Raw genomic sequence first — 56,276 nt, 5'->3', positions numbered from 1 at the left:
GGGGCCTCACACCTACGAAGCCATCTGCAAAGCGTGGACTCTCGAGCCCAACCGATTCACGTCAGATCCGACCCATCAAATCCCGGGACCAAACATCTAGTCCTCTGATCTCCCGGATCGGCTCCTTGCATGCCGCAGAAGGGTGAGATCAGCTGGGGCCCTCCAGGCTTCCACCATCCGGTGCTGGCACAACGCCGGCTGCGCCTTCTCACCGGCGCCGTATAAAGGGGCCGTCGCATCTCGCAGTCGTTCAGGAATCGGCTGGCGAGATCACATAGTCGCCCTGTTCGATTTCGCGTGATCCGTAGGGAACGAGAATGATGCGCCGTGATATGGCACGCTCCTCCACTTCAAACCGCGATAGCGCAACTGGATACGGAAAGAGCTCTTCAATCAGAGCCCGATCGCCATAGGTCTGGCTGATAGTTCCGCTGCTAAACTCGGCCCAGACCACCGGTCGGCACCGCTCGAGCAGTTTCGGCATGCCGCGAAGAACTTGTGGCTCGAAGCCTTGAACGTCGATCTTGACCGCATCGACCGCGATCTCGCCCAAATAGTCATCCGCTCGTTCGACCCGCGCACGCGCGACCTCTCGCAGCGGGCGCTCGTACTGATCGACATCGAGGAAGGTCGCGAGCCCTAGATTGCCATTGTCGATGTTGAGCAGGGGCAGTTCTGCCATTGTATCAGACAGCCCGATCCTGTGAAGCTCAATGTCAGCGTCGGGATTCAGCGCAACGTTGCGCTCGAATGCTGGCCATAACACCGGATTTGGCTCGAACGCATGAACCTTGTCGAATGCCCGTGAAAACTCGATCGAGTGATTTCCAACGTTGGCGCCGACGTCGAGCACGGTGGTGTGGCGCGGCGCCGCCCTGACGAATTGGCTGATCTGGTCGCGCTCATACCCCCCGAACAGGAAGACCTGCCGGTCAATGAACGACGACAAATCGCCCGCCATGCGCGTTTTGCCATTGTTCACGACGAAACTTCCTGACCGCGCGGCCAACCGATTGGCAGCTCCCTGCCAGCCGCGGACGTGGCGTAAGAAGCGCAAGGAGCGGGCCACGCGGGCGAGCGTTGAAGGAGATGACATACGCCCTCCATGCTACGGCCGGAAATGGTGTCAAGGCGCGATCGTGCCCATTTCACCGCGGGCGATTGCAGTCTATGGCCGTGGAGACCGATTGCCCGGCAGGAGTCGGGCATAAGTGCTGTCATCGGCAGAGCGTAGGGAACGTAAAAGTGGCGACGACTTTCCAGTCCTTCGATCCGCCAGCGACGGCGTCGAGCGATGCGCATACGGAGGTAAGGACCGCGCTGGTTCCGTCGTGGATGGAGATCAGCACCTTAGCGCTGCTCAACATCGTCTACTTTTTCGCGCTGACGCTCGGCGGCCGGATACTCGATATCATCAACCTCGCCGGCCCCTCGTTTCTCATCATTGTTCTTGGTGTTGGCGCAGCCCGAATGCTGCGCGGATCGGTTAACACACTGTGGACGCCTTTCTTTTGGGTGCGAATTTCGTCAATTGCCTATTTTGGAGTGGGATCGGTCGTTCCCTACATCGTTAACGACGAAACTCGGCAAGCACTCAACTCCTTCTATTTCACCTTTCCCGACGACGTGGCTCATTACAACCTGGTTACCGGGCTCTTCATCCTGACGGTCTTCGTGGCGTTCCGCGCCGTTTCGCTGTTGATTGCTCAGCAGTCCAGGAAAGCGGGGACCTATCTGTTCAACTACGTGCCCGAGCCGTGCGGTATAGGCAACGCGCCGTTCGCAGCGATTTGTCTCGGCGCCGGCATGATTGTCCGCTACCTGATCCTTCTGCCCCATTCATTTGGTCTGATCGAGAGCTATGTACCCGCCTGGCTAGCAAACGTTTCTCAATTAGCGCTCGTTGGCTACTACCTCGGGACACTTGAGATGCTACGGCGGCGCCCGGCACTGGTCTTTGCCATCGTTGTGCTAGCATTGCTCGACTTTGCGACAGGTCTACTCGAGTTCTCAAAAACTAGCGCGATATTGCCGCTGATCATGATCATCATCGCGCTCGTCCAGCACTATCGACGCTTATGGGTGACCGGCGTTCTCCTTGCCGTCATCGTAGCGACCTTTTTCTCTATCGCACCGGTCGTCACCTATGGTCGCGCGATGCTCGGCAAAATCAACGGTACGGTGTTCAGCGGCACGCTCGACCAGCGTGTCGCCATCCTACAATCCTACAGTCCGGCGGCAGCCGACGTCGAGATGAACAGCGATATTCAGGGCGGTTGGGCGCGCCTATCCTATGTCGCGGCGGGTTCCTTCGTGATCGACCAGTACGATGCCGGTCGGCCGGGGACGACGTTCAAGAATGCCGGGTTCGCCTTGATCCCGCGCATCCTCTATCCGGAAAAACCCAACATCACGGCGGTTGGCACAGAGTTATCTATCGCAATCAACGGCAACGAAACATCACAGATCGCAGCAGGCTGGCCCCCGGAACTGTACTGGAACGGAGGGTGGGCGCTGGTCATTCTCGGCGCGGTGCTAATAGGTGCACTATTCGCCGCCCTTTCGCTTTACACGATGGCAGTGCTGCGCCACAATTCTGTTCACTTGCTACTGGCCGTCCTGATGGGCCTCAGGATGGGAACCCGCATGGACGGATTCGTTGTGCCCGATGTCTTCGGGGCATTACCGATCTTGATCGTTGCCCATCTTGGCTTGACCTTTTTCAACCGCCTGACGTTCAAACGTCGCTAGTCAGCAAAGGGGTCGATCGGCAATGTGCGGGATCGCTGGATATTATTGCTACGACAGCGCCGCGACAACGCCCGTTCCCGGCGTGCTCGCTGCAATACGCGATCATATGGCGGCACGTGGTCCCGACGGCATGGGATTCTGGGAGAACAACGAACGCCGTGTCGCGCTGGCCCATCGCCGCCTCTCGATTATCGATCTCGACGAGCGGGCCAACCAGCCGATGCACCGTCTCGGCACTGGCCTCTCGATCGTCTTCAACGGCGAAATTTACAATTATCGCGAACTTAAGGCGGAGCTTGAGGCGAGAGGACACCTGTTCAAGACGTCGTCGGACACCGAAGTCCTCTTGGCCCTATATATCGAGCACGGCGACGCGCTGGTCGACCGGTTGCGCGGCATGTTCGCCTTCGCGCTATGGGATGCTGGGCAGCAGCGCTTGCTTTTCGGCCGCGACCCTTACGGAATCAAACCGCTTTATTACGCCGACATCGGCGGGTGCATCCGCTTCGCGTCCCAAGTGCGGGCGTTATGCACCGACCCGACCGTGCCCAAGACACCGTCTCCGGCTGGGCTGGTGGGCTTTCATCTGTTAGGCTCGGTGCCCGAACCCTTCACGATATACAAGGCAATCCGCGCAGTGCCTGCGGGTCATGTCATGAGCATCGACTGCAACGGCGTCGGCAAACCGCGGCGTTTCGCCAATATCGCGCGTGTGATCGCGGACGCCCGTACCGAAACCGCTGATCCCGAGGTGATCCGCGGCGCCCTACGCGACAGCGTACGGGCGCATTTGGTCGCCGATGTGGAGGTCGGCGCCTTCCTATCGGGTGGCGTCGATTCTGGCGCACTAATTGGTCTGATGCGCGATTGCGGGCAAGAACGGATTCGTACTGTCACACTTCAATTTCCCGAGTTTGACGGTAATAAGCGCGATGAAACCGCACGTGCGCGCCAAGTCGCCGAACTCTATGATGTCGATTTCAATGTTCGGCGCGTCGAACGGGCAGAGTTTGAAGCGGACTTGCCAGCGATCTTCGCGGCGATGGACCAACCGAGCATCGACGGGGTCAACAGTTGGTTCGTAAGCAAGGCGATCGGCGAGCAGGGCCTGAAGGTTGCTATATCGGGATTGGGGGGTGATGAACTGTTGGCAGGATATTCGACTTTCCGGACGGTTCCTGCCCTGTATCGACGTGCGGGGCCGTTCGCTCGCCTCCCCGGCATGGGCCCCCTCTCCAGCGCGTTCATCGCGGCGGTCATGCCACGGCTCGCCGATCGCAATCCCAAAGCGCGAGGTGTGCTCTCGCTCGCCGACAGCTGGGCTGGCAGCTGGCTGCTGAGGCGAGCGCTGCTGTTGCCGTTCGAGCTCGATGGCGTGCTTGACTCGACAACTGCCGCCGAGGGGATGGCGGAGCTGGATGCCCTGGCCCTGATTAATGCCGAGCTCGTACCCGACCCTGGGTCGGACAACGGCCGCGTTGCCGCACTTGAATCCGGATTATATATGAAAAATCAGCTTCTGCGCGATATCGACTGGGCGAGCATGGCGCATTCGATCGAAGTCCGTGTACCGCTCGTCGACTATACGTTACTACGCGCGGTCGCTCCACTCATTCCGCGGCTTAGGCCCGGTCAAGGCAAGGCGATGCTCGCCAATGCACCGTCGGCGCCACTGCCCGACGCGATCGTCAATCACGCCAAGACGGGGTTCAACATTCCGGTAACAGCTTGGCTACAAGGCCGCGGCACGGCCTCCCCCGACCGTCGAGATTCGCGCGCTTGGAGCCGAGCCGTGATTGATCGCTTTCTGGCTCTGGAGCATGCGGCGACGCGCGACGCAGCCTGAGGCTCCATTTTGCACATCCTTGCTTTCACACACTACTTTCCACCGGAGGTCAACGCACCGGCGTTACGTCTATCGGAGCATGCGCGCGAATGGGTGCGACTTGGACACCGCGTGACGATCGTCACCGGTCCGCCCAATCATCCCGACGGCAAGGTCTATCCCGGATTCCGCAATCGCCTATTCCACCGCGAGGAAATTGACGGTGTCGAGGTCATCCGTGTGTGGACCTACTTGGCGGCAAATCAAGGATTCTTGCCGCGCATCGCCAACTACGTATCGTTCATGCTGTCGGCTGGATTGCAGGGATGGCGTCTGCCGCGCGCCGACGTCGTGTTGTCGACCTCTCCGCAATTTTTCTGCGGACTGACTGGCTGGCTATTCGCGCGCCGCCACCGACCTTGGGTGCTCGAGATTCGCGATCTCTGGCCGGAGAGCATCATAGCGGTCGGCGCGATGAAACGCGGCTTCGTCATTCGGGCACTTGAGAGAATCGAGCGCGCCGCCTATCGCCGTGCCGACCTCGTTGTCAGCGTGACCGATGGCTTCATCGCCCATATCGCGCCACACCGCAGCGGAAAACCCATCGAGGTAATCAAGAACGGTGCCGACTTGTCGCGATTCACCGATCCGGATCTTGCCGCAGCGATGGCGTTCCGAATTGAATATGGCCTGACCGGCAAGTTCGTCGCGAGCTATGTCGGCACGCATGGGATGGCACACGGGCTAGACGCGCTTTTGGACGCTGCGGCTCTGCTGCGCGACCGATCAGACATCACTATTTTGATGGTGGGCGGCGGGTCGGAGCGAGCGCGATTGGTAGCGGAGCGCGATGGTCTGCAATTGAATAACGTCGTTATGGTTGATCAACTGCCGAGCGCGATGATGCCTGTCGTGCTGGCCGCGTCCGACATCTCACTTGTGCTGCTCAAGCGCCTCGACACGTTCAGAACGGTTATCCCGTCGAAGATGTTCGAGACGATGGCGAGCCGGCGCCCGATGATCCTCGGTGTCGAGGGGGAGGCGCGCGCCATCCTTGATGCAAGCGATGCTGGAATTGCAATCACGCCCGAAGATGCCGCCGAACTAGCAAAGGCGATCATTTATCTCGCTGATCATCCCGACGAGGTCGCGCGGCATGCCGCAACCGGACACGCGTATGTTGCGGCGGAATTCGACCGGTCTATACTGGCAGGACGGATGGCGGCCGCGTGTGAACGATTGTTGGCGCGGTGAGCGGCGCGCTCGCCTGGCTTTCGCGGCGCGCCGCGTTCGTACGGCACATTCCTCCCCGCCAGATCCTCGCCCGGTTGCGACTCGAGGCTCGGCGACGATGGCGCGAGCGATGTCCGCCGGCGCTCACTTTGCCCAGTGAAGCACAGCTTCGCCTTTCCGCAAGCCCGCCGGCACCATTGTTTGCGCCGCGCCACGGGATGATCGAGCGCACCGGCACGGGTTGGACCCTTACCTTCCTCGCGCACTCGCACAGCTTTTCCGCGACGCTCGACTGGGATCAGCCGCAACGTTCACCCCGCGAGCAATTGTGGCGAATGAACCTCCATTACATGGAGTATCTTGAGGAACTTGGCGCCACCGACGCCTACAGCCTCATCGAGCAATGGATCGCGGCCAACCCGCCCTATCGACGGGGTTACTGGCGCGATGCTTGGAACAGCTACGCAGTGTCACTACGTGTCGTTGTTTGGATGCAGACGATCGCGCTAAACGGAGCAGCGCCCCGCGCGATTACTGACTCGCTCGCTGGTCAGCTGCTTTTCCTCGAAGAAAACCTCGAGCGCGACATCGGCGGCAACCACCTGATCAAGAACATCAAGGCGCTCGCCTGGGGATCAGCATTCTTCGACGGACCGCTCGCAGTCCGATGGCGCGCGTTGGCGATCCGCTTGCTGAGTCGGGAGTTGCCGCGGCAGGTGCTCCCCGATGGCATGCACTACGAGCGGTCGCCTTCCTACCACTGCCAAGTATTCGCCGATCTAATAGAGATGCGCCACGCGCTCGATTGCGATCCGCTCGGTGGCGCACTTGACAGTGCCTTGACCCGAATGGCCGCCGTAATCCCACTGCTCACGCATCCCGACGGTTTTGTCGCCGAGTTCAACGACGCCGGATTGACCATGGCGTATTCGCCGGACGCCTGTCTCGATGCGTACGAAGCGGTCTCCGGTCGGAGCAGGGCGCGCGTCAGCGGTGCGTTCGCGCTGCCCAACGCTGGTTATTTCGGCTATCGAAAGGATGCCGATTATGTCGTCGTCGACATGGGACGGATAGGCCCTGACGATCTTCCGGCGCACGCCCATGGCGACATCGGCAGCGTCGAACTATCGATCGACGGTCACCGCTTAATCGTCGACCGCGGCGTCGAGCGCTACGTCGCCGGGCCTGAGCGCACTGCGTCGCGATCGGCCGCGAGTCACAACGTTCTCAGCCTCGTAGGAGGTGATCAGGCGGATTTCTTCGGCGCATTCCGATGTGGACGGCGACCCCAAGTCGTGGTGACGACGCATGACGTGTTTGCCGACGGTTTCGTAATCGAAGGATGGCATGACGGCTATGCCAGCTTGCCCGGAGGCCCGATAGTACATCGCCGGGTCGAGACCCGCGGCGATACGGTGACGATCACCGATCGCGTCAAGGCGCGCGAATGGCGCGAGGGAAGCACGGGGCTGCTACTTCACCCCGATTGCACCGTCGCCCTCGACGGCATCCGCGCGGCGATTGAGCTCGACAGCCGGCGCCTGTCCGTTGAAGCCTCAGCACCGCTGACGATTGTTGCTGCCACTTGGTCGCCGGACATGGGACATTCTGTTGCTACTCACCGCATATCCTTGACTCTGCCTCCCGGATGCTTTGAAGCCAGCTTTGTGTTGCGGCGCACCAATAACGGCTCTCCGGGAAATTCGTGAAACAAGTCGAACAGAATTACCGAAGCGGGGTGCTCCGCCTGATCGACGCGCCCGTGCCGCGCGCCGGCGGCGGGCGCAACCTCGTCGCGACGCGCGTGTCGCTGATCAGCGCAGGCACCGAGAAGCAGATCATCGATCTCGCGCGGTCGAGCCTGGCGGGCAAGGCGATGGCGCGCCCGGACCTCGTGCGGAAAACACTGCAGAAGGTCCGAAACGAAGGCCTGCTGCCGACGGTGCAGAAGGTGTTCGCCAAGCTCGATACGCCAATCCCGCTCGGCTATTCGCTCGCCGGCATTGTCGTCGAGGCGGGCAAAGATGGCGGCGGCTATACCGTGGGCGACCGTATTGCTTGTGCGGGCGCCGCCGTCGCCAACCACGCCGAATATAATGCCGTGCCCAAGAACCTGTCGGTGCGCATCCCGACAGGCGTCGATGACGAGGCCGCGAGCTTCGTCACGATCGGCGCGATCGCGCTCCAGGGCGTGCGCGTAGCCAACCCGACCTTGGGCGAGCGCGTCGTCGTCATGGGACTGGGGCTGATCGGCCAGCTCACCGTGCAATTGCTCAAGGCCAATGGCTGCCGCGTGCTCGGTTTCGATCCCAATCCGGCGCGCGCCAAGCTCGCGCTCGAGATGGGCGCCGATGTCGCGGTCAGCGAGGCGTTGGACGACGCGGTGCGCGGCTTCACCGACGGTTATGGCGCCGACGCGGTGATCGTCACCGCCTCGAGCAAATCGTCCGCCCCGCCCAACCAGGCCGCCGAGATCAGCCGGATGAAAGGCCGCGTCGTGATGGTCGGACTGACCGGCATGGAGATCGACCGCGAGCCTTATTACAAGCGCGAGCTCGATCTGCGCCTATCGATGTCCTACGGCCCCGGGCGCCACGACGCGGCTTACGAACTCGAAGGTCATGATTACCCGCTCGCTTATGTTCGCTGGACCGAGCAGCGCAACATGCAGGCGTTTCTCGAACTGGTCGCCGAGGGACGCGTGACGCCGCTCAAGCTCGTCACGCACCGCTTCCCTATCGAGCAGGCCGAAGCTGCCTACAAATTGATGGACGGCGACGAGCCCTATCTCGCCATCCTGCTGACCTATTCCGACACCCCCGCCCCGATCGAGCGCTCGATCCCGGTCGCGGGTAAGAAAGTCTCGACTGCCACCAGCCGCGGCACCGGCTTCATCGGCTTCGGCAATTACGCCAAATCGGTGCTGCTCCCCGCGCTCAAGAAAGCCGGTAATGAGCGGCTGACCACGGTCGTCACTTCGACCGGTCTGTCCGCGCACGACGCCGCCGAACGCCAGGGCTTCGCCCACGCCGCAACCGATCCGCAGGCGGTACTCGGCGACGCCGATACCGATTGCGTGTTCATCGCCACGCGCCACGACAGCCATGCGCGGCTGGCGGTCGAGGCGCTCGACGCCGGCAAGCATGTCTTCGTCGAAAAGCCGCTGGCGCTGACTCTCGATCAACTCGCCGAGGTCCAGGCGGCGGCCACAGCCGCCCCCGGCGTCCTGACGGTCGGCTTCAACCGCCGCTTCGCCCCGATGATGGTCGAAGCCAAGGCCGCGCTCGCCAATCGCGGCGGGCCGATCGCGATGCATTATCGGATCAATGCCGGGCATGTGCCGGGCGATAGCTGGCTGCACGGCAGCGAAGGCGGCGGGCGGATCGCGGGCGAGGCTTGCCATTTCGTCGACGCCCTGACCTTCCTCGCCGGCGGCCCGCCGGTCGCCATCGAGTCGTTCAGCCCCGACGGCGTGAGCGACACCGTCTCCGCAGTGCTGCGCTTCGCCGACGGATCGACCGGCACCATCCTCTATTCCTCGCTCGGCGATTCGTCGCTGCCCAAGGAATATCTCGAAGTGTTCGCCAGCGGCCTCGTCATCCGGCTCGACGATTTCCGCAAGCTCCACATCACGCGCGGCGGCAAGACGACCACTAAGTCTGCCTCGGCGCAGGACAAGGGCCAGGCCGGGCTGGTCAAGGCCTTCTATGCCGCGGCGCGCGATGGTGCCCCGCCGCCGATCCCGCTCGACGAGCTGATCGCGGTCAGCGCCGCGACCCTGGATATCGCAGGCGTGGACTGACGCCGTGACCGACATTACCGCGATCGTCCTTACCCATAATGAGACGCTTCATATTGGCCGCTGCATCGATCGGCTCCAGCGCTGGTGCGCAAAGATCATCGTCTTGGACAGTTTCTCGGAGGACAACACGGTTGCGATCGCACGCGCGGCTGGAGCGGAGGTCCACAGCCGTGCTTTCATCAACCAAGCTGAACAGTTCCAATGGGCGCTCGACACCATTCCGATCGCAACTGAGTGGATCATCCGAGTCGACGCGGACGAATATTTTGAGCCGGCGCTGGTCGCGGAGATCAAGGAACGCTTGCCCACCCTCGACGCCCGGACGACCGGAGTCATGTTTCGGCGAAAGATGATCTTTCGTGGCCGCTGGATCCGCTGGGGCACCTATTACCCGGTGTTCCTGCTCCGCCTGTTTCGCACCGGCGCGGCGCGGGTGGAGCAGCGCTGGATGGACGAGCATCTGCAGTTGACTCACGGCGATGCGATACTCTTCGTGCGTGGCGATTTCGTCGACGAGAACCTGCAAACGATTGGCGCCTGGACCGACAAGCACAATCGCTACGCGACTCGCCATATGGTCGACTTCGTGGGCCGTCGCATCGGCCTGATCCCCACCGAGCCAATGCCCGCCGACCGTAAGGCACGCACCAAGCGTTGGCTGCGCGAGAAGGTCTTCGGACGCACGCCACTCTACCTGCGCTCGTGGCTCTACTTCAACTATCGCTTTTTTGTGCGCCTTGGCTTTCTCGACGGATGCCAGGGGTTCGTGTGGCATTTTCTCCACGGTTTCTGGTTTTTTATGCTCATAGACGCCAAAATCGACGAGGCCGAAAGGCAGATCGCTGCGCATGGCGAGGAATCGTTGCCGCAATGGCTGGCCGAGCGCTACGGCTTCACCGAATTGCTGCCCGGGCGTCCCAAGTGAAGCCCCGCGTTGTCGTACTGATCGGCGCGTTCTGGCCCGGTCACGAATCTGCCGGCCCCAACTTGAGCGTCAAGGCGATGTGCGAGACGCTTGCCGACCGTTTCGACTTTCTGCTCCTTGCGCGCGACCGTGCGTTCGGAGCGGTTGAGCCACTGGCGCCGAGCAACGGCTGGAGGGATCTCGGGTGGGCGAAGATTCATTATCTCCCTGTCGGCCCGCGCGGCGCGACCGGGCTTGCCCGGCTGTTGCGCGAAACCCCACACGACATCGTGTTCACCAACAGTTTTTTCGACAAGGAATTCACCATTCCGTTGTTGATGGCGCGTCGGTTCGGCAAAGTGCCGCGCAATCCTGTCGTGCTATCGCCGCGCGGCGAGTTCTCGTCTGGTGCGCTCGGCTTGAACGCCATTCGAAAATCGCTCTATCGCGGGTTGGTGTCGCGGTTAGGGCTGGTACGCAGCGTTGTCTTCCACACTACCAGTGACGAGGAGGAACGCGACGTCCGTGCCGCTTTCCCGGCCAACCGGGTCGTGCGCATAACAAATCTGCGGCCGACTTTCCCATTGCCGCCACACCGGCCCTCCGCGAAGGGCGGGCCCCTGCGCGCTACGTTCGTCGGACGAATCTCGCCCGTCAAGGGGCTCGATCTAGCACTTGAAGCGCTGCGACTGGTTCAAACGCCGGTCGATTTCACAATCTACGGCCCGATCAGCGACGCCTCGCACTGGGCCCAGTGTCAAGCCATCATCGCCGCCCTCCCTGCCCACGTGTCGGCACGCCATGGCGGCGAACTGGCCAATGATGCCGTACCCGGGGCGCTCGCAGCGCAGGATCTGATGTTTATGCCTTCGCGGTCGGAGAATTTCGGCCATGCAATTTTCGAATCGCTGTGCGCAGGCACCCCGGTAGTTATAGGCGACCGGACGCCCTGGCGCGGGCTGAAAGCCGACCGCGCCGGATTCGACCTCGCCGACATGCGCCCGGCGGCATTCGCCGCGGCGATCGATCGCTACGCTGAGCTTGACGCGGATCAACGCGATTTATGGCGCGAGGGCGCACGACGCGTCGCGGAACGCTTCGTCCACGAAAGCAGGGCGGCGGAAGAGTTGAGCGCTCTGTTCAACCGCTTGTCGAGTGAGCATGACTGGAATTTGGAGGCTGGTAATGGCGCTGCATAGCACGAGTGGGGTCCGGTTCGCGCCGTATTTGGGTAGCGGTGCCGTGTCGGTCGCTTTTTCGCGGTTGCTGTGATGGGAACGCCGCTTCGCGCCAAGGTTGCCAGCGCTGTCGGGGCTGCCCTGATCCGCCCTGCGGTTGGCCGTTTCGCGGCGACCATTCTCGGCAACCGGATTCCATTTCGCGGCCTAACCGTCGACACCAGTGACCCGCTGGTTCATGACGGAGTAAAGGCCGCCTTGCTATTCGGCGCTTACGAATCGGCGGAGTATCGTTTCGTCCATCGCTATCTTTTGCGCGATCGAGATGCGCTCGAGCTCGGTGGCAGCATCGGCGTGATGACCGCGACCATCCGCGGGCTGCTCAACCCAGGCCGCCGCCATGTCGTTGTTGAGGCCGATCCACGTCTCGCAACTATTCTGCGCCGCAATCTCGAGTTGAATGGCCGGCGTGACGTGGTCGTCGAGGAAGTGGCAATCGCCTACGGCACCGATAGCGTGCGCTTTGCGATCGGTCCCACCTCGCTCGGCGGCAGAATCGACGACAGCCAGAGAGCGGGTGAGACCATCGAGGTGCCGGCCGTCACTCTTGCGGGGCTGATCGAGCATCACGCATTCGACGACTTTTGTCTGGTCAGCGACGTAGAGGGCGTCGAGTGGCAAATACTGCGCGAGGATGCCGCAGCGCTGACCCGGGCGCGACGCATCATTATCGAGACGCACGACCGTGACGGCTATGGCGGATACGAGGCATTTCTCGAGGAGTTGCCCCGCGCAATCCCATTCCGGCAGATCGACCGCTACGGCTGCGTCGCAGTGTTCGACCACATCGAAGACGTGGCCAATGGCAAGAGATAACACCGCCCGAACCCGGTTGGTCGTCGCGGTATCGCACCCGATTCAGCATTTCGTCAGTTTCTATCGCGCGCTTGCCGCAGACGCGTCAATCGACCTCCACGTCATCTTCAGTGCACCTATTGGCGTGACGCCCTATTATGACGAGGAAATGCGTTCCGAGATCGCTTGGAACATGGACATGCTCGCTGGGTACTCGCATGAGTTCCTGGATAGCCGCGAGGGTCGTCAGGTCAGTTTCTGGAGCATGAACAGTCCGCGCGTGGCCGAGCGGCTCGCGGCGGCGAGGCCTGACGCGATCATTATCTACGGTTATGCCCAGATGAACCCGCTGCGCGCACTATTCTGGGCGCGGCGACATCGCGTGCCGGTGATGATGATCAGCGACAGCGAACAGCTGCAGCACCGCGCGTGGTGGAAGCGAGTTGCGAAGTCAGTCCTGGTGCGTCGGGTCTACGGCGCCTGTACCGCCTTCCTGTCGGTTGGTGATCGAAACGAAGACCATTATCGCGACTATGGCGCGAGGGACGAAGCAATTTTCCGGTCGCCCTTCACGATCGACGAAGCGAGCTTCCGCGCAGCGGCACACGATCGCGCGCGACATCGCGCGGCGGTTCGCGCTGAACTAGGCATTCCCGACGACTGCAAGGTCTTGCTATTCGTCGGCAAGCTGTCCGCCCGGAAACGGCCCGACGACCTAATTGCAGCGCTGAAGGTACTTCAGGATCGCAACCGTACTGGCTATCGCGCCCTGTTTCTTGGCAACGGCGAGCTAACCAACACCCTAAGCGCCACTGCCAAGGCTGAAAGCCTACCCGCCATCTTCGCCGGGTTCGTCAATGTCGACAGGCTCCCTCCGCTCTATGCGGCGAGCGACATCCTCGTCCATCCGTCGCAACACGACCCGCATCCCCTGATCTGTTCAGAAGCCGCCTGTGTTGGCCTGCCTATGATCCTCAGCGACCGGGTCGGGGCAATGGGCGCGACGGATGTCGCGCGACCGGGTGAGAATGCCCTGTCCTTCCCCTGTGGCAATATCGAACGACTGGTCGACATCGTTCTCGAGATTGGCGAGGATCCCGCGCGGTTGGCGGCGATGGGCGTGCGGTCGCGGAGGATATTTGACGAACTGTCGATCGCGCGCAGCGTCGCGGGCGTGAAGGAGGCGTTGCGTTATGCCGGCGCCTGACTCCGACCTTGCCGCGCGATCGGTCGCCAGCTGTGGGGCGCCGCCAATCGACGCCGTTGCCGCTACCGAATTATGGTACGGATCCACTGGCTACGATCTCGCCAGCGGGTTGCGTGCCTGCAATTGGCGCATCGACGGCGTGGAACTGCGCGAATTCGATCCGGCCGGCCGTTCGCTGCCGCATCGCGCGACGGCGCGGGCGCTGCGACCCTATTTCCTGCGACGCTATAATAACGCGATCATTGAAGCCGTCGAGCGCATCGGCGCGAAGATCATGCTAACCGTGAAGGGCAATTTCATCACGGCACGCACGCTTGAGGAACTTGGCCGCAGGGGCGTGGTCCGGTTGGTCTATTACCCCGATTACCATTTCGATCATCCTGGCGTGACCGAAGAGAAATTCGCACATTTCGATCTCATCGTGACGACCAAGAGCTTTCAGGTAGATGCGCTGGCAGCGATCGCCGGGCGTGACCGTGTCGTGTTTCTGCATCACGGTTATTCCAGCGTCGGGATGCCCGCCGAGACCGACGCGCCGGCTGACATGCTCTGGGACGTTTGCTTCGTCGGCAATGCCTCGCCGCACAAACTATCTTATCTTCAGGCGGTCGCCGCTCGCCTGCCCGCTATTCGTATGCTGGTTGTGGGTAACGGCTGGGAAATCGCGAGAGGCACGCCGCTCGAGTCGAAGGTGTTGGGCTACCCGTTGATCGGCGATTTCCTATCGAGGCTCGCCGCGCGCAGTCGCATCAACCTTGCGGTACATTTCGGCACGCACGCAAGAACAGGCTGGGAGGATTTCGTGTCGCGCCGAACGTTCGAGATTCCAGCGTATGGCGGTTTCATGCTGCATATCGACAATCAGGAAGTGCGCGAATTGTATAACGTCGGCAATGAAATCGACGTCTTTTCGACGCCGGCGCAGCTCGCCGAAAAGGTCGCGTACTATTTGAACAACCTCGATCTAGCCCGCACCGCGGCCCAGCGAGCGAGCGAACGAGCAAACCCCGCTTATAGCATCACGCAGCGCGCTTGCTCGATCGACGAGCTGGTGCGCATCCGCTTCCCGGGCGTTGTCGCTTGACCAACAATTCGATTGCCGCGCTGTTCGAGGGAAGCGACCGGAGTATCCTCATGCCAGGCGAGTTCTGGCGCGGGTCGACCGCCTACGCGCTCGCCAACGGTTTGCGCCGGGCGGGAACTTGTGTGACCGAGATCGACATCGGCACCTACTTCGCGGCAGCCGGTCCGCTGTCGCGGTTTATTGAGCCCATGGCACGGCTTGAATATAACGCCGAAATCCTTCGTCAGGCACGCCAAACCGAGGCGCAGATCTTGCTGGCATGTAAGGGCAACGACATCAAGCCACGCACCTTGATCAGGCTTCAACAAACAGGCGTGCGGACGGTCAACTTCTATCCGGACTATCACTACGACCATCCACGAATATCGGCCAGACTGATCGACACGTTTGATCTGTTCGTAACGACCAAGATATTCCATCTCGACCACCTTCGTGAACGATTCGGTGAAGGACGATTCACGCATATCCCGCATGGTTACGCATCCGAGGTTCATCGGCCGCTCTATCCGGTGGGGGGCGTCGAGAGGTATGAGTGGGACATCAGCTATGTCGGCACAGCCTCTCACTATAAGGTGGAGTGGCTTGCTGCGATTGCCGAGGCGTTTCCGGACCGCCGCTTCGCGGTCTTCGGTCACGGCTGGCGCAAGCTCGCCGCTGGGACTCCGCTCGAGCGGTACGTGATGGGAAGGCCGATGCTCGGCGACTATCTGGCCAAAGTTTACGAACTAAGTCGGATCAACATCGGTGTGCATTACGGTCCGCACCACCGCACGGGTTGGATCGACCACGTTTCCACTCGGACATTTGAAATTCCTGCGTGCGGCGGTTTCGCGTTGCACATCGACAGCGCGGAGTTACGTACCTATTACGATGTTCCGCACGAGATGGCGGTGTTTTCGACTCCGACGGACCTCATCGAAGCGATCGATCACTATCTGCGGAACGACGAGGAACGACGCGCGATCATTCATCGCGGGTACGCACGTACAGTACCGGCGTATGGCACCGATCGTCGAGCTGTGGAACTACTCGACTTCATCGTACACGCGCCGGTCGGCGGCTGACCGCTCGCTTGGCCGCACGAGCCAGCGCAAACAATGCGCTGCCGCCTGGGATCGTCGCCAGTCGCTGGATCAACCGAGCGCGTCTGGCGCCGGGGTTAAATGAATAGGCGTCGCCGATATGGCGAAAGACCTCGGGCCCACGCATTACGGCGACCACCATGTCGGGTCGCGTTGATACCGCGCGAGTCATTGCGAGCTCCATTTCGGTCATCGGGATCTGCTCGACATAATAACCAACGATATCGTGGAAATTCCGTCGCTTCACGTGCGGTGTATCTGTATAGACGCCGCGCCCGACATGCTCGACCTCACCGTTGTTGTCGAAATCGGGGATCAGAACGTCGAACTGCCTGCTGCCCACATCCCGGGTTGAGGCAACCGCGAGATTGGGACGCGCACGAAAGGCGATCATGCCGATATCGGGATTGGCCTGCAGCGCGCGGATGGTGACGCTCAGGAAATCTGGCTCCCCAACGAAAAGCCAGTCATCCTGCAGCTGCAGGATGAAGTCACCAGTCGCCGCACGAAGGCCCTTGTTAGTATTGGCGCCCAATCCTTGATTGCGCCGGGCGCAGATTTTAACATCGAAATCGAGCGCGCGATTAATCGCTTGATGAAATTCATGGCTAGCGTCGTCGCATAGGATGAATTCCAACCGATCACGGGGATAGTCTATCCGCGCCACGAATGATTCGAATGTAGCGACAAGCGTGTGTGCCCTGTTAAAGGTCAGGAAGAGGACCGAGACCTTCGGCAATGTCATCACCGCCGCTCCATTAGTAAGGCCCGAATTGGAATGAGCGGCAGCGCGGCGATCGCCACATAGGGCAGCAACATGATCATAGACCCGACCGCTAATCCGCCCAGGCTCATGCCAAGTTGCTCGATCAGCCAGCGCATTGTCATATACGCCACGGCTGTGAGCACGGCTGCGGCGACCGTGCGCGAGATCTCGCGGATGATGGTAATGTGTACCCCCCCCCCGATCGCCAGTGTCACCGGAATGGCTAGGCCGACCAACTCGCCCAAGAACGCCGCGGCGCTGATCCGCAGCAATTCGCTCTGCCCTGCCAGTCCGAAATAGACCAGTGCGGCCGCTGGCAGCTGTGCGAACATTCCGACTGTCCAAACCCGCGGCGTGTTACGATATTGCAGGAAGGAGGTCGCGACTAGGTAGGTCGGCGTGAGCACCAGCGGCGCAAGCATCATGGCCAGAACGAGTGGGTCAAACAACCCCGACTTTCCTGTCCAAAACTGGACGAAAATACTGCCGCCCGCGAGGAGGACGCCGGCGAGGTAGGATGTGATAGCTGTCATCTGCCACCCCATTAAATCGAGCAAGCGGCGCGCCACACCTTCCTCGCCGCGAACGGCGAGACGGGCCGCCTCCATGCCAAGAACGTTCGTCACCTTGAGCATGATCGTGCGAATGACACTGCTAAGGGTCCGTAGTAGGACGAAGATGGCTACCGTGCTGCTTCCTAAAGCCGCGTGACCGTTGAGCAGAAGGACAGGCCCCTGGTTCATGATCGTGATGGGAATGAATGGCGCGGCGAACGCTAGTGACGTACCAAACACGCCCCGCATTTCCTCGGAGCGGGGCGAACGCAAACGATAGCGATACTCTGGCATCGTCCGGGATATATCCACCATCATCAGCAACAGTCCGATGCAGATGCCAAATGCATGTCCGGCAGCGGCGCCAACAAGGCCGCCGATCTGCAGTCCGGCTATCGTTCCCAGAATCCGCAACAAATCGACAAACGCGCTGATCGTGCTTCCCCTCGCAAATTGCAAATTGGCTCGATAGGCGGCCATCGCGTTGGACACAGTCAGCTTAAATCCTGTTGCTACAGCGAATAGCCCCAGGACGATCGGTGCCTGCCCGACAAACTGGCGGGCATTTAAGCCAAGAAAATTCTGCAGCGCGGGCGATAGCGCGATAGTCAGTCCGCCCAGCGCAGCGGCGCAACCGATCACTAGGAATATGGTATTCGCACGCCCATAAATGCGAGCCGATAGCGCACGATCGCCGCGTTCTTTTGCATGTACAACCATGTTGGAGAAATTCATCAGGCACCCGAAATCGAGCACCGACAGAAGCGCCGATAGCGACATTGCAACCGACCAATATTCGAACCCAGCCACGCCAAGGACACGCAGCGCTAGCCCGGTGAGGAACAAGCGGTCGATAAAGCTGGTTCCGACCGACAAGAATTGCGTTGCTATGTCGAGTCCGACGCGCGCCCCTCCGGCGGGCGCGCGAAGCCGCTTGGTCATCTTCCGACAACCGATTTAGCTACCGCCCGGACACGCTCGGTAAACTTCTCGACCGCAAAATAGTCGAGCCCGGGCGGCACGCCGCGCGGCTGATCCAGCGCGGCGAGAATTGCGTCCATCAACGCGGTACGGTCGCGCGGATCGACTAGCCTACCGAGTAGGCCGTCGCGTACGGCCTCGCGCCCGCCATCTAGCGTGCTTGCGACGGCTGGTATCCCGCAGGCCATCGCCTCGAGGAGTACAAATCCGAACCCCTCCCCGGTGCTAGGCATCACATATGCATCCGCGAGACGGTAAGTTGCAACCTTCTCGGCTTCTGGCACGAAGCCAGTGAACGCGATTCTATCGGACACGCCTAGCTTGGCGGCCTTCGCCTCCAGCCGGGCGCGATCGTCTCCGTCGCCGGCTACAAGATAGGCGATATCAGGACGGACCCGAATGAGCTCGGGCATCAGATCGATAATTTCGTCGAAGCCCTTATATTGTTCGAGCGCGGACAGGCGGCCGAAAGTCATGACCACCTTCCGTCCTTGCAGACCGTAGCGCGCAAGCAGCTTAGTATCTTTAGGGCCATCGCCGAACGCCGAAAGATCGAGGGGCAGCGGGATCTGAGTGGCATGTGCCGCCAGACGCGGAGAGAAACTCAAAAACCGGTCCAGGGTTAGCTGACTTACCGACATGACGTGATCGGCCCGCTGCGTCGCCGAGCGCGCCATCGCCCGGCGGGAGGGCTGCCAAGCGTCGATCCCGTGGATCTGCAGTATCCACGGCGCTCCCGATAACTTCGCCGCCAGCCACGCAATCGGCGTCAAATTTACATGACCGCAGAAGATGAGGTCGGGGCCGTCGCGCGCCGCGCGACATAGCGCGGTACGCAGATACGCCGTTCGGCCACCATAACCGCTGCGGTCGAGATAAAGCTGCGGCGGGAGCGATTCCGTAAAATCGCCACCCTGCCGCGGAACAGCTACCACCGACGATACGCATGGGTCCTCCACAAGAGCCGTGAGGAGCGCGCGATTATACGCGGCAATGCCACCTTTCCCGCCGAAGCAGTCGGTCAGAAGTGCTAGAATTTTCACCATTAGAAAATCACGCAGGGACCAACAGATTGTTTTCGTTCCATCTCAATCGGCGCGCACCCAGCGCGGCGACCATATCGCTGCGCACGATCACATAGTTGCGCTCGAAGAAGCGATCGATTTCAAATGACCAGTCGAACAGTTGGACTTCGCTGCCTTCCATGAGGCCAACCTCATAATCAAGCGCACTAATCAGGTCGAACACCGAGCGCAGCGAGGCACCATTGACGAGCCACCGCCAGTTATATTCGAACTGCACGACCTCGACGGCACCCGAGCGAAACTTGGGCAGGATACCGCGCAGGATGGTGAAATCATGCCCCTCCGCGTCTATTTTGAGAAGGTTAATGGTCGCCACAGCGAGCTCGTCCATCACGGTGGGTATATCGGTGAGCGGTACAACTTGGCGTCCAATAGCGTCAGCAGCCACCGGCAGCAGGCTGTTGGTTCCCGCAGTTTCGCCAGCAACGAACATCTCGGCCTCGCCGACGTGATCAGACACCGCAGTCTTGTGCAACACCACGGCCGCGTTTCCCGCAAACCTAGCAGCTAAGGCAGCGTGCGCCGCGTCGATCGGTTCGAACGCATCGACGCGTGCCGTCACCCCCGCGTCGCGCGCAGCCGCCAGCATATATTCGGTCCACTTGCCCATATTGGCACCGACGTCGAAAGCGCGGAACGTGCCGACCGCTCCCCGCTCCGCAAACGCTCTGCTCGCGCGCCGCATTAACTCGGCCTCGCCATTGCTCGCGATGTCGTTGACCACTTCTCCGCGGCCGATCATATACAATCGTCGGCCAAGTTGCCACGTCCGCTGCCTACCCAAAATCCTGGACAAGATATCGACGATGATCATGCCCCACGCCGTACCCCGAACCGGTCCTAAAGCAAGTGTATTTGCCGCCATGTCTGGGCCACAGCAAGCCTGCGGGTGCGAGCTGGCGATGTGACTGATTGGGTAAGTAGGGAGGACAGGTCGGGGCATCTGCGCCTTGCGCTGGTGCTGATGGCGGACGCTGTTTTCTTCGGCGGCGCGTCGCGCCTCGATCTGCTAGCGCCGCTCACGGTGCGTGTCGTCGCGATGACGATCATCGTGTGGCTGGTCTGGCGCGTGCCGCCAAGGGACTGGCGAATTCGCTGGGGGTCGGGCCTACTGGTCACAGGGATGCTTGCAGTACCACTTCTGCAGTTGATCCCGCTGCCATGGTCGATCTGGACGCGGCTGCCAGGGCACGGGAGTCTGGTGCCCGTTTACCGCTACCTGGGAGAAACCCCGTGGCGACCTATTAGCATCACGCCGGACCGGACCGTGAATTCCCTTGCTGCGTTGCTCCCCGGCATCGCTGGCGGAATGCTTGGATTGCGTGCGAGCAGCCGAAGTGCCGGCATTGTTTTAGCCGCGGTGTTCGGACTCGCCCTCGTCAGCGCCGCGATTGGCCTCGCCCAGGTTGCAGATGGATCGAACAGCAGTCTGTATTTTTATACGATCACCAACAGGGATTCCGCAGTCGGGTTCTTTTCAAATGCCAACCATCAATCGCTGTTCCTCTGTTCGGCAATAGTGATTACGCTGTTCCTGAGGGCGGAAATCGTCGCCCAACGGCCGCGATATGCGACCGCGACTGCGATAGCGGCGATCGGAGTCGTCGCCTTTCTGATTGTATCGATCGTTGCCACCAGATCGCGCGCCGGGATTTCGCTTTCGGCATTAGCAGTCTTAGGTGGCTTCTCCATCGGATGGTTCGGTCGTTTCCCGCTCACGAAACGGTGGGTCATGACCGGCGCGCTTGGCGGCCTCGTAGCAGCAACTGTGGTGTTGTATTTGGCGAGCGAGGCACTGTTCGCTACTCCCGGAGACCTGCCCGACGTACGACTGCAGAACATCCCGTTCTTCTGGCGGATGATCATAGATTATTTCCCGTTCGGGTCTGGTTTGGGCAGTTTCGATCCGGTTTTCCGGTCCTACGAAACACCGGCAGTGCTCAACTTCACTTACCTCAACAACGCACACAACGATTATGCTCAGATCCTCATTGAGACGGGCGCCTTCGGCCTCGTCTTGCTAGTTGGTTTCTTTGCGTGCTGGGTGATCTCCTTTGTCCGATCGTGGGAACCGCTCGGCCGGCGCGCGACGTTTGGCGCGCGTGCGCCTCGCGCCGCCTCGCTAATCACGCTGTTACTGTTGATCCATTCAGCAGTTGACTACCCCTTGCGGACAGCAGCGCTGTCGACGTTGTTCGCCTTTTGCTTCGCGCTAATGACGCGCGGATCGCCAGACCGTGGAATTTCGACGCGCGACCCGAACGCCGAGGATGCCGCAGAAGGCGACGGGACGGAGCGCGATGACACGCAATCTGCCGCCGCGCTGGTGAAGCGGCTTTCCTTTCGGCATCCATGACAATAGAAGCACGTCTCTGTGCAGTTTGCTCGTTGGAGGATATCATCCTACGCCTATCCATAACTTGCGCCGCATTGCTTCTGTCAGCTTGCGCAAGCACAACGAAATATGATCCGGCGGCTGCCACCGCAGCCGCCCCCATCGCCATATTGCCGCCGCCCCAAATGGCGGATGTGATGGCGGCCGAGGACAAATATACAATTGGACCGCGCGACAAGCTGGGAGTTTCGGTGTTTGGCACGTCGGATCTCGACCGAACCGGCGAAGTTGACGCCAATGGCAATTTCAACATGCCCCTACTCGGTAATGTGCCAGCGGCCGGGCTTACCACCCAGCAGTTTTCAGACAAGCTCGCGCAGCTGCTGTCAGTCAAATATCTCAATAACCCGCAAATTACCGTCACGCTGGTCGAGGCGAACAGCAAGCACATCACCATTGACGGCAGCGTCACCCGCCCCGGAATTTTTCCGATTCCGGGCCGCACCACGTTACTCGATAGCATTGCGATGGCGGGTGGCGAAAGTGAGTTTGCCTTACTTAATGAAGTGTTGATCTTTCGCACGGTCGAAGGAAAGCGAATGGTAGCGCGATTTAACGTCAAGGCGATTCGCGTCGGACAAGCCGACAACCCCCAAGTCTATGGAAATGACGTGATCGTCGTGGCAGACAGCAAGAGTCGCCGCTTCTTCAAGGATGCGATCTCGGCCCTGCCGATCATCGGCGTCTTCAATCTGCTGCGTTGACGTGGCCGGCGGCCTCTAGGATACCTCATGAACGATCTTCCCCAATCGCTAATGCCGGCACGAGACGGCACAAGCGGCGCGCTGCCCGCGGAGCGTAAGCTCACCGCGTTTCTCGAGGAGCAGACGGCGGAAAGTGCACTCACGCACTATATGCAGATGCTACTCCGCCGCCGGCTGGTGGTGCTAACAGCGATTCTGCTGGGGCTGGCCGCGGCTTTTGTCGTAACGATGTCGACGACCCGATTATACCGCGCGACAGCGCAACTTGAGATCGATCGTCAGGCCGCCAAGGTGGTGAACAATGGCAACGATGTTGACCCGCCGGCGCAAGCCCAGAACCAAGAATTTTATCAGACCCAGTACGGCCTGTTAAAAAGCCGCCAATTGGCGGACATGGTGGTACGCGAACTCAACCTCACCGATAATGCGACGCTGCTCTACGGCTATGCAAACAGTACGCTCGGCCTAAAGCGCAAGTTGCCAGAGCCGACCGGTTCGCGCGCTCAACGCAACCTGCGCGCAGCCAGTATTGTAATCGCTCATCTCAGCGTTAGTCCGGTCCGCCAATCGAGCCTTGTCAACATCAGCTTCGATAGTCCTGACCGCAACCTGTCCGCTCGAGTTGTGAACGCGGTCGCCGACGCTTATATAGCATCCAACCTTCAGCGGCGGTACGATTCGTCAGCGTATGCGCGCAAGTTTCTCGAGACTCGACTCGCCCAATTACGGCAGAAGCTCGAAGAATCCGAACGATCGCTGGTCGACTATGCGGGCCGCGAGCAGATCATCAATCTCGACGCGCCATCGTCCGCGAGTGGGACCGATTCGACGCGCACGGCGCCGGGACAGTCGATCGTTGCCAGCGATCTTTCGACGACAAATATAGCGCTCGCTCAAGCACGAAACGATCGAATTGCCGCGGAAGCGCGGTATAGTCGCGCGCGCGCTTCGGGCGGCATCGACACCGCCGAAGGCGCGACTGACGCCACGATCACGGCGCTGCGCAGTTCGCGCGCCCAGCTCCAGGCGGAGTATCAAAAATTAGTCCCTCTGTATAAGCCTGACTTCCCGTCGATGGTCGCACTCCACCAGCAGATTGCCGAAATCGACAAGCAATTGAACCGCGAGTCGGCGGCGGTGGTCGACAGGCTACGTAACGAATATCAGATTGCGCTCGGTCGAGAAAATGAACTCACATCGAAACTCAGCGGGCTGAAAGGGGACGTGCTGGACCTGCGCCGCCGCAGTATCCAGTACAACATCTTCCAACGTGACGCCGACACCAATCGTACTCTCTATGATGGTCTTCTCCAGCGCTATAAAGAGATTGGGGTGGCGGGTGGCGTCGGCACCAACAACGTTTCAATTGTCGATCGCGCACTTGTTCCGACGGCGCCGTTCACCCCGAAAACCACGTCAAACTTGCTGCTCGGATTATTGTTCGGCTTGCTCGTCGGCGGCGGCTTGGCTTTCCTCCTAGAACAGCTCGATGAGTCAATAATCGCGCCGCACGACCTGGAACTGAAACTCGGTGTGCCTCTACTCGGCAGCGTGCCAATCTCTGTTGATGGCGTGCCCGTGCTCACGGCCCTGCAAGATCGAAAGTCGGATGTCGCGGAGGCCTACCTTTCGATCCAGACTGCGCTGCGCTTCTCGACGCCAGAAGGCGCGCCGCGTGCCCTGCTGGTCACTAGCGCCCGTGCATCCGAAGGGAAGTCCACCACTGCGCTGGCGATCGCATCCAATTTCGCGAATCTCGGTCGTCGGACTCTGCTGATCGATGCAGATATGCGCCGACCGTCGCAGCATAAGATATTCGCGACTGCAAACGTGCAGGGATTGAGCAACGCGTTGGCTGGCCATAACAATTTGGATGAGCTTCTCCAGTCGACTGATCGCCCAAATCTCTCGCTGATGACAGCGGGCCCATTGCCGCCCAACCCGTCGGAACTGCTGGCGACAACGCGCCTCCTCGAATTAGTGAGTGAGCTGCTGCAGCGCTTCGACAACATCGTGATCGATAGCCCGCCGGTCATGGGCTTGGCCGACGCGCCACTGATCTCGAGCTACGTTCAGTCGACCGTGTTCGTCATCGCCGCGAAGGAAACCCGCGCCAAAGCTGCTCGGATCGCGCTCAGGCGCTTGTCGGACGTTCACGCGCATATCCTGGGGGCTGTGCTGACCAAGTTCGACGCGCGGCGCGTCGGATATAACTATGGCTACAATTATTACGGCTACGGTCAGCAGGAGAAGGGGCTAATGCATCGGGTCAGGCATCTGCTCAAGTCGAGCTAGAACGCGCAATGTCTTGGTTAAGAGGCTTGGTCGCGCTGTCTGTGGGCACCGCGTTCCTGTGGTTCACTCTTCCAATTTCGCTTGGTTTCTACCTTGCGGGCGGACGGCCCGACCTCGCACTGCGATTCGCGCCGCACCATGCAGACGCACTCGCGGCGGACGCCGATCTGGCGATTTTCAAGGCTAAGGACGCGAGGCAGATCGAGTTAGTCGCCGGCAAAGCCCGCGAGGCGCTGTTAAGGTCACCGCTGCAAGTAAGTGCGTTGCGAAATCTTGCCTTCGTTGACGCGATGCACAACCGAAATTCTCAAGCAGCGGCGGCATTCGCGTTGGCGGGCAGATTGTCGCTGCGCGACTTCCCTACTCATTTTTGGCTGTTACGTAGTGGATACGAATTGGGAGATTACAACGCCACTCTGCGTGAAGCCGACATCCTACTCAATGAAGATTCCGACACGTGGCAGGTGTTGATACCGATGCTCGTCCAATTACAAGAGGGTTCACCTCTGCGCGGGATGATTGTCCGGATGATCGCCCGCGCCCATCCTGTTTGGGCCAGCTCTTATCTTCAGGAACTTGGTCGGAGCGGCAGGCCGGAAGGCGCCTTCGCGACCTTCCGTGACCTGCAGTCCGCCGGCCATCCCGCGAGCGTGGCGGATCTGACACCCTATTTTCGGCGCGCCTCAACCGACGTTGATCCGACCACGCTCTATCATCAGTGGAGGGCACTTGCAGACGGAAAGGGAGGCGATCAACGGTTACGGAACGGAGATTTCGATGGCGCCAATCCACCGGCTCCATTCGGCTGGGACCTGAGCAATGCTGGAGGTAACTACGCGGAACTTTCCGCCGACCCGGGAGGCCGCCCAGGCAATGCGCTGCATTTCTTGTTTAGCGATTCGTATGTCTCGCTGGCGAGCCAGGGAATGATATTGGGCTCCGGCAGCTACCGCCTCACCGGCGAAGTGTATCTCGACAGCGCTCAAGAGGCGAGCAGTGTTCGGGTGCGGGTTCTGTGTTCGTTAAACGACGGCGGCGCACCGATCGTAGTGGCGACTCTTCCAGGGACGAGCGCCAACTGGAACCCCTTCGCGATCTCTTTTACCGTTCCCCGCGGCTGTGCGGGACAGCGGCTGATTTTCGATGGAATGGGGGACAATACCCTGCAACCTGCCAGCGTCTGGATTGACCGCTTGGCAATCGTGCCGGCGAAGGAAGAGCACTAGCTCGCCCTTTGGCGAGGCGTCGATTGTGCTAGTGATAAAAGAAAGGGCGCTACACCAAGGTGTAACGCCCGTTCATTCTACAACTAAAGAAGCCTTACGGGCTCTTGGGCTTCGAGCTACCCGAGGTGGCGGCAACGATGCCGCCGATGATGGCAATCACCGCGAGAACGGCAACGATGGTGCCGCTGCCCTTCAGATGATTGGCATTTTTGGCATCGGCGCCAGCGCGCACGGTGCTGACCTTGGCCATAACCGCACCCTTGGCGGGCGCAGCCTGAGCCAGCGCCGGGGTCGCCACCAGCGCCACCGACGCGAGCGCCGCAACAGCGGACTTAAACAGCACCATTAGCAAACTCCCTTGGTTATCTGTTCCAATTTCTCAACGCGCTTGCCACACAAACGCGCCGACTGTCAACCATAGTGCCGATCGTTCCGGGATCGTTCCCCGCCCCAATTCGGCCGCAACGCCAACAGTTCGCAAACGCCGATAGGCTAGATTCGTTGCTTTGCGAAAACCTTTTTATTCAACCGTGGCTTCCGTGCATCGCCCTTCGCCCGGAACGGTTAAATTTTGATGACGATAGGCCAGCATTTCCGACCTATTCGGCACAGATCGCCGCTTCCCTAGATGATCCGTATATGTGCTACGGCATAGGCGTACCATGACGAATGGGGCTTGTCTGGCGTCACCCAATCCGGGAAAGGGCGTGCATGCCTTCTGCCGCCCGTCCCCGTATCCTCGTGGTCTTCGGGACGCGCCCCGAAGCGATCAAGCTCTTTCCCTTGGTCCATGCGCTTCGCCGCACTGATGCCGACGTGCGCGTCTGCGTCACCGGCCAACACCGCGAAATGCTCGATCAAGTGCTTGAGATCGCCCGGATTACGCCCGAGCACGATCTCGACCTGATGCTGCCCAATCAGTCGCTCGATATGCTCAGCGCGCGGCTGCTCACCGAGCTCGGCAAGGTGATGGACGCCGACCGGCCCGACCGCGTCATCGTCCAAGGCGATACCGCGACCGCGATGATCGGCGCGCTGACGGCTTATTATCGCAAGATCCCGGTCGGCCATGTCGAGGCGGGGCTGCGCAGCGGCAACATCTATCATCCCTGGCCCGAAGAAGTGAATCGCAAGGTCGTGGGCGCGATCGCCGACCTGCACTTTGCGCCGACCGAAACCTCTCGCGACTCTCTGCTTGCGGAGAACGTCTCGGCGGAGCGGATCCACGTTACCGGCAACACCGTGATCGACGCGTTGATAGAAACGCGAGCACAGGTCGATTCGGATCCCGCACTCGCCTCGACGATCGCGCCGATCGCCGCGCGCTTTGCCGGCAAACGCATAGTTGCCGTAACGACACACCGGCGGGAAAATTTCGGCGATGGGCTGAAATCGGTGGCCCAGGCGGTCCGCCGAATCGCCGATCGCCCGGACGTCGCGGTGATCTTCCCGGTCCATCCCAATCCCAATGTCCGCGCGACGATGACCGAGGTGCTGGGGGGCATCGACAACGTGGCGATGATCGACCCGCTCGATTATCCCAACTTCGTCCGCCTTCTGTCGCTGTGCCATTTCGTGATGACCGACAGCGGGGGCGTGCAGGAGGAAGCGCCCGCGCTCGCCAAACCCGTGCTGGTGATGCGCGAAACGACCGAGCGACCGGAAGGTGTCACCGCCGGCACCGCCAAATTGGTCGGCAATGACGAGGAGGTCATCGTTACCGAAGCTTCACGCCTTTTGGACGATAAGGCTGCCTATGAAGCAATGGCCCGCGCCCACAACCCGTTCGGGGATGGCAAAAGCAGCGAGCGGATCGCCCGCATCATCCTCGATTCGGCCGCCTGAGGTGGCAACCGTCTGCGTCGTCGGCCTCGGCTATATTGGCCTGCCTACCGCCGCGGTGATCGCGCGCAGCGGCGCGTCGGTGCTCGGTATCGATGTCAGCCCGCATGTCGTCGAGACGATCAATGCCGGCCGCATCCATATCGAGGAAGCCAATCTAGAATCTTTGGTGCACGAGATGGTCGCCAGGGGATCGCTGCGCGCGGCGCTTGCGCCCGAACCCAGCGACGTGTTCGTGATCGCGGTGCCGACGCCGTTCACCGAAAACCACGCGCCCGACATCAAATATGTCCTTGCTGCGACCCGCTCGATAGCCCCGGCAGTGCGCAAGGGCAGCCTGGTGATCGTCGAATCGACTTGCCCGGTCGGCACCACCGAGGCGGTACGCGACGTGCTCAAGGAAGCGCGCCCCGATCTGCTCTTCCCCGATGGCGGCGACGCGGCGACCGACGTTTGCGTCGCTTATTGCCCCGAACGCGTGCTGCCCGGAAAAATCCTCGAGGAACTGGTCAGCAACGACCGGTCGATCGGCGGTCTCAGCACCATTTGTGCCGAACGCGCAGTGGACTTCTACAAGGGTTTCGTCGCCGGCGAGTGCCTCGCGACCACCGCGCGCGCCGCCGAAATGTGCAAATTGGTCGAAAACTCGTTTCGCGACGTCAACATCGCGTTCGCCAACGAATTGTCGATCGTCTGCGACACGCTCGACCTCGACGTCTGGGAAGTCATCCGGCTGGCCAACCGCCATCCCCGCGTCAACATCCTCCAGCCCGGTCCCGGCGTCGGCGGGCATTGCATCGCGGTCGACCCCTGGTTCATCGTCGACAGCGACCCGGAAAATGCTCGGCTGATCCGGACGGCGCGCGAGGTCAACGACGGCAAGGCGCATTATGTCTTCGCGCGCACAGCGGCACTCGCGGACGCGCATCCAGACGCCGCGATCGCGTGCCTGGGCCTGTCGTTCAAAGCCAATATCGACGATCTCCGCGAAAGCCCCGCGCTCGAAATCGCGGTCGAACTGGCCAAGAAATATGGCGACCGCGTCCGCGTCGTCGAGCCGCATGTCGACGCACTGCCGTCGGCGTTCAACGGCACCGGCGCGACCAAGGTGACGCTCGACCAGGCACTTGACGAGTGCGAGGTGCTCGTCGTGCTGGTCGATCATCATGAATTCCGTGGGGTGGCCGCCAATCGGCGAGTGGGCAAGGCGATCTACGATACCCGGGGGCTTTGGCCAGCCTGAGCGGCGGCTATTTAGCTCCGAACCCGCTGACCACGGTCCCGACCGTCTTCAACAGGATCAGCAGGTCGAGCCAACCCGAAAAGTGCTTGATGTAGAAGAAGTCGTAATTGAGCTTGTAATGGACCGAGGCAAGGTCGGCGACATGCCCCTGGTTGACCTGCGCCCAGCCGCTGATCCCCGGCCGCACGATGTGGCGATATGAATAAAAGGGGATTTCCTGCTCGTACCAGGTCGACAGCGCGACGGCTTCGGGGCGCGGACCAATCCAGCTCATCTCGCCCTTGATGATGTTCCACATCTGCGGCAGCTCGTCGATCCGCGTCCGGCGCAGGAAGCGACCAAGGCGGGTCACGCGCTGATCGTCATCGATGGTGATGAATCCGTCACGCGCCGCCTCCTCGGAAGTGCATTCGCGCATTGTGCGGAATTTCCACACCATGAACGGCCGGCCGCGATAGCCCATTCGCTCCTGTTTGAAGAGCACCGGCCCCTCCGAGTCGATCTTCACCAGCAACGCGATCAGCAACATCGGCACGATCAGGATCGGCAAGGCAACCAGGGTCAGCAACAGATCGAAACCGCGTTTCATCTTGCGATAGGCGAGATTGGGGAGCAGCGACCCGAAGCTGTTTTCCGAAAGATGCTCGATCGATACGCGCCCGGTCAGCGACTCGCGGATCTGCTTGACGTGATAGACCGGATGGCCGTTGACCGCGGCCTCGGCGAGCATGCGTTCCCAATTGTCGTCGTGATCGTACCGCAGATCGGCGACGATCACCGTCTCGCGTCCTGGCGGCATGACCGGCTCGGTCAGCGGAATCCATTCGACATAGGGCAGTTCGGTCAGTGCCGCGGTCTTGCCGAAGGGGACGATGTAAAAGGGTTTGGTCGTCGCGCGCAGCAGATAGAAATGGATCGCATACGACGTCACCGCTGCGAACACGAACGACGTACCCAGATAGGCACGGCTGTAATCGAGCCGGAGGAAGAAGAACGCAGCGAACACCAGCCCATACGATGTCGCATAGCTTGGGACGATGTAGCTGAACACGCGCGACCCCGGGAACGCGGTCACCCGTCGAAGCAAAAAAAGTCCCAGCACGGCCCCGATGGCTGCACCGAGAATGACTTGGTCGACGCCCCCGACCAACTTCGCCGCGTTGGACTTCTCGAGAAGGAACGGCCGACTCATCAGCATGCTCGGAACAAGCACGGCGAGTACCAACACCGCGAAGGCCTCGACGCGGAACGACTCGAAGATACTAGATCGCGGGCGCGTCGCTGCCTCGGCCCGGCTCATCAGCATGTGACCAATTCCCCTTTAAGTCGCTGCGGCACGGTTGTCACAGCGCGTTACACCCAGACAGCCGCCCGAGTCTATTGATCTGGCGCAACACTCACCGCGACTTCAAATCGTCCGGTGGGACGATCGTATCGCCTCGGGACACCAGGCCGGCGATCCGCACGCGCTCGATTTCGACCGCACGCACGCGGTCCGACCAGGAAGGGTGAGTCGCACTCGGAAACAGACCGCCCAGTCGCTGCGCCTGAAATCGTCGCCACAGCACGACTGCCGCATCGGGATCGAACCCCGCGCGCGCCATCAGATAAGGCATTAGTCGATCGGCCTGAAGCTCTTGCAAACGCTGGACTTTCGCCTTGGCCTTGCGATGTCCGAGAGCATTGTGCGCGAGTTCGTGCGCGAGGATGGCGGCCAGTTCGTCGGGTGTCTTTGCGAACCCCGCCATCCGCGTCGACAATTGCACCCATGTGCCGTTCGCCACCGCATCGGCATAGTCGCCCGGCACCAATTGAAACCGCGCCTTGCAGGCGGTGACGCCGATCAGGTCGATCGTCCGCCGCTGCCCGTTGCGCACGATCGTCAGCCGCGCTTTTCCGTCGGCCAGCGCCGTGTCGAGCGCGGTCATCGCCGCCTCGATGCCTGCGAATCGCCCATCGGCCGAGGCGGGCGGTGCCGCCGCGAACGGTACAGTGTCGGCATCGACGAGCACGTCTCCCGGCTTGAGCCCAGCGCGCTCGGCGGGTGATCCCGCCACGACCAGCGCGACGGTCGGGCCATCGCTCAGCCCCAACACCTGTCGCGCGGCGGGCCGGAACGCCGCACCATATTGACCCAAGGTCTCGATCAGCATGCCGCTCTCGACCATATGCTCGACACACAGATCGACATTGGTGGTCCCGAGGCGGTAGCCAATTGTTGCGACAGTTTTGTCTTGTTCCAACAAACCCCGCACTAACTCGGTCTGGCGGTCTCCGGCCCCTGATAGCGCGGCCGGCACGCATCCGAGCGCCAAGGTCGCCGTCATCGCACACGTCAGACGCGGCAAGGTGGGCTGACTCCAAACGTGGGCGATACCATCAGCCGGCTTTTCGACCGACCGCGACAAACAAGGTTTTGCGCGCGGCGCTGCCGCCCATCATTCGAGCAGCCGTCAAGGGGATCGGCGGATCTGCATAGAAGCGGAGATCGAGCGTTTCCAGGCCAGCTCCGGCCATGATCGACCTGAAGACGCTGGGCGTCGCGATTGAACGTACATGCGCATAATAGCGCGGCCAGCCGATCAGCCGATAAAGCGCCCGCTCGGCCCTGCGGTAGAGAGACGCGGCATTCGGGACAGAGACGATCAGGTGGCCACCCGGCCTGAGCAACCGGGAGAACGAGGCGATCTCGCTCGCCAGATCGGGAAGATATTCGACCACGCTCGACGCCATGACTACATCGAAGCTGGCGGCGGGCCACGTGCGCAATTCTTCGATCAGGCCAACGCGGAATTCGACGCTGGCATCGCCCAATTCGTCTTGGCGACGCCTGGCAATAGCGATCATCTCAGCGCTGCCGTCGATCGCCTGGACCGACGCGCCGCGCGCCGCCGCCTCGAAGCTGAACACGCCCGATCCGCAGCCCGCATCAAGGACCTGATCGCCCGGCGAAACATAATGAGCGATCAGGTCGCGCCACACCGCCAGCCGCTCAATGAAGCGCGGCGACCGGCTATACCTCCCATCGAATGCATCCGCTATGGAATCGTGCCAAGTTACGGCACCATTCGCTGAGTCCCTCGGGTCCATCTATAACCGCCTAGTTCGCTTTACCCATACAATCAAATTTCCGCTCGGCGGCGCCCGATCGCACGGGGTCGCTTGCTAAACTTGCCGCCGCGCTTAAACGGCGGCTTCGTCGCTTGGCGCTGGAGTCCGCTACTCGTGGTTGAACGTACAACGGTCGTTGTGGTGGGTCTTGGCTATGTCGGGTTACCGTTGGCCTTCGCCCTTTCGAAAACGGCCGACTGCTGGGGTTTCGACATCGACACCGCCAGGATCGCCGAGCTTCGGGCTGGCGACGATCGCACCGGCGAACTTGACGGAGCAGCCGTTGCATCGAGCGCGCTTCACCTGACAAACAATCCCGAGGATTGCCCCTCCGCAGACTTTTACGTCGTCACCGTCCCAACGCCCGTTGACGCGGGCAATCGTCCCGACCTCTCGATCCTGATGGCCGCAACACGTACTGTGGCAAGAATGATTCGAGCCGACCGCACACCAGTGGTCGTCTACGAGAGCACCGTGTATCCCGGCGTCACAGAGGATATTTGCGGACCTGAACTCGAGCGCGTGAGCGGGTTGAAATGCGGGAAAGACTTCTTTCTTGGCTACTCGCCGGAGCGGATTAACCCAGGCGACCGTGAGCACACGATCGAGCGAATCACTAAGGTGGTGTCGGGGCAGACGCCCGCCGTGCTTGATCGCGTCGCCAGTTTATATGAAGGCGTAACCGCGGGCGGGGTCTTCCGAGCAACGTCGATCAAAGCAGCTGAGGCGGCCAAAGCGATCGAAAATGCTCAGCGCGATATCAACATTGCCTTCATGAACGAGATCGCCCACATCTTCGGTGCGATCGGCGTTTCGGTATGGGACGTGCTGGCTGCGGCGGGCACCAAATGGAACTTTCTGCCATTCCAGCCGGGACTTGTCGGCGGACACTGCATCGGAGTCGATCCGTATTATCTCAGCCACCTCGCCGAGAGCGTAGGCCACGACCCGCGCGTAATTCTATCCGGGCGTGAGATTAACGACGGGATGGGGCGGTGGCTCGCGGAGCAGATCCATGCCCGGGTTGGAAAGGCCGGCACGGCATTGGTGCTCGGCCTGACTTTTAAAGAGAACGTCCCTGACCTGCGCAATTCAAAGGTTGCTGAACTCGTTACAAGTCTCGCCGCGCTGGGACATTTGGTGACGGTGCACGATCCTCTCGCTAATGCAGGCGAGGCGGCAAGAGAATACGGCATTACTATTGATCACGATGCACTTTCGCGGCGGTACGACACGGTCGTTCTTGCGGTACCACACGCGCATTATCTCAGGATGGGCGACAGCCTAGCGGCGCTAGTCAACCCCGGCGGATTGTTCGCGGACATCAAGAACGGGCTCCCTCGCCTAGCCGGCGTGGCGCGCTGGACGCTATAATCCGTCGATTCCCGCTTGCACCCAGACCTGTGGCGTTGCAGGAATTTCGGGGTGCATCGCGCTGGCGCCCAGCCCGACGCCAGACTATGACGAGATAGGAGTACGGCATGAAGGTTCTCGTCACCGGCGCGGCTGGGTTCATCGGCAGTTGGGTGATCCGGCGATTGCTCGAGCGCGCCGACATCGTGATCGGAATCGACAATCTCAACGACTATTATTCGGTCAACCTCAAGCGTGACCGCCTAGCGCTGATCCACGGACTCAATACCAATCGGTTCGAGTTCGTGCCAGTCGACTTCGCCGATCACGAAGCGCTGGAGGCGGCACTCGCAGGTAAGAAATTCGACCGCGTCGTGCATTTGGGGGCACAAGCCGGCGTTCGCTATTCGATCGATAATCCCCGCGCATATGTGCAGTCGAACTTGGTCGGGCATCTCAACGTGATGGAGATCGCGCGGCACCGAAAGCTCGAACACCTCGTCTACGCCTCGTCCTCGTCGGTATATGGCGGCAACGACCAGCTCCCCTTCCGCGTCGAGGATCGCGTCGACCACCCGCTGTCGCTCTATGCGGCGACCAAGAAGGCCGACGAGTTGATGAGCGAGACCTATGCCAGCTTATACCGGCTGCCGCAGACTGGCCTGCGTTTCTTCACCGTCTATGGCCCCTGGGGCCGCCCCGACATGGCAATGTGGATCTTCACCAAGGCGATCCTGGAAGGCCGCCCGATCCCGGTATTCAACAATGGCGATATGCGCCGCGACTTCACCTATATCGACGACATCGTCACCGGCGTGGTTTCGTGCCTCGATTCGGCGCCCAAGGACGATGGCGAGGAAAAGGCCGGTGGCAGCCGCACGCCGCACGCCATCTACAATATCGGCAACCATCGCTCCGAAGAGCTCGGCAAGATGATCGACCTGATCGAGAATGCCTGCGGGGTGAAGGCGATCCGCGACTATCAGCCGATGCAACCGGGCGACGTGCCCGCGACCTACGCCGACATCAGCGCGATCGAACGCGACTTGGGATTCAGTCCAACGACGCCGATCGAGGTGGGGGTACCAAACTTCGTCAACTGGTACCGCGACTACCATAACGTCTGAGGCGAGAACCGTTACGTTAGAGGCGCGTTGCCGTGCGGCGCTTCCGTTCGGTTCCGTTTCGGTGAGACCTATTAGAGCGCGCGTGTGAAGAGCAGATCATATTGATTCTGAGGCAACGGCCCCGCGACGGGGCGGAACTCGAGCGAACCGTCGCGCTGCGCAACTGGTAGGTAAGCGTCGTACCCATCTGCCGCCATTGTTTCGATCAGCGAAGCCGCGCCACCGCCCCGCTCCCTGAGCCAAGCGTCAGTGACCTCCACAAGGAACTGCGTCCGTGGCCGTGCGCGGATCTCCGGCATCCCGGCCAATGCCATCTCCTCAAATCCTTCCACATCAATTTTCACAAACAGCGAAGCATTTGCGGCGACACGGGGCAACAATACGTCACCGCGCTCGATCTTTACGCCAGTGCCGGAGGTCAGTTTGCCCAGCCCGTGATGGTTACTTTCCTGCAACTTCATTTCGCCGCTCACCGCGCCGAATCCTGCGGGCACTATCTCGACGTTAGCGATCTGGTTGGCAGATATTGTGTCAGCGAAACGGGCGCGGAGCTTTGCATTCGGCTCGACATAGAATACCTTGCCGCCTGCGCCCACTATTCTTGAAGCCGTTAGGCTTATGAATCCGACGTTTCCGCCAACGTCGATGAATACGTCACCCTCGCCAACACGCCGTTCAACCGTGAGGACGGCCTCCAGCTCATAAAACATTCCCCCGATGGCGGCGAACCGCTCCATCCAGTCCGCCATGTCTAAGTTCATGACATAATTGTGCGGCTGGACCGGACGGCGGACCCAATCGTGAAAAACCCCAGGCGCAAACGGCTTTCCAACAATGCGCGAATAAAAACGAAAGCGATACCACCGTGGCAGTCGACGCAAAATGACCCCTAGCACTCGCACAGCCAGCCATCTGACGGTCAACCTGAACCTCCCGAGAAATCCCACCGGCGCTAGGACCTCAGTGAAAAGCTGGCAACCCCAACCGATTGAGTATTTGCCGTCTAGCTGATTGCCTGTCGCCGGAACCCGGCGACGATCGACAGCGCCATCTCGCTAAGCACAAGGGCGTATCGCTACTTATCCTGCGCGCGACAGATTGCCGCGACAGCGGCGGCGGCATCGAGGTCGCCTTCGCGCAAGGCAAAGTCGCGAGCCTCGCCGCACTTTCCCTGCTGTATCAGTCCTGCGGCACTGCGCGAGATGAAATTGTGCTCTCTTGCACGGGTGTCCAAATACCCCCCCTGATCATCAGGCGGGGCCAGTGACCCTTTGACCCTGTAGTCCGGCAATTTCGACTTGGATTCAAACGGACGAGAAGGCTTTCCGTTCGGATCTACGAATATGACCCTCATCACGCCGCGCGCGAACAATTTCGTAGCGATCTTGCGGGCGCAGTCAAAGTCGACGTCGCGCGCAATCAGACGAACCGATTCCCCAAGTTTCCATGAGGCAGCGCGTTTGTCGAGCTCCGCGTCGTTCATCTCCCTATCGGCATAGCGCACGACACATTTGTCTTTGTCGCGGGTTGCAGTGACCACGATGTCATCGGACTCCGGCGGAGTCGCCACGGATTGCCACCCAAGCAGCACGAAAATACAGATCAGCACGCTATCCCGTATCATGTCGGTTCAGACACCGTGCCCGTCAGAACGGCAAGAGTATCCTTTGGATCGTATTGAAGATGAGCGTCGCAATCCCGGAGCCGGCCTTGCCGAAATAGAAGAATGCTCACCGAAGTGGCTGTCGAAGAGAAATGGCTGACGCCCGCATCTAGGTGTCTTTGTCCGACCCGCATCCGATGGTACCGAAACATGGAAGCTGACGGCAGCGTCCTTCTGCGCCTCGAAATCGAGCATCTGACTGCGATGTGTCTCGCGAGTATCGAGCCAATTGAAGTACGGTGGCGGATGGCCGACACTGCCGTCTCGGACGAGCCAGCCGCGGCTGGCGGCGCCCTCCAGCACCGTAATAATGCGCCATCTCACTTCTCCCGATGTCGTTGAACCAACTTTAGCTATGATTGCCCGCGGTTCAAGCCGGCGTCGTCGCTAGTCCCGACAGAACGGATCGCTGCCCGCCGTCATCACTTGAACGGTCAGGTTGATTGAATCGGAGTGTGCGAAAACTTTCACCATTCGCGGTACGTAGCGCAGGACAAGAGTCTCTTCGATATCGCTTCGTCGGGGATAGCCACGCGAAGCGAAAGGCAACGCTGAAACAACCAACGGCTCGCGCCTTCGGCAAACAACGCGACCGGCTCGAACCAGACGAGTGAGACGTGCAGATCACTACTGTTGACAGGCTGCTGAGTTGCAAAAGCGGCAACCGCGCTAAAATTCGCGTCCCTGGCGCCGGAGATGCCTTTCATCAGTGACTCGCAGGGTCTCGGCTGCATATTGATGCACCTATGCACCGGCCTCAACCCTGCTCAAGGCGCGCGCTGTACAGAAATTACACGATGTGCTCCTATCGGTCGCGATACATCAGACAAGCTCTTGGGGCCTATTCTGGGTTAGCGGTCGCGGCGAATCGCGAACAGCGCGCGACCGCCGGGCGCGAATGGGTTGAGGCGCGCGGGCGCGATCAAGTCAAATCCATATGCGGAGAGGAAATCGAGCACCGCCGCCTTGTCGTCGAACTCATCGAGATAGACCGCCGCGATCCGCCCCGCGTCGAACAGTCCGCGTGCGCCTTCGAGTACCTCTAGCTCCATTTGCTCGACGTCGATCTTGATCACCAGCTTGCCCGGCAGGTCGAAACTGTCGAGCCGTCGCGCCGCCACGGTAAAGCCGCGCCCGGCGATGTGCGCGCGCCCTGCCCGGTCGCGCCGCGTCGCGATCCCCGACACCGCGCCGGTCGAGAAGTCGAGCTCGCCGACTTGCGCCGCCAGGGCAATGTTGACCGCGTCGAACCCGAAGCGTTCGGCATTGGCCGCGAGCCGCGCGAACGTCGCCGGGTCGGCCTCGAATGCAACCACGCGAAAATCGCGGAACAATCGCTGGGCATCGGCGATGACCGCAGAGAAGATGCCGATATTGGCGCCGACATCGACAAAGGTCACTCCGTCGCCCAGCATCATGCTGACCCGCTGCATCACCAATGTCTCGTCACGCAACAGGCTGTTGGCGTGCGCCAGCCGCGCGGCACGATAATAGCCATTCTCGCGCAACGCGTTGATCCTGAGCTTGCGCTTGAACAGCACGACATCCAGGTCGCGCGCGCCATGGCGCAGCCGCGTCAGCCATTCGCGCAGCCGTGGCCGCTCGTTGATCTGCGTCTGGATGAGCCGCAACCGGTCGAAGCGGTGACGCGTCACGCCGCAATCTGCTCGATCAGCCAATCGTTCGCAATGCAGTCGATCACCAGATGGACGCGGTCGGTGTCGCCGTGATTGGTCACCGCGTGCGGATCGGACAGGCGCACATACCAGGTCTCACCCGGCGCCATCGGCACCGGCAAGCGGTTCAGAAGAAAGGTCACGCCGGGATTGGTGGTGATCGGGATATGCAGCCGTGCCTGCCCCCAGTCGGCCGCCAAATCGTAATCCTCATGCTCCTTGATCCGCGACCCCGGTGTCAACCGCATCAGCCGCACGACCTTCAACGGGCAAGCGAAGGCCGCCATAACCTCGCGGAAGTAAGGCGTACGGTCGAGGATCGCAGCATCGACGAACTCGGTCGCGTCGGGCGGCGATGCGGCTTGCATGATCGGATGCGTCGCGCCCGCCTGATGGCGCAGCGGCAGGACGTCCCATTGTCCCTCGTAATTCTGGCGGACGAAATGGTCGGTCCAGGTCATCGCCTCGACCGCCGCGAGATCGGCCTGCAACTGCGCCGGGTCGAACGCCAGTGCCAGCCGGGCGCGATCGGGCAGCGTCAAGGCCGGTTGTTGCGTCCATTCGGTCAGGATAAGGCTCCCCTCAGCCGCGTGTTCCTGGGCGGCCGGTATCGACCCTATTCCTCCTCTCATCCGATTGCCAAGCGCCCGATGTCCGATCCCGACGCCCTTGCCCGCTTGCGTGCGATGATCCTGGCCGATGAGGCGATCGCCGATCGGCTCGCGCCCATCGAAGATCGCGACGCGTTCGCCTCTGCCGCGGCCGAAGCGGCGCGTGGTGGCGGGATCGCGATGACGGCCGATGCGATCCTGGCTGCTGGGCGGCGCGACCCGCTGGGTATTGATCGTTTCGCCGAAACGCCAGTGACGATGATGGAATGGCCGGGCCGCAACTGGCTGCCAGCCGCGATCGTCCAGGCACCTGGCCAGCTCGCGGTGGACTGGGTTCATTTCGGCGACACGCCGCTCAGCGATTCGTTCTTCGAAACGTCTCTGGGCCGCGCCCGTCGGCTGCCAATCAATTCGCTGCTCCGCGTATGCACACCGCTCGCCATGCTTGCTGCGACACGCCCTCCGGATGCCTACTCGAGCCCGGACGGCTTGATCTTTCATATGTCGCGCTGCGGCTCGACCCTGGTGTCGCGGATGCTGGCGGCGATACCCGGGGTCGTAGCGGTATCGGAGGCGCCATCGCTCGATGCGGCGGTTCAACTCGTGCATAGCCATCCCGACGCGCCCCTCGAACAGCGCCTCGCGCTATTGCGCGGCATGGCCGCCACGCTTGGCCGAGATCGCTTCGGCAACCGTCGTCACCACGTCATCAAGACCGACAGCTGGCACAGCCTGGCGCTGCCGCTGTTCCGCGCGGCCTTTCCTGACACACCTTGGTTGTTCTTGTTCCGTGAGCCCACGGAGGTGATGGTATCGCAGATGCGCGCGCGCGGATTGCAGACAGTGGTCGGCACCCACCTCGATTCGGTCTTTGCCATTCCAGATCCGCTGAGCCTGTCGACCGAGGATTATATCGCCCGCGTGCTCAATCGCATCACCCAGGCGGCGGTGGACTATGCCGAAGTCGGTGGGGGCCTGTTCGTCGATTATGCTGACCTGCCTGACGCCGTAGAACGGCGAATCCTGCCGCATTTCGGAATCGCGCCCGATGCTGAAGCGCTCGCCACGATGCACGCGGCGGCGACGTGGGATGCCAAATCGCCGAATTTCGCCTTCGAGCCCGACGCCGAGGCCAAACGTCGCAATGCGTGCGAAGCTGTCCGCGCCGCGGTTGCTATCCATCTCGACGAGCCGCATCGACAGCTGAAGGCCCTGGCGCAGTACGCTTAATATTTATTTCGCCACGGTTTCTCGGCGCTGCCCGCTTGAGGGACGTGTACTGATTCCTTGAACGGCCCAGCAGTCCTTCGTATGCCCTGAGAGCAATCACCGGGGGGTGTCGGAGTGTATCGGTATCGGGTTTCGGGTCTAGCGGTTGCCAGCGATATGGACCTGCCGGGACTGATACCCGGCAATTCCGAACAGCCAATCGACGTCACGATTCGGCGCCAACTGGTACCGATGACGCTCGATGCCGCCGAGGCCGTCGGCCCGACCTGGCAGCGAGCGGGTAATCGCTTCCTGCTGCGCATTCCCAACATCGCGCGCTTCCTGCTTGAGGAGGGGCGCTCGATCGCGTTCGAGGCGGAGGATGCCGCGACGCCTCAGGATATCTCGGTGTTCCTGTCAGGCAGCGTGTTCGGCATCCTCCTCCATCAGCGCAACCACCTCGTCCTCCATGCCAGCGCGGTACTGGCCGGCGGCAAGGCGGTGTTGTTCTGCGGTGTTTCGGGCGCGGGCAAATCGACACTGGCGGCGGCACTCGTCGAGCGTGGCTATCCGCTCGTTGCGGACGACCAGTGCGCGATCGAACTGGGTGAAGATGGCATCCCACACACTCACGCCGACGGTCGCCTGTTGCGCTTGTGGGAAAGGAGCATCGCCGAACTAGGACTCGACAGCCGCCGCGGTGACCCGATGCGCAACCGTTTGCGCAAATTCTATGTCCACCCCGCCACCGCGAGCGATGTGCCGGTCGCGGTGGGTGCGATCTATGTGCTTGGAGAAGTTCGCGATTCGCAGCAGCCGAGGGTCGAGCGGCCAAATGTCGTCGACGCCACCAAATTGATCGCCGCCAACGCTTATCGCCCACTATTGGTCCGACGCCTGGGACAACGGGAAGCTTACTTCCAAGGAGGTGCGAAGATCGCCACGACGGCAGGCATCTTCCGACTCAGGCGCCCGCTCGGCTTCGATCGCGTCGCCGCGACGATTGCGGCCCTGGAGGAGCATTGGGCGTCGATCGGCCTGAGGAACGGCGCATCGTGATTCCGACATTATGGCTCGCTTCTTATCCGAAGTCGGGCAACACTTGGTTCCGCATCCTCGTGGCCAATCTGTGGTCCAACGGCGACAAGCCGGTCGACATCAATCAGATCGACAGCACCGACACGATCGCCAGCGGCCGCAACCCCTTCGATCAATCTCTGCTGATCGACTCGACCTTGCTGACCATGGACGAGATCGATCGGCTACGCCCTGCCGCTTACGCCTTTGCTGCCGGGGAGCGGCCGCTCGCCGACACAGGATTGCCGATCCGCTTCGTCAAGACCCACGACGCCTACACCCTGACCGATTGGGGGGAGCCGCTGATGGCGGGCGCCCGGGGAGCTGCCGGCGCGTTGCTGTTCGTCCGCGACCCGCGCGACGTCGCTGCGTCGTTCGCACACCATATGCGCTGCTCGATCGATGCTGCGATCGACTTCATGGCGCGCGAGGATTTCTGTTTCGATTCGGCAACCGATCGGATCGATCGCCAATTTCGCCAGCGCCTGCTCGGCTGGAGCGGATTCGCGGAAAGCTGGCTCGACCAGCAAGATGTTCCCGTCCATCTCGTCCGCTACGAAGACATGCTAGCGGATACCTTTGCGATCATGCGTGCTGCGCTCGCCTTTGCCGGGGTGGAGGCCGATCCCACGCGACTCGACCGCGCGATCGCCTTCGCGTCGATCGACGAGCTGCAGCGCCAGGAGGCGGCGAGCGGCTTTCGCGAGGCGCCTCGCCAGGTGCGCAGCTTCTTTCGGCGCGGCGCCGCCGGCGGCTGGCGCGACGAACTGACGAGCAAACAGATCGCCCGCGTCGAGCGCGATCATGGCGCCATGATGGGCCGGCTCGGCTATAACCGGTCGACCCGATAGGACGGAGACAGAATGATGATCCATCGTGAAGGCGATTGGCTCGCCGCCAGGGTCGGCGACGAACTTGTGATGATGAGCGCCGCCAAGGGCAATTATATCGGGCTGAGCGAAGTCGGCGCGCGCATTTGGGAACTGATCGAGACGCCGCGTACGATCGACTCGCTGTGCGACGCGCTCATCGCTGAATATGAGGTCGATCTCGCGACTTGCCGCACCGAGGTCGACACGTTTCTAGCGACGCTTGGCGAGCATGGCGCGGTGCGTCTCGACCAAAGCGCGTGAGCGTCCAGCGGGCGACGGCTCCGGGCGCGCGATAATGGCGGTGCGGCCATGAGCGCGATCTGCGGCATTCTTCGATTCGACGGCGCCGACGTGACGCCGCGCACTGTCGACCGCATGGCTCATCGCATGAAGCATCGCGGAGCCGACGGGGTTGAAACGATCGATCTGGGCCGGCTTGCGCTCGGTCACTGCCTCATGCGGGTCAATCGCGAGGACGTGCACGAGGCGCAGCCCATCGTCGCGCGCGACGCCGTGCTGGTCGCCGACCTCCGGCTCGACAATCGCGAGGAACTGGCCTCGACACTTGGCATCGCAGCCGATGATCTCGCTGTGCTGCCAGACAGCGAAATCCTGCTCCGTGCGTGGCGGCATTGGGGCGAATCATGCACCGAGTACTTGCTCGGCGATTTCGCCTTCGCGCTGTGGGACCGAACCCGTGGCCGCTTGCTGCTCGCTCGTGACCATATGGGCCAGCGCACACTCTTCTATCATCGCGGCGAGGGCTTCATCGCCTTTGCTAGCGAGCTTCCGGCACTGTTCGCCGCCGACGGCGTGCCGCGGCGGCTTGACGAGGACGAGCTTGCGCGGCGGCTGCTGCGTTCAACTCAGCGCATCGAAGGCGAGTTCTTATATCAAGGAATCACTGTCCTTCCGGGCGGAACGCGCCTCATCGTCGCATCCGACGGCACTGTGGCGCCATTCCGCTTTTGGCGGCCGCATGCCGGCCAGGACCACATAGGCAAGGACGACACGCAGCTCATCGCCGCCTATCGCGCGACGATCGAGGAAGCAGTGGCTTGTCGAGTACGACGCCTGATCAATCCAGCGACCTTGTTGTTCAGCGGGGGATTTGACAGTGGCACCATCGCCGTAATTGCCGGCCCATTGTTAAACGACCAGGGCCGCTCGCTGATCTGTGCGTCGTCGGTGCTGCCTGAGGGCGATTCGCGACGGAACGCGCGGGCGGCAGTCGAGGCTTTCCGCGGTTTGCCGGGGCTCGACATCCGCTATTATGTTCGCGGCGACGAGAGCCCCTATGACGACTTGGAGGGCAGCTTCGCCGCGACGGGATTGTGGCACGCGCCCAGCGTGGCGCGCCGCGGCATCGGCCGAATCGCGCGCGCCGCAGGATCGCGACTGGCACTCGATGGTCATGGCGGCGATTATACGGTCAATCCGTACGATACCGCTATGCTCGGCGCGATCCTGCGCAAGGGCCACCTGCGTCGGTTCGCGCGGGAATTCATCGCTCGGATGCGCTTTACCGGCTGGTCTCCCGTCCGCGTCGCCGGCCGGGACGTGATTAGCGCCTTCCTCCCCCAACGCGTGCAGGCGGGTTGGCGAAACGCGGTCAATGGTTTCGTCCCAGCCTGGCGCCGGCGCGGCGTGCAACTCGATTTTGCGCGCGATGCGATCACCCGGCGAGCGGTCGATAGCACCCTTCTGCGCGACGGATATCGCGCGGGTGCGCGCTGGCGCGACCGGTGGGAAGAATTGTGCCACCGGATGTCGGCCAGCGCGATCGGCAGCAATTATGGAGCCGACACCCCCGATCTCGACCTGACCCGGCCGTTCCACGATAAGCGCGTGGTCGAGCTTGCCTTCGCCCTGCCCGATCATCTGTTGTTTCACGACGGCCGCGAACGCTGGCTAGCGCGCACTGCATTCGCCGACCTGCTGCCGGTCGCGCTGGTTCGGCGCGGACCGGGAAACGATTCGGAGGAACCCGATAGACTGGCGATGAATGCGGCCGCTGCTCCGGCCATGCTCGCCGCCTTGCGCGACCTCGAACAGGACGAGGCAGTGTCGCGCTATATCGACGTTGCGGCACTTACTGCAATGGTCGCCAACAGCGCGTCGGATGAGAGAAAGAGCGAACGTATCCGACTCAATTTTGCGATGGCCGCTCTGACCAAAGCGCGTTTCCTTGGTTGGCTGGACCGCAGCAATCTCTAATGCCGAACGGCCGCACGCAATCAGGAGCCGTATGGTGATCCCGTGGTGGCGATGCCGTCCACGCCGCTGGTGGTGTATTGCCGCGTACTGTGCTGCGTCGATGCAAGAATCACGACAGGCGTTTCCCACCGTTTGCGCTCGCTCGAGGACGGCAATTCGAAAGTAGGTGAATCGACATCCGGCATCGCAAGATTCCCCCGAGTATGCGTATGGCGGTTACGCCATCTTTCTTCGGTACATTTGCCCCGAATCGGGGCGACTGGTCAAGTCGGACGACATTCCCGCATAGAAAAACACGCACCGTTTTGAACCAACTTCGCAGGCGTCGTCCTTCGGGGCTTTTTTTCTTAGCCAGCTAGGAATCTCCGAGAAAATCTCTTATCGATCTCATCCGATGCCGCCGGGGGGAGAGCATCGACTCGGTCGCCCTCCGCATCCCGAATAAAAACGAGAGGCTGGAATATGGCAGAACCATTCCTTGGCGAAATCAGGATTTTCTCGTTCAATTTCGCGCCAAAAGGCTGGGCACTATGCAATGGTCAATTGTTGTCCATTGCACAGAACCAGGCTCTGTTCGCGATCCTGGGTACGACCTATGGCGGCAACGGTGTCACCATTTTCGCGCTGCCCAATTTGCAGGGGCGGGCACCGATCCATTGGGGTCAAGGCTCTGGTCTATCCAACGTTGTACTCGGGCAGGTAGCGGGTGAGGAAAATCACACCCTGATCAGTACGGAAATGCCGTCGCACACCCATACCTTCGCCGCAACCACGCTGCCGGCGACGAAGAAACCGGTCAATGCCGGCATCTTTGCCGATGACGTCGATGCGCAGGCCGTCGATTATTTCGCGACGTTCAATGCACCCAATTCTTCTTACGTTCCGCTCAATCCGCTCAGCATGCCCAACCAGGGCGGCGGCCAGCCGCACAACAATATGCAGCCTTATCTGGTGCTCAACATCTGTATCGCGCTTCAAGGCATCTTCCCGTCGCGCAATTGATCGGAACCGCGCAAGATCGCGAATGAGAGGCTCACAATGGCGAATCCTTATATTGGTGAAATCAGGATGTTCGGCGGCACTTTCGCGCCGCGCGGCTATGCATTCTGTAGCGGGCAGAATACGCCTATCTCGCAGAACGAGACATTGTTCCAGCTCATCGGCACCACCTATGGCGGCGATGGCCAGTCCACCTTCAACCTTCCCGACCTTCGGGGCCGGATCCCCCTTCATATGGGCACCGGTAACGGACTTACGTCGCGAGTCATCGGAGAGACGGCCGGCACCGAACAAGTGACGTTGACCATCGGCCAATTGCCAAGTCACGGTCATCAACCAGTCGCGAACAACGTCGATCCGACCAACGACGCGCCCGCCTCCAACACCATGCCATGCCGGCCGAAACAGGCGGTCGGCGGAAATTCGGCCCAACTTTATACCGACCCGAGCAAGACTCCGGTTGCCGGCGACTTGAAGCCGATGTTGGCCGGCATCATCGGCATCACGGGAAACAGCCAGCCGCATGATAATATGATGCCTTATCTGTGCATCAACTTCATCATCGCGCTGGAAGGCATTTACCCCTCCCAGAATTGACGCGGAAGGACAAACCATGAGCAATCCTTACCTTGCCGAGATTCGCATGTTCGCCGGCAATTTCGCGCCTAGGGGCTGGGCCCTGTGCAACGGCCAACTGCTACCAATCTCGCAGAATACGGCGTTATTCTCGTTGCTCGGCACGACCTATGGCGGCAATGGAACGACGAATTTCCAGTTGCCCGATCTGCAAGGTCGTGCGCCGATGCATACGGGCAACAGCGGTCCGCCTCCCGGTCTTAGTACGCGCGATCTCGGCGAAACGGGCGGTGAGAACTCCGTCACGCTACTGACGACTGAGATGCCTGCGCATACCCACTCGATTTCGGGCGCTGTGATTGCGAATTCCAACCCAGGCGAAACGCCGAGTTCGAACTCGCTGTTCACCAATACGTCGCCCAATCAGCTCTATGCCGCCGCCGCGCCTACGAATCGGATTTCGCTGGCGCCACAGTCGATTTCGTTGGCCGGTGGTTCGCAGCCGCACAACAATGCGCAGCCATATCTGGCAGTCACCTTCATCATCGCGCTGCAAGGCATATTTCCGGCGCGTAACTGATCGATCCATCATGACCGAAACCGCTGGGCCTCCGGGATTTTCGTTGCCGGAGGCTTTGCTGTCCAAAGGCTTTTTGCTTCGTCCGGAAACTGACGACGATTTGCCTTTCCTGATGCAGCTCTTCGCGTCGACGCGCGCCGATGAGCTTGCTTTGGTGCCGTGGCCCGAGGAGCAGAAACGCGCCTTTCTGATCCAGCAGTTCAGTGCGCAGCGGAAGCATTATCGCTCCTTTCTGGCCGATACGAGGTACGACGTACTCGAACGCGATGGCGTTCCCGTCGGCCGCCTTTATCTCAACGAGCGGCGCACCCGCGCCCATATCGTCGACATCGCGCTGATACCGGGCAGCCGCGACCATGGTATCGGCACCGCGATCATCACCGCGCTTCAGGTGTACGCCCGGGCGCGAGGTAAGGGGGTCGACATCTTCGTCGAACGCACAAATCCGGCGAGATCGCTCTACGATCGAATGGGATTCAAGGTGATCCGCGAAGAAGAAATCTATCTGGAAATGGACTGGGAGCCTGACGGTCTCAGTTGAACGTCGCGCAATAATCGACCCCAGCGTCGCTCTTTGCGGCTGGCACCAGAAAGATGTCGTACTGGCCCAGTACCGGGTGCGTCAGCGGATAGAGACCTTGCGGAAAAACATCCTGTGTCGCGACCCGGAACGTCAGCTGGAACGGATCACGGAAGTCGCCGGAACCGGGCTTACGGCTTAGCGCCTTAACGTCGGTCAGCACGAAGTGGATCAATACGGAATCGTCCTCCGCGGGCACCGTGAAGTCAGTGCCCACATGCGGCGCGAAATCATGGTGCGTCAGCCGTTCCTGCGACATCTCTTCCCCCGTCATCGTACCGCTTCACTGGCCCAGCTGCCGCGCGCGATCAAGCGTGCAGAACGCTGCGAATCGCCATCGCCACCACCGCCAGCGCTGCGACGCTAACCGCCCAGATCGCCGCCATCCAGCCGAGACGTTTCCATAATGGACCGGCGTCCTCCGCCATCAATGATAGCCCGCCGAGTCGCCGACCTTGCCGCGGAACACCCAGTACGACCAGGCGGTGTAGGTCAGGATCAGCGGCACCATGATCGCGATGCCGATCAGCATGAAAGTCTGGCTGATCGCGGGCGACGCCGCCTGGACGATCGACACCGATCCGGGGACGATGTCCGGAAACATGCTGATCCCCAGCCCGATGAAGCACAGCAGATAGAGAGCGAGGGTCAGGAGGAACGGCATCAACTCCTTCTTCCTGAGCAATGCCCACCAGAAAGCGAGCGACAGCACAGCCACCACCAGCGGCACTTGCGCCGCGACTAGCACGTTCGGGAACGTGAACCAGCGCTGGTAATAGCGATGCTCGAGAAACGGTGTTGCCGCACTCACCGCGATCACCGCGATCGCCGCCGCAACCCCGGCGATTTTCGCTAGGCGATAAGCATGCGCCTGCGTCCCGCCCTCGGTCTTGAAGATCAGCCAGCAGCTGCCCAGCAACGCATAGGCCGCGACCGTCCCGACGCCGGTCAGTAGCGAGAAAGGCGACAGCCAGTCGAGCCAGCCGCCGCCATAAGCGCGACCCGTGACCTGCACGCCCTGAAGGAGCGCGCCGAGCACGATCCCTTGCGCCAGCGCGGCGGTCACCGATCCGACGGTAAACGCCAAATCCCAGAAGGCGCGGTGCCGCGGGTCGCGCCAGCGGAACTCGAACGCGACGCCGCGAAACACCAGGCCGAGCAACATTGCGATAATTGGCGGGTACATCGCCGGCATCAGGATCGCGAAGGCGAGCGGGAACGCCGCCATCAGCCCGCCGCCACCCAGCACCAGCCAGGTCTCGTTGCCGTCCCATACCGGCGCGATCGCGTTCATTGCCTGATCGCGCTCCTCGCCGACGCCAAACGCCGGGAACAAGATGCCGATGCCGAGGTCGAAGCCGTCCATCACCACGTACATGAACACCGCGAACGCGATGACGAACGCCCAGATGTAAGCAAGCGTGGGATCGACGGTCATGATTCGCCTCCCTTTTGCGCTGCGGGCGTGATTCCGGCTGTCCGAATCGGTGCGTCGGACAATTCGGGTTCGTGCGCTTCGGGGCCTTTCTGCATCAGCTTCAGGATGTACCAGACGCCGATCCCGAACACCGCGAAATAGACGATGACGAATGCCGCCAGCGACGTGGCGACGGCGGGCGTCGCCAGCGGCGAGGCCGACTGGGCAGTCCTGAGCAGGCCATAGATCGTCCAGGGCTGGCGCCCGACCTCGGTGGTAATCCACCCCGCGATCACCGCGACAAAGCCCGCCGGTCCCATCACCAATGCGGCCCGGTGCAGCCACGTCCAGTCATACAGCCTGCGCCGCAGGCGCGCGACCAGGCTCCACAATCCCAGGCCGAGCATGGCCAGGCCCAGCCCGACCATCACCCGGAACGACCAGAACACCACCGCCACCGGCGCCCATTGATCGCGCGGGAAATCCTTCAGTCCCTGGAGCGGCGCATGGGGATCGTGCTTCAGGATCAGCGATCCAGCATAGGGTATCTCGACCTTGTAATGGACCTTGCCGTCGGCGTTGGACGGCAGGCCGAACAGGACCAAGGGCGCACCGTTCGGGCTCGGATCGAAATCGCCTTCCATCGCCAGCACCTTGGCGGGCTGGTGCTCAAGCGTATTGAGGCCTTGCTGGTCCCCCGCCAGGATCTGTATCGGCGCGATCAAGGCGGCCATCCACATCGCCATACTAAACATTTTGCGAGCGGCCTGGAGCGACGGCGTCGCTCCTGGACTCGCTGCGGCGGCCGGCGAGCCGCCAGGCTCGTCCGACGGCGCGGCTTTGCCGCGCCGTCCGGCAGCGTCCCTGAGCAAATGCCAGGCCCCGCACGCCCCAACCACCAGCGAGGTCGTCAGATACGCCGCGATCACCGTATGCACCAGGCGATACGGGAAACTCGGGTTGAATATCACCGCTGCCCAGGATCCGGCGACGACGAACTGCCCCTGCGCATTCATCGCGAATCCGGTCGGGGTCTGCATCCAGCTGTTGACGCTGAGGATCCAGAAAGCCGAGATGAAGGTGCCGAGCGCGACCATGCACGTCGCAGCGAAGTGCAGTTTTTTGCCGACGCGCTTCATCCCGAACAGCATCACGCCCAGAAACCCGGCTTCTAGGAAGAAAGCGGTCAGCACCTCGTATGCCATCAGCGGCCCGATCACCGGCCCGGCCTTGTCGGAGAAGACCGACCAGTTGGTGCCGAACTGATAGGACATCACGATCCCGGACACGACGCCCATGGCGAACGCGACGGCGAAGATCTTCACCCAGAAGCGGAACAGGTCGAGATAGACCGGCTTCCCCGTACGCAGCCACAGCCCTTCGAGCACCATCAGGTAACTCGCCAAGCCGATCGAGAAGCTGGGGAAAATGAAATGAAAGCTGACGGTAAACCCGAACTGGATCCGGGCTAGCAGCAAGGCAGTCTCAGCGGCAGTCATCGCCACCTCCTTGCCCGCCGCCGATGCGCCCGGATCGAGCGCAACGCAAGTGCACGATATGCAGGCGCGAGTGCGCGGGATAGTAGAACTCCATCAAGTCGAAGGAAAAAAGGGGTCGCGCCGCGCAACGCGTGGCCCTTCCCTGCTTCGTTAAGGTTCAGAACCGCCCGGGAAGGGGCGCCGGCGATGGGAAGATTACAAGCATGACGAATCCCTATGCGGCGATCTTTCGCGCCCGCGGAACGAAGGGCTTCGCCGCGGCCGCGTTCATCGCCCGGCTTCCGGTAGCCATGGTTCCGATCGGCATCGTCACGATGCTGTCCGAACTGCGCGGCGAATATTGGCTAGCCGGCGCCGTCGCAGCGACGGTAACGCTCACCAATGCCGCCGTCGCACCGCAGATTTCGCGATTGGTCGACCGGCTGGGGCAATTCCGCCTGATCGTTCCGACCACGACGATATCGGTCGTGGCCTTCGTCGTGCTGATGATCGCCGCGCATCACAACTGGCCGGCCTGGACCCTGTTCGCCGCTGCATTGCCGGCCGCCGTCATGCCCAGCATGTCGGCGATGGTCCGCGCCCGATGGACCGAATTGTTCCGCGACCGCCCTGAGCTCAACACCGCCTTCGCGTTCGAGTCGGCGGCCGACGAACTGGTCTATATCGCCGGAGCGTCACTATCGGTGGGGTTGAGCGTCGCGCTGTTTCCCGAAGCCGGCACCCTGGTTTCGACCCTGCTTCTCGCTGCCGGGACGACGGCATTCGTCCTGCAACGGCGCACCGAACCGCCGGTGCGTTCGGCCGATGCTGGTCGAAACGGTTCCGCGATCTTCTTGCCGCCCGTACAGATCATCACCCTGATCCTGGTCTTCGTCGGCGCGATCTTCGCGACCGCCGAGGTAAGCACCGTCGCGCTTACCCGCGACCTCGGTCAACCCGGCGCCGCGAGCCTGGTCATCGGCCTGTATGCGGCGGGGTCGTTCGTCGTCGGGGTCGTTATCGGCGCATTGAAGCTCACGCTGCCGCTGCACAGGCAATTGCTCGTGGTGCTCGTCGCGTTGCTGGTCACGACATTGCCGTTGCTGCTGGCGAATTCCGTGCCGACATTGGCCGCGGCGATCCTGTTGAGCGGTGTCGCGGTGTCGCCGACCTTCATCACCGCGTTCGGGCTGGTCGAACGGCGCGTTCCCCGCGGGGTTCTGACCGAAGGCGTGACCTGGGTGACGACGGGCATCGGCATCGGCATGGCGCTGGGCGCTTTCCTGTCGGGCTGGGTGGTCGACGCGTTCGGCGCCCGCAGCGGCTTTCTGGTGTCGGCAGGCGCAGCGACCGCCGCTTTGTCTATCGCGCTTATTGGCCAGCGAATATTGGCTCGCGACGTCGCGCCCGCGAAGGCATGACCACCACGTTTGCGGAAAGAAAACCGGGAACAGCGCGCGCTCGCCGAGCTTTGGCTCGGGCTGCCGCCGCAATCAGGATTGCGGCTGGAAGTCCACGAGTTCGATGTCGAACACCAGGGTCGACTTGCCCGGGATCACCACCTTACCCTGCTCGTCACGCTGATCCTCGGGGCCATAAGCCAGGCGGGACGGAATCCATACGCGCAGCGTCTCACCCTTGGCCATCAGCTTCAGCGCTTCGCTGAAGCCTGGCACCACGCCTGAAACCGGCATCGGCGTCGGCTGGGTCGATTTGTCGAAGCTCGTGCCGTCGACAAGCTTGCCTTCGTAATTGACCAGCGCGACATCCGTATCAGTCGGATGCGCGCCGGTCGCCGGCTTGATCACGCGATATTGGATGCCTGACGCGGTCTGGATCACGCCGCGTAACTTGCGGTTCTTGGCGAGGAAGGCATCCTCGGGCGACAACGGAGCCACCGGCGCCTTGGCGGCAGCCCGCTTCGCAACAGTCGACCGCTCGGCGACCGGCGCCTTCTTTGCGAGCACCGGCATGGCACCGATCATGACCGACACCGCGCCGATCAGGCAAGCCGTCGCAACCTTCAGGCCCATGACGCCGTCGCCTACTTGCCGGTCGGCGCGGCAGGCGCCGGGACGCCGCTCGTCGGGGCAGGCTCGCCGCCTGGCACTGCGCCGCCAGCCCCCGGAGGACCACCGGCGCCGCCGGCACCGCCCATCTTCTGCATCATTTGCTGCTGATATTGCTCGATCACTGCCTGCGGCAGGAAGTCGATCAGCTCGATGTCGAACACCAGAGTGGCGTTGGCCGGGATCGGGCCCGCGCCCTTGTCGCCATAGCCGAGCTTGGCCGGGATCCAGACGCGGAACTTCGCACCCTTGCTCATCAGCTTGAGCGCTTCGCTGAAGCCGGGGACGACGCCCTTGATCGGCATCGGGGTCGGTTGCTGCGACTTGTCGAACGTGGTGCCGTCGAGCAATTTGCCTTCGTAATTGATCAGCGCGACGTCGGTGTCGGTCGGATTCTTGCCCTTGCCCGGGGTCAGCACCTTGTACTGCAGCCCCGACGCGGTGGTCTTCACTCCGGGCGCCCAGGAATTGAACGTCATCGACAGCGAGTCGCGCGCGCTGCCGCCCCACCACATGAACATGCTGAACAGCAACGCGCCGGCGCCCAGCACGGCGAGCACGATGCCCAGCCACAGGACGCGTTTCGCACGCGGATCGAGCGGCGCCTTTGCGGGCGCCTTGGGAGCAATCGTGTCAGCCATGTTTTATCTTTTCACTGTCCTGGAGGAGGGACGAGGCTCTCGCCGCCGCCCAGGGGCGGACCACCGGCACCGCCAGGCGCGCCGCCTGGCCCACCGGGACCGCCCATGCCGCTGGCGCCGCCGCCGTTCATCTGTTGCATCTGGCGCTGATATTGTTCGACCACCGCTTGCGGCAGGAAATCCTTGAGTTCGATATCGAACATCAGCGGCGAATTCGCCGGCAGCACGACATTGCCCTGCTGATCCTTCTGGTCCTGCGCGCCATAAGCCAGGCTCGCGGGAATCCACACCAGGATCTTCTCATTCTTGTGCATCAACTTCAGCGCTTCGCTGAATCCCGGAACGACGCCTTTGACAGGCATCGGCATCGGCTGTTGCGACTTGTCGAAGACTTTGCCGTTGCGCAGGCGGCCTTCATACTGGACCAGCGCAACGTCGGTATCCGTCGGAGACGCGCCCGTGCCGGCCTTGAGCACTTCGTATTTGAGGCCCGACGACGTCGTCGTGACGCCCCAAGCGCGCTGCGACCTGGTGAACAGGTCATCGCCCTGCCGTGCGAGCAGGAAGGCGCCGATCACGGCGACGGCGATACCGATCCACAGCAGCCAGATATAGCTGCGCTTGACGGGCTGCAGGGGAACGGCGGTCACGGACATGGGAGCAAGCCTCGACGGGAAGGCCGCGTACGACCGCGGCCGGGACACGCTGTTCTGGGTAGGTCGGAGGGCCGCGGCTCGCAAGCCCTCACGAAAGCGACGTGCAGGCCTTACTTGGCCCCGTCACGCTCCATCCGCTTGCGCTCGAGCTTGCGCGCGCGACGGACGGCGGCGGCACGCTCGCGCGCACGCTTCTCGCTGGGCTTCTCGTAATGGCGGCGCAGCTTCATCTCGCGATACACGCCTTCGCGCTGGAGCTTCTTCTTGAGAGCCCGAAGCGCCTGATCGACATTGTTATCGCGCACGATGATTTGCATAAAACCCGTCAACTCCAGATCAAATGATTGTGGCCGCCCCAGACAAAGTCCGGGCGTGAAGGCGCGGCTCCTAACAGTGGGTCGGGCAAAAGGCAAGTGAGTCGGCTGTTGCACGTTCGCTACAGCCGCAAGGCGCGAAACCCCGTGGGCGAATCAGTTCCGGCGGTGCTTCCCGCCATAGCGCCGGCCGATATAATCGCCGATCTTGCCCATCTCGTTCGCCGCTGCCAGCGCGCTCGCGTCGCAGCATGGCAGCGGATTTTGCGCATGATCGGCGGCACTTGCCTGCACCTTGTCGCACAAATTCTCGATATCCGCGCGCGTCAGCAGGTTCTTTTCACGCAATACGCACAGCAGACTCTGCAGAATCAGCATGGTCTTGTCGCTGCTGTCCCCAGCAACAAACTCGACGTCTTTCATCGTCACTCTCTCCTTATCTGGAGAGAGGTTATGCTTATTGCGCCAAAAGGCAAGCAGGCGATCTAATCGATCACTGGAGGCCGCCGCCGAGTGCCCGATATAACTCGATCAGGTTGCTCGACCGGGTCGTGCGGGTCGTAACCAACTGCTGTTCCGCCGCATAAGCGGTGCGTTGCGCATCGAGCGCGACCAGGAAGCTGTCAACGCCCGCGCGATAGCGTGCATCGGACAATTTGGCCGCCACTTGCGCGGCATTGGCTCGTGCGGTCTGGGCGGAAACCTGCTCGTCGATCGTGCCACGTTGCGCCAGCGCGTCGGCAACTTCGCGAAAGGCAGTCTGGATGGTCTTTTCATACGTCGCTACCGCCGCTTTTTGCGACGCCTTGGCGTAATCGAGATTGCCCTTGTTTCGGCCGGCGTCGAACAGCGGCAGCGCGACCGATGGGGCGACATTGTAGGTGCCGGTTCCCGCCCCGAACAGCCCGGTCAGCCCGCTGCTGATCGTGCCCAGCGCCGCGGTCAGCGAAATGCGCGGGAAAAAGGCCGCCCGTGCCGCGCCGATATTGGCATTCTGCGCGATCAGTTGATGCTCCGCCTGGAGCACATCCGGACGCCGCAACAGCACGTCCGACGACAGGTTAGCGGGCAAGGCGTCGCGCGTTACGCGGCCATCGCCGAGCGCCGCCGGCAGCAAATCGGCCGTGACGGTCGTCCCGGCGAGCAGGTTTAGCGCGTTCTGGTCCTGGGCGATCCTGGTCTGGAGCGTGGCGATATCGTTGCGCGCCGCCTGGTAATTGGTTTCGGCTTGGCGCGATTCGAGTTCTGAGGCGACGCCGATACGGAATTGCGCGCGCGTCAGCTCGAGCGTTTGCTCGAAGGTCTTGAGCGTGTTCTGCGACAGCCGCAACTGATCCTGGTCGGACGCCAGAGTCAGCCAGGCCGTGGCGATTTCCGAGATCAGGCTGATCCGCGTCGTGCGCTGCGCTTCCTCGGTCGCGAAATATTGTTCGAGCGCGGCCTTGGACAGATTGCGCAACCGCCCGAACAAATCGAGCTCGAACGCTGAGAAACCGACATTGGCTTGGAAATACTGGATGTCGGTCGACGAACCGCCGCCAGCCGCGCCCGCCCCCGCCGCGCCGGCCGCGCCCGCACTGTTGGTGTAGGTCGCCGAACCATTTGCGTTGATGCTCGGCAGGATGTCGGCGCGCTGCACGCGATATTGCGCGCGCGCCTGGAGCACATTCGCCGCCGCCACCCGCAAATCGCGATTATTGTCGAGCCCTAGTTGGATCACCTGGCGCAGGCGGTCGTCGGTAAAGAAGTCGCGCCAGCCGATCGCGGTTACGTCCGGGGCGTCGGTCGCGGCCCGCGGATAGATGCCGCCTTCGGGCAGCGCGGTCGGGACGGCGCCCGAAGGCCGGACATATTTGGGGGCGAAGTTGCAGGCCGACAGCGCGCTGCCGGCGAGCAGGAGGACGAGGATGGGACGAACGGTCACAGATCAGGCTCCCTGCGGCGCGGCCGCATCGGTATCGCGGTCGGTCGACGTGTCGCGCTCGCCGTGCCGGCCGAACAGGCGCAACACGACCACGAAGAACATCGGCACGAAGAAGATGGCGAGGATGGTGGCCGACAACATGCCGCCGACGACAGCGCGGCCGATAGCATGCTGCCCGCCCGCCCCGGCGCCCGCCGCGATCGCCAGCGGGAACACGCCGAAGACAAAGGCGAAGCTGGTCATCAGGATCGGGCGGAGGCGCAGCTTGGCCGCTTCGATCGCGGCGTCGAACGCATTCAGCCCTTCGCGCATCCTCTCCTCGGCAAATTCGACGATCAGGATCGCGTTCTTTGCCGACACGCCGATCGTAGTGATAAGCCCGACCTGGAGATAGATGTCGTTATTGAGCCCGGTGATCGTCGCGGCGAGCAAGGCGCCGACAACACCGAGCGGCACCACCAGCAAGACCGAGATCGGCACCGACCAGCTTTCATAGAGCGCGGCGAGGCACAGGAATACGATCAGCAATGACAGCCCATAGAGTGCGGGCGCCTGCCCCCCGGACAGCCGTTCCTCATAGGACAGACCAGTCCATTCGAGCGCGGTACCCGGCGGCAATTTCGCGTGGATATTCTCCATTGCCTTCATCGCCGCGCCCGACGCTACGCCGGGCGCGGGCGCACCCTGAATCTCGATCGCCGGCTGGCCATTATAGCGCGTCAACTGCACCGGCGCCTGCGCCCAACTCAGCGTCGAGAAAGCAGTGTAGGGCGCCATCTGGCCGTTGCTCGAGCGCACGTAGAAACTGCCGATATCCTCGGGCTTCAATCGATACGGCGCGTCGGCTTGGACGTAGACGCGCTTGACGCGGCCGCGATCGATGAAGTCGTTGACATAAGCGCCGCCCCAAGCCGCCGAGATCGCGGAATTCACGTCGCCGAGATCGAGCCCAAGCGCGCGCGCCTTATCCTGGTCGATATCGACCTTGAGCTGCGGTGCATCCTCCAGCGAGTTAGGACGGACGCCGACCAGCGTCTTGTCCTGCGACGCCATGCCCAGCATCATGTTGCGCGCCTGAATCAATCGATCGTGTCCGATCGCCCCGGTATCGACC

At 61.7% G+C, this 56,276-nt stretch carries 54 protein-coding genes; 29 read left to right on the top strand and 25 right to left on the bottom strand.

Going from position 1 to position 56,276, the window contains the following annotated elements; genetic code table 11:
- Nucleotides 1-250: 250 nt before the first annotated feature.
- The gene (locus SAS01S_RS08915) at nt 251-982 is read right to left on the bottom strand and encodes an FkbM family methyltransferase (RefSeq protein ID WP_066807279.1); all 732 of its coding nucleotides are present in this window, start codon (nt 980-982) and stop codon (nt 251-253) included.
- 263 nt (nt 983-1,245) lie between these two features.
- Between SAS01S_RS08915 and SAS01S_RS08910 the strand changes: the two genes are divergently transcribed.
- The 11 genes from SAS01S_RS08910 to SAS01S_RS08860 all read left to right on the top strand — a co-directional run bounded on the left by SAS01S_RS08910 (nt 1,246) and on the right by SAS01S_RS08860 (nt 15,903).
- Nucleotides 1,246-2,751 (top strand): hypothetical protein, encoded by a 1,506-nt coding sequence (locus SAS01S_RS08910; RefSeq protein ID WP_157082741.1) that lies wholly within the window; start codon nt 1,246-1,248, stop codon nt 2,749-2,751.
- Between the two features lie 22 nt (nt 2,752-2,773).
- Complete coding sequence (gene asnB / locus SAS01S_RS08905) at nt 2,774-4,597, top strand: asparagine synthase (glutamine-hydrolyzing) (protein WP_066807275.1); 1,824 nt, start codon at nt 2,774-2,776, stop codon at nt 4,595-4,597.
- 9 nt (nt 4,598-4,606) lie between these two features.
- On the top strand, nt 4,607-5,830 hold the full coding sequence (locus SAS01S_RS08900) for a glycosyltransferase family 4 protein (RefSeq protein ID WP_066807274.1): 1,224 nt from the start codon (nt 4,607-4,609) through the stop codon (nt 5,828-5,830).
- A gap of 197 nt (nt 5,831-6,027) precedes the next feature.
- Nucleotides 6,028-7,518, top strand: a complete 1,491-nt coding sequence (locus SAS01S_RS08895) for a heparinase II/III family protein (RefSeq protein ID WP_066807272.1) — start codon at nt 6,028-6,030, stop codon at nt 7,516-7,518.
- Nucleotides 7,515-9,611 carry a bi-domain-containing oxidoreductase gene (locus SAS01S_RS08890; protein ID WP_066807270.1) on the top strand — a complete coding sequence of 699 codons (2,097 nt, stop codon included), beginning with the start codon at nt 7,515-7,517 and terminating at the stop codon, nt 9,609-9,611. Before SAS01S_RS08895 ends, SAS01S_RS08890 begins: the two co-directional genes overlap by 4 nt.
- A gap of 4 nt (nt 9,612-9,615) precedes the next feature.
- Complete coding sequence (locus tag SAS01S_RS08885) at nt 9,616-10,536, top strand: glycosyltransferase family 2 protein (protein WP_218016274.1); 921 nt, start codon at nt 9,616-9,618, stop codon at nt 10,534-10,536.
- 245 nt (nt 10,537-10,781) lie between these two features.
- Nucleotides 10,782-11,714, top strand: a complete 933-nt coding sequence (locus SAS01S_RS08880; RefSeq protein WP_169804930.1) for a glycosyltransferase family 4 protein — start codon at nt 10,782-10,784, stop codon at nt 11,712-11,714.
- Between the two features lie 72 nt (nt 11,715-11,786).
- A complete protein-coding gene (locus SAS01S_RS08875; RefSeq protein ID WP_066807266.1) occupies nt 11,787-12,569 on the top strand; it encodes an FkbM family methyltransferase in 783 nt (260 codons plus the stop codon).
- The gene (locus tag SAS01S_RS08870; protein ID WP_169804929.1) at nt 12,556-13,755 is read left to right on the top strand and encodes a glycosyltransferase family 4 protein; all 1,200 of its coding nucleotides are present in this window, start codon (nt 12,556-12,558) and stop codon (nt 13,753-13,755) included. The genes SAS01S_RS08875 and SAS01S_RS08870 overlap by 14 nt, the downstream gene beginning before the upstream one ends.
- Nucleotides 13,742-14,839: a CgeB family protein gene (locus SAS01S_RS08865; RefSeq protein WP_066807263.1), complete on the top strand. Its 1,098-nt coding sequence runs from the start codon at nt 13,742-13,744 to the stop codon at nt 14,837-14,839. The genes SAS01S_RS08870 and SAS01S_RS08865 overlap by 14 nt, the downstream gene beginning before the upstream one ends.
- Nucleotides 14,836-15,903, top strand: a complete 1,068-nt coding sequence (locus tag SAS01S_RS08860; protein WP_066807261.1) for a CgeB family protein — start codon at nt 14,836-14,838, stop codon at nt 15,901-15,903. Before SAS01S_RS08865 ends, SAS01S_RS08860 begins: the two co-directional genes overlap by 4 nt.
- Here SAS01S_RS08860 and SAS01S_RS08855 read toward each other — a convergent pair.
- Genes SAS01S_RS08855 through SAS01S_RS08840 form a run of 4 tightly spaced genes read right to left on the bottom strand, consistent with a single transcriptional unit; the run spans nt 15,875 to nt 20,121 of the window.
- Nucleotides 15,875-16,666, bottom strand: a complete 792-nt coding sequence (locus SAS01S_RS08855; protein WP_066807259.1) for a glycosyltransferase family 2 protein — start codon at nt 16,664-16,666, stop codon at nt 15,875-15,877. The genes SAS01S_RS08860 and SAS01S_RS08855 overlap by 29 nt on opposite strands.
- The gene (locus SAS01S_RS08850; protein ID WP_066807257.1) at nt 16,666-18,183 is read right to left on the bottom strand and encodes a hypothetical protein; all 1,518 of its coding nucleotides are present in this window, start codon (nt 18,181-18,183) and stop codon (nt 16,666-16,668) included. Before SAS01S_RS08850 ends, SAS01S_RS08855 begins: the two co-directional genes overlap by 1 nt.
- Nucleotides 18,180-19,268, bottom strand: coding sequence for a glycosyltransferase family 4 protein (locus SAS01S_RS08845; protein ID WP_066807255.1), 1,089 nt, complete (start codon nt 19,266-19,268; stop codon nt 18,180-18,182). Before SAS01S_RS08845 ends, SAS01S_RS08850 begins: the two co-directional genes overlap by 4 nt.
- A 7-nt stretch (nt 19,269-19,275) precedes the next feature.
- On the bottom strand, nt 19,276-20,121 hold the full coding sequence (locus tag SAS01S_RS08840; RefSeq protein WP_169804928.1) for an FkbM family methyltransferase: 846 nt from the start codon (nt 20,119-20,121) through the stop codon (nt 19,276-19,278).
- Nucleotides 20,122-20,211: 90 nt separating this feature from the next.
- On the opposite strand from SAS01S_RS08840, the gene SAS01S_RS08835 reads away from it, so the two are divergent.
- The 4 genes from SAS01S_RS08835 to SAS01S_RS08820 all read left to right on the top strand — a co-directional run bounded on the left by SAS01S_RS08835 (nt 20,212) and on the right by SAS01S_RS08820 (nt 25,927).
- Complete coding sequence (locus tag SAS01S_RS08835; protein ID WP_169804927.1) at nt 20,212-21,663, top strand: O-antigen ligase family protein; 1,452 nt, start codon at nt 20,212-20,214, stop codon at nt 21,661-21,663.
- Nucleotides 21,664-21,839: 176 nt separating this feature from the next.
- Nucleotides 21,840-22,406, top strand: a complete 567-nt coding sequence (locus SAS01S_RS08830; RefSeq protein WP_169804926.1) for a polysaccharide biosynthesis/export family protein — start codon at nt 21,840-21,842, stop codon at nt 22,404-22,406.
- Between the two features lie 27 nt (nt 22,407-22,433).
- Nucleotides 22,434-24,701 carry a GumC family protein gene (locus SAS01S_RS08825; RefSeq protein WP_084238700.1) on the top strand — a complete coding sequence of 756 codons (2,268 nt, stop codon included), beginning with the start codon at nt 22,434-22,436 and terminating at the stop codon, nt 24,699-24,701.
- 26 nt (nt 24,702-24,727) lie between these two features.
- Nucleotides 24,728-25,927: a hypothetical protein gene (locus SAS01S_RS08820; protein ID WP_218016273.1), complete on the top strand. Its 1,200-nt coding sequence runs from the start codon at nt 24,728-24,730 to the stop codon at nt 25,925-25,927.
- A gap of 94 nt (nt 25,928-26,021) precedes the next feature.
- On the opposite strand, the gene SAS01S_RS08815 is transcribed toward SAS01S_RS08820, so the two are convergent.
- A complete protein-coding gene (locus SAS01S_RS08815) occupies nt 26,022-26,273 on the bottom strand; it encodes a hypothetical protein (protein ID WP_066807243.1) in 252 nt (83 codons plus the stop codon).
- A gap of 365 nt (nt 26,274-26,638) precedes the next feature.
- Here SAS01S_RS08815 and wecB point away from each other — a divergent pair, with 365 nt between their 5' ends.
- Both wecB and wecC read left to right on the top strand, forming a co-directional pair.
- Entirely contained in the window at nt 26,639-27,772 is a 1,134-nt protein-coding gene (gene wecB / locus SAS01S_RS08810; RefSeq protein ID WP_066807241.1) for a non-hydrolyzing UDP-N-acetylglucosamine 2-epimerase, read from the top strand.
- 1 nt (nt 27,773) lies between these two features.
- Complete coding sequence (gene wecC / locus SAS01S_RS08805; RefSeq protein WP_245656818.1) at nt 27,774-29,012, top strand: UDP-N-acetyl-D-mannosamine dehydrogenase; 1,239 nt, start codon at nt 27,774-27,776, stop codon at nt 29,010-29,012.
- A 7-nt stretch (nt 29,013-29,019) separates the two neighbouring features.
- Here the strand turns inward: wecC and SAS01S_RS08800 are convergent, their stop codons facing one another.
- The 3 genes from SAS01S_RS08800 to SAS01S_RS08790 form a co-directional block, all read right to left on the bottom strand.
- Nucleotides 29,020-30,318, bottom strand: a complete 1,299-nt coding sequence (locus tag SAS01S_RS08800; RefSeq protein WP_066807240.1) for a sugar transferase — start codon at nt 30,316-30,318, stop codon at nt 29,020-29,022.
- Between the two features lie 91 nt (nt 30,319-30,409).
- A complete protein-coding gene (locus tag SAS01S_RS08795) occupies nt 30,410-31,255 on the bottom strand; it encodes a M48 family metallopeptidase (RefSeq protein ID WP_169804925.1) in 846 nt (281 codons plus the stop codon).
- 136 nt (nt 31,256-31,391) lie between these two features.
- Entirely contained in the window at nt 31,392-31,994 is a 603-nt protein-coding gene (locus SAS01S_RS08790) for a class I SAM-dependent methyltransferase (RefSeq protein WP_066807236.1), read from the bottom strand.
- A 243-nt stretch (nt 31,995-32,237) separates the two neighbouring features.
- Between SAS01S_RS08790 and SAS01S_RS08785 the strand changes: the two genes are divergently transcribed.
- Nucleotides 32,238-33,497: a nucleotide sugar dehydrogenase gene (locus tag SAS01S_RS08785; RefSeq protein ID WP_066807286.1), complete on the top strand. Its 1,260-nt coding sequence runs from the start codon at nt 32,238-32,240 to the stop codon at nt 33,495-33,497.
- A 107-nt stretch (nt 33,498-33,604) separates the two neighbouring features.
- The gene (locus SAS01S_RS08780) at nt 33,605-34,603 is read left to right on the top strand and encodes a GDP-mannose 4,6-dehydratase (RefSeq protein WP_066807234.1); all 999 of its coding nucleotides are present in this window, start codon (nt 33,605-33,607) and stop codon (nt 34,601-34,603) included.
- Nucleotides 34,604-34,674: 71 nt separating this feature from the next.
- Here the strand turns inward: SAS01S_RS08780 and SAS01S_RS08775 are convergent, their stop codons facing one another.
- The 5 genes from SAS01S_RS08775 to SAS01S_RS08755 form a co-directional block, all read right to left on the bottom strand.
- Nucleotides 34,675-35,352, bottom strand: coding sequence for an FkbM family methyltransferase (locus SAS01S_RS08775; RefSeq protein ID WP_169804924.1), 678 nt, complete (start codon nt 35,350-35,352; stop codon nt 34,675-34,677).
- A 326-nt stretch (nt 35,353-35,678) separates the two neighbouring features.
- Nucleotides 35,679-36,212 (bottom strand): hypothetical protein, encoded by a 534-nt coding sequence (locus SAS01S_RS08770; RefSeq protein ID WP_157082739.1) that lies wholly within the window; start codon nt 36,210-36,212, stop codon nt 35,679-35,681.
- A 521-nt stretch (nt 36,213-36,733) separates the two neighbouring features.
- Nucleotides 36,734-36,973: a hypothetical protein gene (locus SAS01S_RS08765; RefSeq protein ID WP_157082738.1), complete on the bottom strand. Its 240-nt coding sequence runs from the start codon at nt 36,971-36,973 to the stop codon at nt 36,734-36,736.
- Between the two features lie 144 nt (nt 36,974-37,117).
- A complete protein-coding gene (locus SAS01S_RS08760) occupies nt 37,118-37,921 on the bottom strand; it encodes an FkbM family methyltransferase (protein ID WP_066807226.1) in 804 nt (267 codons plus the stop codon).
- Complete coding sequence (locus tag SAS01S_RS08755) at nt 37,918-38,484, bottom strand: aspartyl/asparaginyl beta-hydroxylase domain-containing protein (RefSeq protein ID WP_066807225.1); 567 nt, start codon at nt 38,482-38,484, stop codon at nt 37,918-37,920. Before SAS01S_RS08755 ends, SAS01S_RS08760 begins: the two co-directional genes overlap by 4 nt.
- Before the next feature lie 108 nt (nt 38,485-38,592).
- Between SAS01S_RS08755 and SAS01S_RS08750 the strand changes: the two genes are divergently transcribed.
- The 9 genes from SAS01S_RS08750 to SAS01S_RS08710 all read left to right on the top strand — a co-directional run bounded on the left by SAS01S_RS08750 (nt 38,593) and on the right by SAS01S_RS08710 (nt 46,624).
- Entirely contained in the window at nt 38,593-39,783 is a 1,191-nt protein-coding gene (locus SAS01S_RS08750) for a sulfotransferase family protein (protein ID WP_066807223.1), read from the top strand.
- 114 nt (nt 39,784-39,897) lie between these two features.
- Nucleotides 39,898-40,821, top strand: a complete 924-nt coding sequence (locus SAS01S_RS22775; protein ID WP_169804923.1) for an AAA family ATPase — start codon at nt 39,898-39,900, stop codon at nt 40,819-40,821.
- Nucleotides 40,818-41,690, top strand: coding sequence for a sulfotransferase domain-containing protein (locus SAS01S_RS08740; RefSeq protein WP_066807285.1), 873 nt, complete (start codon nt 40,818-40,820; stop codon nt 41,688-41,690). The genes SAS01S_RS22775 and SAS01S_RS08740 overlap by 4 nt, the downstream gene beginning before the upstream one ends.
- A 12-nt stretch (nt 41,691-41,702) precedes the next feature.
- A complete protein-coding gene (locus tag SAS01S_RS08735; protein ID WP_066807219.1) occupies nt 41,703-41,972 on the top strand; it encodes a PqqD family peptide modification chaperone in 270 nt (89 codons plus the stop codon).
- A gap of 48 nt (nt 41,973-42,020) precedes the next feature.
- Nucleotides 42,021-43,928 carry an asparagine synthase-related protein gene (locus tag SAS01S_RS08730; RefSeq protein ID WP_066807217.1) on the top strand — a complete coding sequence of 636 codons (1,908 nt, stop codon included), beginning with the start codon at nt 42,021-42,023 and terminating at the stop codon, nt 43,926-43,928.
- A gap of 462 nt (nt 43,929-44,390) precedes the next feature.
- On the top strand, nt 44,391-44,930 hold the full coding sequence (locus tag SAS01S_RS08725; protein WP_066807215.1) for a phage tail protein: 540 nt from the start codon (nt 44,391-44,393) through the stop codon (nt 44,928-44,930).
- A gap of 36 nt (nt 44,931-44,966) precedes the next feature.
- On the top strand, nt 44,967-45,524 hold the full coding sequence (locus SAS01S_RS08720; RefSeq protein ID WP_066807213.1) for a phage tail protein: 558 nt from the start codon (nt 44,967-44,969) through the stop codon (nt 45,522-45,524).
- A gap of 46 nt (nt 45,525-45,570) precedes the next feature.
- Complete coding sequence (locus SAS01S_RS08715) at nt 45,571-46,083, top strand: phage tail protein (RefSeq protein ID WP_245656817.1); 513 nt, start codon at nt 45,571-45,573, stop codon at nt 46,081-46,083.
- Entirely contained in the window at nt 46,016-46,624 is a 609-nt protein-coding gene (locus tag SAS01S_RS08710) for a GNAT family N-acetyltransferase (RefSeq protein WP_218016271.1), read from the top strand. Before SAS01S_RS08715 ends, SAS01S_RS08710 begins: the two co-directional genes overlap by 68 nt.
- Here SAS01S_RS08710 and SAS01S_RS08705 read toward each other — a convergent pair.
- From SAS01S_RS08705 to SAS01S_RS08695, 4 genes are read right to left on the bottom strand one after another with little or no spacing between them, the layout of a single operon-like run.
- Nucleotides 46,617-46,937, bottom strand: coding sequence for a DUF6916 family protein (locus SAS01S_RS08705; RefSeq protein WP_066807209.1), 321 nt, complete (start codon nt 46,935-46,937; stop codon nt 46,617-46,619). The two genes, SAS01S_RS08710 and SAS01S_RS08705, sit on opposite strands and share 8 nt — an antisense overlap.
- A 34-nt stretch (nt 46,938-46,971) precedes the next feature.
- On the bottom strand, nt 46,972-47,091 hold the full coding sequence (locus SAS01S_RS22170) for a DUF2474 family protein (RefSeq protein ID WP_084238688.1): 120 nt from the start codon (nt 47,089-47,091) through the stop codon (nt 46,972-46,974).
- Nucleotides 47,091-48,101: a cytochrome d ubiquinol oxidase subunit II gene (gene cydB, locus SAS01S_RS08700; RefSeq protein ID WP_174544951.1), complete on the bottom strand. Its 1,011-nt coding sequence runs from the start codon at nt 48,099-48,101 to the stop codon at nt 47,091-47,093. The genes SAS01S_RS22170 and cydB overlap by 1 nt, the downstream gene beginning before the upstream one ends.
- A complete protein-coding gene (locus SAS01S_RS08695) occupies nt 48,098-49,579 on the bottom strand; it encodes a cytochrome ubiquinol oxidase subunit I (RefSeq protein WP_066807207.1) in 1,482 nt (493 codons plus the stop codon). The genes cydB and SAS01S_RS08695 overlap by 4 nt, the downstream gene beginning before the upstream one ends.
- Before the next feature lie 203 nt (nt 49,580-49,782).
- Here SAS01S_RS08695 and SAS01S_RS08690 point away from each other — a divergent pair, with 203 nt between their 5' ends.
- Nucleotides 49,783-50,979 (top strand): MFS transporter, encoded by a 1,197-nt coding sequence (locus SAS01S_RS08690; RefSeq protein WP_066807205.1) that lies wholly within the window; start codon nt 49,783-49,785, stop codon nt 50,977-50,979.
- Between the two features lie 72 nt (nt 50,980-51,051).
- On the opposite strand, the gene SAS01S_RS08685 is transcribed toward SAS01S_RS08690, so the two are convergent.
- From SAS01S_RS08685 to SAS01S_RS08655, 7 genes are all read right to left on the bottom strand, one after another.
- A complete protein-coding gene (locus tag SAS01S_RS08685) occupies nt 51,052-51,591 on the bottom strand; it encodes an FKBP-type peptidyl-prolyl cis-trans isomerase (RefSeq protein WP_066807203.1) in 540 nt (179 codons plus the stop codon).
- Nucleotides 51,592-51,602: 11 nt separating this feature from the next.
- Complete coding sequence (locus tag SAS01S_RS08680; protein ID WP_066807201.1) at nt 51,603-52,268, bottom strand: FKBP-type peptidyl-prolyl cis-trans isomerase; 666 nt, start codon at nt 52,266-52,268, stop codon at nt 51,603-51,605.
- A gap of 11 nt (nt 52,269-52,279) precedes the next feature.
- Nucleotides 52,280-52,924, bottom strand: coding sequence for an FKBP-type peptidyl-prolyl cis-trans isomerase (locus tag SAS01S_RS08675; protein ID WP_066807199.1), 645 nt, complete (start codon nt 52,922-52,924; stop codon nt 52,280-52,282).
- Between the two features lie 110 nt (nt 52,925-53,034).
- Complete coding sequence (rpsU, locus tag SAS01S_RS08670; protein ID WP_056428702.1) at nt 53,035-53,241, bottom strand: 30S ribosomal protein S21; 207 nt, start codon at nt 53,239-53,241, stop codon at nt 53,035-53,037.
- 153 nt (nt 53,242-53,394) lie between these two features.
- Nucleotides 53,395-53,661, bottom strand: coding sequence for a hypothetical protein (locus SAS01S_RS08665; RefSeq protein WP_066807197.1), 267 nt, complete (start codon nt 53,659-53,661; stop codon nt 53,395-53,397).
- A gap of 70 nt (nt 53,662-53,731) precedes the next feature.
- On the bottom strand, nt 53,732-55,162 hold the full coding sequence (locus tag SAS01S_RS08660; RefSeq protein ID WP_066807195.1) for an efflux transporter outer membrane subunit: 1,431 nt from the start codon (nt 55,160-55,162) through the stop codon (nt 53,732-53,734).
- 3 nt (nt 55,163-55,165) lie between these two features.
- Nucleotides 55,166-56,276: efflux RND transporter permease subunit (locus SAS01S_RS08655; protein WP_157082737.1), on the bottom strand; the 1,111-nt coding region annotated here is incomplete at its 5' end.

The sequence above is a fragment of the Sphingomonas asaccharolytica NBRC 15499 genome (assembly GCF_001598355.1).
Lineage (GTDB): Bacteria > Pseudomonadota > Alphaproteobacteria > Sphingomonadales > Sphingomonadaceae > Sphingomonas > Sphingomonas asaccharolytica.
Note: the sequence above shows the minus strand (reverse complement) of the source record. Positions and strands in the feature narration are given on the sequence as shown.

Coding starts and splice junctions, on each gene's coding strand:
- asnB (WP_066807275.1), top strand. CDS start 2,774: ATGTGCGGGATCGCTGGATATTATTGCTACGACAGCGCCGCGACAACG.
- SAS01S_RS08895 (WP_066807272.1), top strand. CDS start 6,028: ATGATCGAGCGCACCGGCACGGGTTGGACCCTTACCTTCCTCGCGCAC.
- SAS01S_RS08875 (WP_066807266.1), top strand. CDS start 11,787: ATGGGAACGCCGCTTCGCGCCAAGGTTGCCAGCGCTGTCGGGGCTGCC.
- SAS01S_RS08870 (WP_169804929.1), top strand. CDS start 12,556: ATGGCAAGAGATAACACCGCCCGAACCCGGTTGGTCGTCGCGGTATCG.
- SAS01S_RS08865 (WP_066807263.1), top strand. CDS start 13,742: ATGCCGGCGCCTGACTCCGACCTTGCCGCGCGATCGGTCGCCAGCTGT.
- SAS01S_RS08855 (WP_066807259.1), bottom strand. CDS start 16,666: ATGACATTGCCGAAGGTCTCGGTCCTCTTCCTGACCTTTAACAGGGCA.
- SAS01S_RS08850 (WP_066807257.1), bottom strand. CDS start 18,183: ATGACCAAGCGGCTTCGCGCGCCCGCCGGAGGGGCGCGCGTCGGACTC.
- SAS01S_RS08845 (WP_066807255.1), bottom strand. CDS start 19,268: ATGGTGAAAATTCTAGCACTTCTGACCGACTGCTTCGGCGGGAAAGGT.
- SAS01S_RS08840 (WP_169804928.1), bottom strand. CDS start 20,121: ATGATCATCGTCGATATCTTGTCCAGGATTTTGGGTAGGCAGCGGACG.
- SAS01S_RS08830 (WP_169804926.1), top strand. CDS start 21,840: ATGGCGGCCGAGGACAAATATACAATTGGACCGCGCGACAAGCTGGGA.
- SAS01S_RS08825 (WP_084238700.1), top strand. CDS start 22,434: ATGAACGATCTTCCCCAATCGCTAATGCCGGCACGAGACGGCACAAGC.
- SAS01S_RS08815 (WP_066807243.1), bottom strand. CDS start 26,273: ATGGTGCTGTTTAAGTCCGCTGTTGCGGCGCTCGCGTCGGTGGCGCTG.
- wecB (WP_066807241.1), top strand. CDS start 26,639: ATGCCTTCTGCCGCCCGTCCCCGTATCCTCGTGGTCTTCGGGACGCGC.
- SAS01S_RS08800 (WP_066807240.1), bottom strand. CDS start 30,318: ATGCTGATGAGCCGGGCCGAGGCAGCGACGCGCCCGCGATCTAGTATC.
- SAS01S_RS08780 (WP_066807234.1), top strand. CDS start 33,605: ATGAAGGTTCTCGTCACCGGCGCGGCTGGGTTCATCGGCAGTTGGGTG.
- SAS01S_RS08775 (WP_169804924.1), bottom strand. CDS start 35,352: ATGGCGGACTGGATGGAGCGGTTCGCCGCCATCGGGGGAATGTTTTAT.
- SAS01S_RS08765 (WP_157082738.1), bottom strand. CDS start 36,973: ATGAAAGGCATCTCCGGCGCCAGGGACGCGAATTTTAGCGCGGTTGCC.
- SAS01S_RS08750 (WP_066807223.1), top strand. CDS start 38,593: ATGTCCGATCCCGACGCCCTTGCCCGCTTGCGTGCGATGATCCTGGCC.
- SAS01S_RS08735 (WP_066807219.1), top strand. CDS start 41,703: ATGATGATCCATCGTGAAGGCGATTGGCTCGCCGCCAGGGTCGGCGAC.
- SAS01S_RS08730 (WP_066807217.1), top strand. CDS start 42,021: ATGAGCGCGATCTGCGGCATTCTTCGATTCGACGGCGCCGACGTGACG.
- SAS01S_RS08725 (WP_066807215.1), top strand. CDS start 44,391: ATGGCAGAACCATTCCTTGGCGAAATCAGGATTTTCTCGTTCAATTTC.
- SAS01S_RS08720 (WP_066807213.1), top strand. CDS start 44,967: ATGGCGAATCCTTATATTGGTGAAATCAGGATGTTCGGCGGCACTTTC.
- SAS01S_RS08715 (WP_245656817.1), top strand. CDS start 45,571: ATGTTCGCCGGCAATTTCGCGCCTAGGGGCTGGGCCCTGTGCAACGGC.
- SAS01S_RS08710 (WP_218016271.1), top strand. CDS start 46,016: ATGCGCAGCCATATCTGGCAGTCACCTTCATCATCGCGCTGCAAGGCA.
- SAS01S_RS08705 (WP_066807209.1), bottom strand. CDS start 46,937: ATGACGGGGGAAGAGATGTCGCAGGAACGGCTGACGCACCATGATTTC.
- SAS01S_RS22170 (WP_084238688.1), bottom strand. CDS start 47,091: ATGGCGGAGGACGCCGGTCCATTATGGAAACGTCTCGGCTGGATGGCG.
- cydB (WP_174544951.1), bottom strand. CDS start 48,101: ATGACCGTCGATCCCACGCTTGCTTACATCTGGGCGTTCGTCATCGCG.
- SAS01S_RS08695 (WP_066807207.1), bottom strand. CDS start 49,579: ATGACTGCCGCTGAGACTGCCTTGCTGCTAGCCCGGATCCAGTTCGGG.
- SAS01S_RS08690 (WP_066807205.1), top strand. CDS start 49,783: ATGACGAATCCCTATGCGGCGATCTTTCGCGCCCGCGGAACGAAGGGC.
- SAS01S_RS08685 (WP_066807203.1), bottom strand. CDS start 51,591: ATGGGCCTGAAGGTTGCGACGGCTTGCCTGATCGGCGCGGTGTCGGTC.
- SAS01S_RS08680 (WP_066807201.1), bottom strand. CDS start 52,268: ATGGCTGACACGATTGCTCCCAAGGCGCCCGCAAAGGCGCCGCTCGAT.
- SAS01S_RS08675 (WP_066807199.1), bottom strand. CDS start 52,924: ATGTCCGTGACCGCCGTTCCCCTGCAGCCCGTCAAGCGCAGCTATATC.
- rpsU (WP_056428702.1), bottom strand. CDS start 53,241: ATGCAAATCATCGTGCGCGATAACAATGTCGATCAGGCGCTTCGGGCT.
- SAS01S_RS08665 (WP_066807197.1), bottom strand. CDS start 53,661: ATGAAAGACGTCGAGTTTGTTGCTGGGGACAGCAGCGACAAGACCATG.